This window comes from Rikenella sp. (assembly GCF_056799795.1).
Genome location: NZ_JBQIQO010000011.1, coordinates 15,943 through 62,843, shown reverse-complemented (window position 1 = coordinate 62,843; position 46,901 = coordinate 15,943). Strand labels below are relative to the sequence as shown.

Genomic DNA, 46,901 nt, shown 5'->3' with positions numbered 1-46,901 from the left:
ACCCCCCCACCGCTTTACGCCGTTCTAAACCCCTCTGACGGCGTAAACGACGTCTCGTAAATGGTTTCTTTTCTTTACATCGCATTCTCTTTCCTCAACGATCGAGATAAGGAGATGCAAAAATGCGGAAAAGGAGGAGAAAATATCTGGACTACTTCTTTGCGAAGAAATCTTTCACCTCTTCGTTCGGAACGATCTCGGTTTTGAACGTATAAGCCCCGGTCTTTTCCGACTTCACCATTTTGATGCATTTGGTTACGTTCTTGCCGTTTGCGGCGGTTTTGAGCGTAGCGACTACTTTCTTTGCCATGACGATTATTTAATTTCGCGGTGAACGGTCACGCGTTTCAGAATCGGATTGTATTTCTTGCGTTCCATCCGATCCGGCGTATTTTTCTTATTCTTGGTGGTGATGTAACGGGACATACCCGGCATCCCGCTCTCCTTGTGCTCGGTGCACTCCAGGATCACCTGTACGCGGTTTCCTTTTTTAGCCATTTTTTTCGATCTCTCGGACTAACGGTTAGTAAATCTTCGGCAGCGCAGCAGCGTTTTTCAGTGCTTTGCTCAAGCCGTTCTTGTTGATGGTACGCATAGCAGCCGCCGAAATTTTCAGCGTCACCCAACGATTTTCCTCTTCGAGGAAGAACCGTTTGCTCTTCAGATTCGGGCTGAACGTGCGCTTGGTCTTCTTGTTCGAGTGCGACACGTTGTGTCCGCCCTGCGCCCCTTTCCCGGTGATTTGACAAACTTTCATTGCTTTTCAGGTCGGTTGAATGAATAAAACAGAGTGCAAATTTCGGTATTAAAATTCGAATTATCAAATTTTTTCGGTCGCGAGGGCGATTTGGGGCCAGAGTTCCGACAGTTCGGTGTAGCGGAACGGAACGGCGTTCAGGATGGCGGAGCCGTCGACAGGGGTGTGGGGGGCGATGACGGCGCCCATGGAGGGAAAGAGCGGAACGCTCGTTTTCAGCAGCCAGCGGGGCACGCGAAGGGTGGGTTCGGAGCGGCCGACGGCCTGGGCGATGGCTCCTAAAAAACGCCGGAACGAGAGATTTTCGGCTGACAGGATGTATCGTTTTCCCCAGGATTCGGGATTTTCGGCCAGCAAAATCATGGCGCGTGCCACGTCGGTGGCGGTGACGAAAGCGGTTTCGCCGTCGAGCCAGAACCGGTTGGCCCCTTTGCGGGCTGCCCGGAAAAGACCGTTCAGCCAAAAGCCGGTTTCCGGGGCCTGGAGGCCGACGATGACGGCCGGATTGACGATCACGACGGGCAGTCCGTGTGCCGCGGCGCGCCAGACTTCGTTCTCGGAGAGGAATTTGCTCCGGGCGTAGGGCGATGCGCCGGCGAGGTTCTCCATGATCGCCCTCTCGTCGATCCGGCCGGAGGGCCCGGCGGCGTGTCCCAGCGCGGCGATGGAGCTGACGTGGACGAACAGCGGACGGGGGGGGGCCGATGGCATTTCGAGGGCGGCGGTGGCGAGGTTGTGGGTGATTTCGACGTTTCGGCTCACTAATTGTTCGCCGTTGTGGGCCGAGCCTACGGCGACTTGGGCCGCGCAGTGGAAGATCGTGTCGGGGCGGCAATCGGCCAGGGTTTGCCGACAGTCATCGATATATTCCAGCGCGGCGACCGATTTCCGGTATGGCTCTCTGTCGAGTTTTTCGTGCCGGAGGAGCCATTCGAGGCGGTTCCACGAGGTTTCGGAATGCGCGACGGCTGTAATTTCGCAGCGTTCCGCTGGGTCGACCGACTGGTTGCGGCGCAGCAGTTCGGCGATCAGGTGACTGCCCACCAGTCCGGTGGCTCCGGTGATGAGGAGGTTTTTCATGGCGGTCAGATTTTGTAGTAGCATTTATAGGGGTCGACGGCTACGAGGCCTTTGGCGCGGAGCTGGCCCACGAGGCTCGATGCCTCCCACAGGGGTACCTGCCACAGGTCGGCCAGGGTCTCGGCATCTAACCGCTGTCGTTCGGGAAAGGCTTCGTAGGCCATCCGCTGCCGCTCGGTGAGCGCGGAAAGGGAGGGGGCTTCGGTCGTCGCCCGGGGCGGTTCGGCCGACCAGTTCAGGGTGTCCCACACGTCTTCGGCGCTCTGGTACAGGATAGCTTTGTTCGACCGGATGAGCATGTTCGTCCCTTCGCTGGCCGGTGCGTCGATGGGGCCGGGAAGGGCGAAAAGTTCTTTGTGGTAGCTGGATGCGATGTCGGCGGTGACTAACGAACCGCCGCGGGCGGCCGATTCGACGACGATGGTGGCGGCGCTCAGCCCGGCGATGAGCCGGTTGCGGCTGAGGAAGTTGCCGCGGTCGATGACGGTGCCGGGCGGCATGTCGGAGACGATGGCGCCGCCGGATTCGAGGATCTGGCGGGCGAGGTAGTAGTGGCTCCGGGGTACGATGTCGTCTACCCAGCCGGCCATAATGGCGACGGTGCGGAGCCGGTATTTCAGGGCGGCGACGTGGGCGGCTTTGTCGATGCCGAAGGCCAGACCGCTGACAATGACGGTGTCGGAGCTCCGCAGGGAGAGGTCGCGAACGACGCGTTCCGTGGCGGCGGTGCCGCCGGGTGTGGCGTTCCGGGTGCCGACGACGGAGAGCCAGTGACCGTTGTTGAAGTCGATATCGCCGCGCACGTACAGCACGCAGGGGGCGTCGGGACATTCGGCGAAGGCGCGGGGAAAGGTGTCCATTTCGTTGGTCAGTACGCGGACGCCGGTGCGTTCGCAGAGGTCGAGCACGCTCCGGGCACGGGCTTCGCTGGCGTGAGAGGCGACGCGCTGGGCCAGACGCAGGGGCAGACCGGCGCTCATCAGCTGCTCGATGTCGGCTTCCATAACGGCGTCAGCGCTCCCGAAGGTGTCGAGCAACTTCCGCATGTGGCGGCTCCCGATGCCTTCGACCAACGACAAGGCTATACTCTGTTTCATCTCGTAAAGATAACGATATTTCTGCCTGTCGTTCTTTGTGCTGGAGGGTACTGTTCTTTTTGTGAACAAAAAGAACCAAAAAAACTTCAGACGGATGCTTCGCATCCTCAAGCTGCCGGCGGCCCAAATCTCGGTTTATTCGTTGGGCTGTAGTTTTCCGGCGCAGCGCGCTAATAATGGGCATAATACCCTAAGCGCGCTCGCCGAGAAAACCCAGCCCGACAGACTCGCGAAGACTGCGGACTGCGGAGCCTAAGGAGTAGCGTAGCTAGCATAAAAGTTTACCTTAAGGTTTCCTCCTTGCGCCTCGGCCATTCAAGTAAACTTGATGGCAACTCGGCTGCTACGTCGGTTTTGGTGCCGCTTTTTACAAAAAGCGGCAGTTCCGTCCGGCACCAAAAAGCGTCAGGGGAAAAATCGTTATCTTTACGACATGGCACTATTGACAAGCGACACCCCGTTGAGTTCGGCACTGGAGCAGCATCCCAGTCTGATCCCCCTCGTGAACCGGTTCGGCATTCGGCTCGGATTGGGTGATCGGACCCTTGCCGCCGTGTGCGACGAACATCGGCTCGATCCGGAATTCATGCTTCTGCTCATGAACACCTACCTGTTCGACGAGTATTTTCCCGAACAGCGTCTCAAATCGTTTCACGTCAGCCGAATCGTCGATTACCTGAGCAAAACCAACGCCTATTATCTGCACTACCAGCTGCCCAACATCGAGCGGCACCTCGCCCGGCTGATCGCCGGCGGCGGCGAAAACAGCCAGCTCGCTTTGCTCGGGCGGTTCTTCGAGCGGTTCAAGGAGAGTTTGATCGCTGCCATCGACTACGATGCCGAGGTCTGGTTTCCGTATTGTGCCGCTTTGAGCGCAGGGACGGTGCCGCAGGGGAGTGTGCCGAGGCCTTGCCCGGCGCCTCAGACCGCTGCGGACGAAGAGGAGGATCCGACCGTCGGGCTACTGCGCGACCTGCGCAGCATCATGGTGCGCCACCTGAGCGGCGAATACGATGACAATCTGGCCTATGCCGTCATCTTTGCCATCGGGAGCATCGAACGCGACATCCGCCAGCACAACCGCATCCGCGACCGCATACTCACCCCTTTGATCGATGCCTTATGCCGCGCATAGCCGTTGTCTTGTCCGACCTGCTGCAACGCGCCGGGCTGGCGGCCCTGCTGGAACGCTATTTCGCACCGGTGGAGGTCGAATGTTTCGCCGCCGTGGACGACGCTTTGCGCGAGGAGAGAGCCTTCGACCTCTATTTTACAGACAGTGCGGCGTTCGCAACCGAAGTCGATTTTTTCCTGACCCATCGGGCGCGCTGCGTGATTCTCGCGCCGCAGGAGAGCGGCGGTGGCGGCTGCGAGACCCCGTATGTCGTATCGACCCGTGGCACGCTGGAGGAGGTGGTGGAGCAGATCGGGCGACTCTGGCGAGACGACCGGTCGGAGGACGAGAAATCTTCGACCGACCTCTCCGGGCGCGAGGTCGAGGTGCTGCGTCTGGTGGTCAGCGGAGCGATCAACAAAGAGATTGCCGACCGGTTGCACATCAGTCTCAATACCGTCCTGACCCACCGCAAAAATATTACTGCCAAACTCGGCATCAAAACGGTTTCGGGACTGACCCTCTATGCCTTGATGCACGGCTATATCTCGGCGGACGACATGCCGCTTTGAGGTGCGGGACGTATAAAACGAGAGGCTCGACTGAATGGTCGAGCCTCTCGTTTTGCTATGGGACGAGGGCGGTTTACAGATGTAACACCTGCCTCCGGTTCGCCCCGCGGCGGTAGGAGATATGTACCCAACGGTAGTGGGCTTCGTCGATCAGTTGGTCGAATTCGATCGTTCCGGCCCGTTGCAGCTCTTCGATGCGGCGGAAAAACCGTTCGTTGGCTGCCGGAGCGCCCACGCTCAGGTCGGCTGCCTCGCCCCGCATGTGTTGCGACGTCGCGACACCGCCCACCGCTGCGTTCAGCTCCGGTGACCGGTAACCGCTATTGACCGTCACGGGAGCTCCCCACGCGGCGCGGATCGGGTCGAGCAGCTCCTCGATCAGGGTTTGCAGTCGACCGGCCGCCTCGTTCGGCGGTCGGTTGTCGATTCTCCGGGCTGCCGCCGTCGCCGAACGGCACAACTCCTCTACCGTAAAATACTTCATATCCTTTTATATAGTTAATCGTTGCGCCGTTTCCGGCCCGTGAAGCGGACGACTGGGGCGAGTCGTCCGTCGGCGGAGCGTTCGTACAGGATGTACGACTGTTCGCTGCCCGAGCCCTCGTCTGCGTGCTGAAACCATTTGTCGGAGTACCGGAAACGGAGCCGATTCTCGCCATCGAGCGTTATCTCCTGCGGGCGGAGGTTCTGGATCAGGTCGATCGCTTCGTCGAACGAAGCCGGAAGAACGACCGGTCTCGACAGGGTGTCGGCTGCGCGGAGCGTTTGTTGCAGGGTCTCCATCGCGACGGCCGGAGAGGAGGGGAGGGTTCGGCGCGTCAGGGGGGTGTGGCCGGCGCTCGGGAGGAGGGGGAGGGCCAGGAGGAACAGGCGCAAAATAGCGGATCTCATCGGAATTCGACAAATAAAGGGTTAAAGGTTGACACGACTTTTATTCCCGACGTTCCGTTGCGCTTCGGCGACCTTTTCCAACTCGCCGAGGGCTTGGGCTGAGGCTTCGCGCATCAGGACGAGCCGGCAGCCGCAGCACGGACAGACGAAATCCCGACCAGGATCGAGCAGCGATTCAGGTCGGCGGGGATCAGGGTGGAGTAATCGGGGCAGGGAATGCCGGTCGGACGGCCTGGGTGGGTGAATCAGGGGCTCGCGGTGCGGAGCCTCTGTTGCGAAGATAGAATCGGTCTCTGCTGCGGGCTGCGGGCGGTTTGCGAATGGCTCGTTCGGGTTTGCGAGGGGACGAAAAAAGGCTTCGGAAAAAATTCCGAAGCCTTTTTTTGTTGAGGATACTAACGATACTAATCCGCCGCCGCAAAACCCTTGATCCGTTCCGCCAGGGATTCGGCATCGATGCCGCACGCCCGCTGAAGCTCGCCCACCGCTCCGTGTTCCACGAACCGATCCGGCAGCCCCAGCCGCACCACTTCCCGCACGGCCCCGCCCAGCAGGTTCCGGTCGGACAGAAACTCCAACACCGCCGAGCCTACGCCCCCCGCAATCACCCCGTCCTCGACCGTCACCACCCGTCGATAACCTCGCGTCGCGATCCGCAGCAGCAACTCCTCGTCCAGCGGCTTGGCGAACCGTAAATCATAGTGCGCCACCGCAATCCCCTCTCCGGCCAAAGCCTCCACCGCCTTAGCCGCCTCCAGCCCGATCGCGCCGATGGAAAGTATCGCAACATTCGCGTTTTCAGGCTCGTTCAAAATACGTCCTTTCCCCACTTCTATACGCGAAAAGGGTGCCCCGAGCACTTCCCCCGCCGCAAAGGCCCCGCCCCGCGGATAGCGGATCACCCACATCCCATTGTTCGCCAGCGTCGCCGTGTACATCAGGTTCCGCAACTCCATGGCATCGATCGGCGCCGCGATCGTCAGCTCCGGAATCCCCCGCAGCAGAGAAAGGTCGAACGCCCCGTGGTGCGTCGCCCCGTCTTCCCCCACCAGCCCGGCACGATCCAGGCAGAGCACCACCGGCAGCCGCTGCAAAGCGGCGTCGTGGATGATGTTGTCCACCGCTCGCTGCATGAACGACGAGTAGATGTTGCAGAACGGCACGCGTCCCGCCGCCGCCAGCCCCGCCGAAAAGGTCACGGCGTGTCCCTCCGCGATCCCCACGTCGTAGGCCCGATCCGGCATCCGCTCCATCAGCAGGTTCATCGAACAGCCGGTCGGCATCGCCGGCGTAATGCCCACGATCCGCTCGTCCGCCTCCGCCAGCTCGACCAGCGTGTGGCCGAATACCTCCTGAAACTTCAGCGTTTGCATGCCGGATTCGGCCTTTGCGGCTGCAAACCGTTCGCCTGTCTCCGGATCGAACTTTCCGGGTGCGTGCCACTCGGTCTGATCCCGCTCGGCCGGCGCATACCCCTTCCCCTTGACTGTCAGCGTATGCAGGATCTTCGGCCCCGGCAGACTCCGCAGGTCGCGCAGCGCCCGCACGAGTGCCACGACGTCGTTCCCGTCCACCGGCCCGAAATACCGGAAATTGAACGATTCGAAGAGGTTGCTCTGGTGCAGGAAGAACGATTTGGCGCCATTGACGATCTTCTGGATCATCCGCCGCAGCCGCGGTGTCCGATCCAGCGCGCGCCAGGTCGTATCCTTGAACCAGTTGTAATGGCGCGAGGTGCTGATCTCCAGCAAAGCCTCTTTCAGTGCCCCGACGTTCGGGTCGATCGAGATGCGGTTGTCGTTGAGCACGACCAGCAAGTCGTTCGCCGGATCGGCACCGGCGTTGTTGAGCCCTTCGAAAGCCAAGCCGCCGGTCATCGCTCCGTCGCCGATCACGGCCACGCACTTCGCTCCCCCGCCCGTCTCGGTCTGCATGCCCCGCAGCAGTCCCAGCGCGGCCGAAATCGAAATGGAGGAGTGTCCCGCTCCGAAAGCGTCGAACGGGCTCTCGCTCATCTTCGGAAAACCGCTGATGCCGCCCAGCTTGCGGTTGGTGTGGAACCGATCCCGCCGACCGGTGATGATTTTGTGGGCGTAGGCCTGGTGCCCCACGTCCCAGACGAGTTTGTCGTTCGGGGTGTCGTAGACGTAGTGGATGGCCACGGCCAGCTCCACTGCTCCGAGGCTGGAGCCGAGGTGGCCCGGATTGGTCGATACTTCGCGGATGATGAACTCCCGCAGCTCGGCGCAGTAGGCCGGCAGCTCGTCGATGGCGAGTCGTCGCAGGTCGGCCGGCGAGTCGATCCGGTCGAGGTAGGTGGTGGCTTGCGTCTTCTTTTCGGCTGTGGGCATAATCACAAAGATAGAAAATTTGTACCTTCGCCTTATGAAAAAAGGAAAAATAGTCGGGGCGGCGATGCTCGGGGCGGTGGTGGTTTTGTGGGGCGGGGTGTCGTGCGTCTCGATGAAGAAATACCGCGAAACGCAGACGAGGGCGTTGAGGTGCGAGACGGGGAGCGCGACGCTCCGGGCGGAGAACGAGCAGTTGCGGGAGCAGCGGGCGGCACTGGAGGCGCAATATCAGGCGCTGGACTCGACGCACTATGCGGAGGGGCTGACGAATGCGGAGCTCCGGACGCTGCTCAAGGAGCGGACGAGGATCCTGACGGAGGTGAGGACGCTGCTGGGTGAGGCGCTGCGCGATTTCGACAGCGAGGGGCTGACGGTCTCGGAACGCGGGGGGATGATCTATGTGTCGGTGGACGAGAAGCTGCTGTTCGAGCTGGGAAAGGCGGAGGTGTCGCCGGCGGGCGAACGGGCGGTGATGAAGGTGGGCGAGGTGCTGGCGCGCAATCCGGCGATCCGGATCATGGTGGAGGGGCACACGGATAATCTGCCGTATCGCTCCAAAGAGGGGGATCAAATCATCGATAATTGGGACTTGAGTGTCCACCGGGCGACGGCGGTGGTGCGTATCCTGCTGCGGAACCGGGGGATTGCGCCGAAGCGGATCACGGCGGCGGGACGCAGCCAGTATGTGCCGCTGGTGGGGGGAACGGATCCGGAGGCGAGGGCCCAAAACCGACGGACGGAGATCATCCTCACGCCGGACATGGATCGGCTGTCGGAGTTGCTCGAACGGGCGGGACGCATGACGGACGCGACGCGATAGTCGCTCCTTTCGTTGTCTGAATAATCTTCGTTTAGTCGTGTCTACCCGCATGGAACTGCCGCTTTTTGTAAAAAGCGGCACCAAAGCCGACGTAGCAGCCGAGTTGCCATCAAGTTTACTTGAATGGCCGAGGCGCAAGGAGGAAACCTTAAGGTAAACTTTCATAATAGCTACGCTACTCCTTAGGCTCCGCAGTCCTCAGTCTCTGTAATTCCTTTTGGATCGGGGTTGTAGCGCGCTTAATGCGAACTTAACCTTTGGCGCGCTACAACTCCCGACCCAAAGAAAGGTCGCGAGGTGGGCCGCCGGCAGCTTGAGGATGCGAAGCATCCTTGAAAGTTTTTCTGGTTCTCTTTGTTCACAAAGAGAACAGTACCCTCCCGGGCAAGTACAGACAATTGAAAAGATAATCATCACGAAAGATGACCATAGAGCAGTTAGTGCAGCGGATCGACGAGAGTGCCTCGCAAGTCGAGTTTCGGGAGCGGTACGAGAGCGAGCGCACCTTGCGGATTCGGGGGTTGGCCGGGTCGTTGCTCGCCTTTGTCGTCCGCGGCATCGCCCGGCAGAAAGGCGGCATCCATCTGCTCGTTGCCGACGACCGCGACGACGCCTCCTATCTCTGCAACGACCTGATCAACATCGCCGGGGAAGAATTTTCCGGCGCGATACTGTTATATCCCACCGCCTACAAGCGCTCCGTCCAGACCCGTCGCGAAGACCCCGCCGGCATCGTCCAGCGGACAGCCGTGCTGACCGCCCTCGCCGGGTACGACAGCTCCCGGAAGCCGCTCATTATCTGCACCTATCCCGAGGCCTTGGCCGAAAAAGTCGCCGATCGGCAGCGGCTCTCCGAGCATATCCTCCGTCTGCGGCGAGGGCAGCGGATCGGCATGGACGAGCTCGAACAACAGCTCGGCGAATACCGCTTCGAACATGTCGATTTCGTCGGCGAACCGGGCCAGTACGCCCGGCGCGGCGGGATCATCGACCTCTTCTCGTTCGGCGACAACAAACCCTACCGGATCGACTTTTTCGGCGACGACATCGAATCGATCCGGCTCTTCAACGTCGGCACCCAGCTGTCGACCGAAACCCGCGACGAGATCGAGATCGTACCCAACCTCAAAAATCCGGAATTGGCTGAAAAACGCGTCTCGCTGCCGGAGTACATCGGCCCTGGAGAGGTGACCTTGTGGATGACCAACCCCGTCCACTTTCTCGGTCGGCTCGACCAGATTCGGACGAAGCTCCTCGGCGAGCTCGACGAGCCCTCCGCCATCGACAGCCAGGTGACCAGCCGGAAACAGTTCGTTGCCGAGACCCAGGCTTGGCGGTGGATTTCGCTGAATGTCCATGCGCCCGAGCGGGTGGCCGGGGGAGCCGATATCGACTTCGGAGCTTCGCCCCAGCCCCAGTTCAACAAAAACTTCGAACTGCTCGCCGACGATATTCGGCGAGGGAACGACGAGGGGAGAACCACCTATATCCTCACCGAGAACCGCGCCCAGATGGAGCGGCTCGAAAACGTCTTCGACTCCGTGGGGCTCGAACATGTGGGATACGGCCATGTGCCGCTCACCTTGCACGGAGGGTTCGTCTTGCCCGCTCTGCACCTCGCCCTCTACACCGACCACCAGATTTTCGACCGCTACCACCGCTACACTGTTCCCAACGAGATCGACCGGCGCGAGAGCATGACCGTCGCGGAGCTCAATGCTTTGCAGGTGGGCGACTACGTGGTGCATATCGACCACGGGGTGGGGAAATTCGGCGGGCTGGTGCGGAGCACGACCAATGGTGTGGTGCAGGAGTTTATCAAGCTGGTCTACCGCGACAACGACATCCTCTTCGTCAATGTCCACTCCCTGCACCGGATTAGCAAATACAAGGACAAGGACGCGCCGGAACCTAAGATTCACAAACTCGGTTCGGGGGCCTGGCAGAAACTCAAACAGACCGCCAAAAGCAAGGTCAAGGACATCGCCCGGGAGCTGATCGCCCTCTATGCGCGGCGGAAGGCGAGCCGGGGATATGCCTACTCGCCCGACGGCTTTCTGCAACAGGAGTTGGAGGCTTCGTTCCTCTACGAGGACACGCCCGACCAGCAGAGCGCTACGCAGGCCGTGAAGGAGGATATGGAGCAGGCGGTGCCGATGGATCGGCTGGTCTGCGGCGACGTGGGGTTCGGGAAGACCGAGATCGCGATTCGCGCGGCCTTCAAAGCGGCTACCGACGGGAAGCAGGTGGCGGTGCTGGTGCCGACTACGGTTTTGTCCCTCCAGCATTATCGTACTTTTTCGCGACGGCTGAAGGATTTTCCGGTGCGGGTCGAGAATTTCTCCCGGGTCAAGACGACGAAACAGACTCGCGAGATTCTCGACGACCTGGCGGAGGGCAAGATCGATATTATTATAGGTACCCATCGGTTGTTGGGCAAGAATGTGCGCTTCAAAGACCTCGGGCTGCTGATCATCGACGAGGAGCAGAAGTTCGGGGTGGCGAATAAGGAGAAGTTGCGGCACATCAAGGCCAATGTCGATACGCTGACCCTGACGGCGACGCCGATTCCGCGGACGTTGCAGTTCTCGCTGATGGGCGCGCGCGACCTGTCGATCATCAATACGCCGCCGCCGAACCGGCAACCGGTGGCCACCGAAGTGGACGTCTTCGACGAGGAGATCGTCCGGGAGGCGATCGAGGCGGAGCTGCATCGCGGCGGACAGGTCTTTTTCCTCCACAACCGGGTGCAGAGTCTCGGGCGGATGAAGGAACTCATCGAACGGCTCTGTCCGGGGACGCGGGTGGCGGTGGGACACGGCCAGATGCCGGCGGCCGAGCTGGAGAAGATCATGATGGACTTCATCTACGGCGAATACGATGTCCTGCTGGCGACGACGATTATCGAGTCGGGGATCGACATTCCGAATGCCAATACGATGATTATCAACGATGCCCATCTGTTCGGGCTCTCCGACTTGCACCAGTTGCGGGGACGGGTGGGGCGGACGAATCGCAAGGCGTATTGCTACCTGTTGATCCCGTCGGAGGAGCGGGTGACGGGCGAGGCGCACCGACGGTTGCGGGCGTTGGAGGAGTTTTCGGACTTGGGGAGCGGTTTTCATATCGCCATGCAGGACTTGGATATTCGCGGTGCGGGTAATATTCTGGGGGCGGAACAGAGCGGTTTTATCGCGGACATCGGGTTCGAGACGTATCAGAAAATTATGGCGGAGGCGGTGGCCGAGTTGCGTGAGGAGCAGGGATTGGAGCCGGATGTTTCGGCGATCGACTGTGTGATCGAGACCGATTCGTCGGCCCATCTGCCGGACAGCTACATCGGGACGACGGCGGAGAAGATTCGGCTCTATCGGGAGCTGGACGGTATCCGGACAGAGGAGGCGTTGCAGCAGTTCATTGCGCGGCTGACCGACCGGTTCGGCGAGCCTCCGTCGCCGGTGCAGGAGCTTTTCGAGGTGGTTTGGTTGCGGCGGGTGGCGGAGGCGAACGGTATCGAACGGATTGTGCTCAAGGGTGGGCGGGCGACGCTCTATTTCGTGGCGGACGAGCGGTCGGCGTTTTACAAGAGCGATCGTTTCATGACGTTGTTGCAGGCTGTGGCGGCCTCTCCGGCGCGGTTCAAGCTCAATCAGTCGGGCAATAAGTTATCTTTGTCTGTCCGGGAGGCGAAGTCGGTGACGGCTTTGCGGCGTGCGCTGGAGGGGCTGGCCGGCTGTTGAGGGGCGGTTGTCGTTAGTTGTTGGGGTAGAGGCTGCCAGTAGAAATGCGTAAGCATTTCCCGTCCACGGGACGTGGGGCCCGCGCGGCCCGAGCGCAGTTCCCTCTCGTAGGACAGACGCGCGCCTCTGCCTAAAGAGGGAAATCGTGTCAAAATGCGCTTGCGCGTTTTGACACGATTTCCCAAGGCGCGCGAAAAAACTTGTCCCCGCGCGAAAAATCCGTCGCCCGCCCGCTTTAAAGGGCATATTCTGCCGGTTGGCACTTGGCCAACCCGGCAAGAATTGCCGCGGGCGACGGCAAGCGACAGCGGAGCCGCAGTGAGGCTGACACGGGACGGAGAACTGGGCTGGGCTTTGGGCTGTGACTGTTCTTTGGGCACGAAAACCGTAGCCGGTTTTCGTGCTGCGTTGGGCCGAGCTGTTGGTCGTGCTTTTGCGGTTCGTAGAACCGCCGGGCTTGCGCGCTGGGCCTTCGGCCCACCCGGGGAGCGCGCAGCCCGAACCAGAAAGAATAGGGCATTGCCAAACGGACTGAAACCTGCGGGGCCCGCAGCAACGTCAGTTGCGGGCCTCCGCTGGGGGAGGCTTCGGCCCGCGCGATTCTTCGAATCGCAAGCATCCCCCGTTTATTCCGAGAGGCAACGCAACTGAAGACCGTAGCCGCGATTGTGTGAGTCGCTCGGATTGAGATATGCCGCGTAGAAGTTCAGGAACACGGCGAAAGTCCTGTTGACGGTCGAAGACCAGCTGAACCCCAGGTGACCGACATAGGCCGGTGTCCCCTTGTCGTAGCCGCGGTTGCCCGGGGCGGGGCTGCCCCGAACTTGACGATCATTATGAATTTAGTCATCGACATAGGAAATACCTTTGCAAAAGTCGCCATCGTGGATCGCGGCGAAATCGTCGCCCGGGAGACACAACCGCAACTCGAGCGCGATCTCCTCCTGCGCCTGCTGGAGCGGCATCCGGAGACCGACCGCGCCATTCTTTCCACCACCCGGCTGGCCGACTCCGCCACAGAAGCGTTTATCGAACGGCAAGTCGGCCGACTGATTCGCTTCGGTGCGCAGACCCCCGTGCCTCTGCGAAATGGCTATGCCACCCCCGAGACCCTCGGAGCCGACCGGATGGCCGCAGCCGTGGGAGCCTGGGGTCGGGCTCCGGGACGAGAACTGCTCATCTTCGACTTCGGGTCTGCCATCACCATCGACCGCGTGAGCGCCGCCGGCGAATACCTCGGCGGCAACATCTCGCCCGGCATGACCATGCGGTTCGAAGCCCTCCATCGGCTGACCGACCGGTTGCCCCTGTGCGGCGCTCCGGCCGGCGAGACGACCCTCACCGGACGAACCACCCGACAGGCCATCGAAAGCGGCGTCGCGGTCGGTATCGTGCACGAAATCGAGGGGTACATCGACCGCATCGGAGCGCAAAATCCGGATTTGGCCCTCTTTTTTGCCGGTCGGGACGCGAATTTCTTTGCCGACAAAGTAAAAAAGCCGATATTTGTGACTCACGACCTCGTGATCGAGGGACTCAACCGAATACTCGAATACAATGCCCAACTCAATAGTTAGGAGAGCGAGATACGTTGCGATCGTCCTGTTGCTGAGCATGTTCGGCGGAGGCATGATCTCTGCGGCATATGCTCAGATGAGCAGCCTGAACACCTTTTCGCCGTACACGATGTACGGCATCGGCGACCTGGCGGTCGGCGGGAGCGCTTTCAACCGACCGATGGGAGGCGTGGGGGTTGCTTTTCGCACGCCGTATCGCTTCAACTACCTCAACCCGGCGGCGCTGAGCGCCATTCCGCGGCAGTCGGCCCTCTTCAACTTCGCCGGCGAGGGGAAAAATATTTATGCCAAAAGTCCGAATACTTCCACCTCGTACAACACCTTCAATATCCATGACCTCGGGCTGGCGGTGCCGCTGGGGAAGGGCGTGGGGCTCGGATTCTCGCTGACGCCGGTCAGTTCGGTGGGGTACACCAGCCGGTTGGTGGAACGGAGCGCAGATATTACCCAGAATGTGGGGAGTACCATTTATAACTATGCCGGCGACGGGGGGATCACGCAGGTCTCCATGAATCTCGGGGTACATGTGGCCAAAGGGCTTTCGCTCGGGGCCACCATGCACTACTGGTTCGGGGATATCGAACGGCAGTACAACGTCGTGGTGAACGACTACACCTCGTCGACCATCTATCGCAACATCGTCTCGTCGGAGAACAAGAATATCAGCAAACTCTTGTTTACGCTGGGGGCGCAGTATACCTGTCGGGTCGGAAAGCAGAACGCTTTGACCGTCGGAGCGACGTATCAGCCGAAAGTGAAGGCTACCGTGCGGGACAGCCGTTTGACCTTGTCGCACAACTCGGTGATGGTGGATACCATCTACTCGGCCCGGAGCCGGACGAAGATGGATATTCCGGCCAAGTGGGCGGCGGGGATCGCATTCCAGGGGCCGAAACTGACCGTCGCATTCGACTACAACCGGCAGGACTGGGCCGGCGCGTTTGCCATTCCCGAGGGACAGGAAATTTCACTCGGCGTGTATCAGGACTTCCGACTCGGGTTCTCCTATACGCCCGATCAGTTCGATATTCGGAACGCCTTGAAACGGTGGACCTATAAAGCGGGGGTGCGGTACGGGGACAGCTACCTGACGATGCGGGGGAATCGCCTGCGCGATGCCGCGGTTTCGGTCGGGGTCGATTTCGCCCTCAAACGCGGTACCTTCTCCAAGGTCGGGATCGGCCTCGAATACGGCGAACGCGGCTCGTGGGCGAAGGATATGGTGCGCGAACGCTACTTCAACTTTACCGTCGCGCTGAGCCTCTTCGGGAACGATTACTGGTTCGTGCGGCCGAAATACAATTAATATTTGCAAAATTCCGCCGGAACTCCGAACTTTATAGTCCGTTTTTTCCGTTAACTTCATGAGCCGGGGGAGGCTTTGCAGCCCCGACGGAACGTTGTTTACCTCAGTTTGTTTATTTCCGGTTCGCCTCTTTTGCCGGGGCGGACGAAACCAAAACTAACCGCAACCATGAAAACACGAGTTTATTCCCTGATCGCTGCTTTCTGCCTGCTGGGCGGGGCGGTCGGCGCACAGGACTTCCGCGAGGATCCCAGGTACGGGAGCGATCCGGCATCGCGGGAGCAGAACGTGCGCATCCTCAACTTCTTCAACGACGCTTATAAGGCCAAGGAGTACGGACAGGCCACGGTCTATCTGCGCCAGTTGATCGAAAACGCTCCGAAGGCGACCCAGAACCTCTATATCCGCGGCGTCGAGATCTATAAGAGCAAGGCGCTCGGGGCGCAGAGCTTGCAGGAGCGGAAAATGTATGTGGACAGCATCCTCTGGTTTTTCGACAAACGGATCGAAGCCTTCGGCAACCATCCGCAGCGCGGCGAAGCATATCTGCGGGGGGAAAAGGCGAAAGCCTTCCTCGCTATGATGCCGGCCGACCGCGAACGGCTCTTCCAGCTCTTCCAGGAGGCTTTGCATGAAAAACACCCGCTCAATCCGGGCTTGGCCGTGACCTACTTCAACTCGGTGGTCGAAAGCTACCGCCTCGACGATGTGACGCCGGAACAGGTGATCGATATTTATGAGCGGCTCAGCCAGCGGCTGGCGGGGTGCGAATCGCCGGAACGCGCCGAGGCGATGAAGGCGATCGACGACCTCTTCGCGTCGAGCGGGGCGGCCAATTGCGAGACCGTCGAAAAAATCTATCGGCCCAAATACGAAGCCGATCCGGGGAATGCCAAACTGATCGAAACCATTCTCGCGCTGCTTCGGCGCGGGAACTGCTCCAGCGACTTCTACCTGACGATGCTGGAGAAATACTATGCCGCCAATCCGCGGCCGGACGTGGCGGTGCAGCTCGCTTCGCTGTTCCAGGAAAAACAGGAGTTCGGAAAGGCGATGGAGTACCTCCGTATCGCCATCGACAACGAGACCGATCCGGCACAGAAGACCAACTTCATGTTGCAGGGAGCCGGGATGGCGCTCTCGTCCAGCTCGTATCGCGAAGCGGCCCAGTTTGCCCGTCAGGCTATCGACAACGATCCGAATAACGGGCTGGCCTACTTCATCCTCGCATCGGCTTATGCAGGCGGGAGCGGCAGTGCGTGCAGCGGATTCGACCGGCAGACCGCTTTCTGGCTCGTGGTCGACAACCTGGCACAGGCACGGCGCTTGTTGCCGGCGGATGATCCGCAGCAGTCCACGATTTCGCAGATGATCGGAAACTACAGCGCAAACTTCCCGAAGACGGAGGAAACCTTTATGCGCGGGCTCAATCCGGGGGACTCGTACACCGTCAATTGCGGCTGGATCAGCGGCCGGACGGTGGTGCGGGAACGGTAATCCGCCTCCACGGGATGCCTTTCTCTTTGCACGACTTGTGTTCGATGCTTATGAACGAAAATAGAGACCGACCGACCTTCTGTCGGAGCGGGCGAGTGCTTGCCGCTGCTTTTTCAGCGGCAAGCATCCTTTTTTTCGCCCGGTGCGGAAACAACGAACCGACCCCGACGGTGGACGACCCTGAGACGACGCCAACCCAGGTGAGCTATAACCACCGGAGAATTAATTCTGTTGACGGCAATTTACAGTACCGGATGGAGACCCCCCTGCTCGAACGGTACGAGTTGGCCAAGGAGCCGTTCATGGAGTTCCGCGAGGGGATCAAAGTCGAGACCTTCGACTCCGCTTTGCGGGTCGAGAGCGATATCGTGGCCGACTACGCCCGCTTCAACGAGACCCAAAAACTGTGGGAAGCGCGCGGGAACGTCATCGCGCACAATTACGAGACGGGAAAGGAGCCGCGGACGCTCCTGACCGAGCGGCTCTTCTGGGACCAGACCGCCAAGAAGATATACAGCGATACGATCGCCCGGGTGATCGACGGCGGGAGCGTGCACGTCGGGCGGAACTTCGAAGCCGACGAAAATTTCGAGCGGTGGAGCTTCCGAAATACCGTCGGGCAGATCGAAGTCGATGCTGTGGCCATGCGCGACACTTCTACGGTTGGTTCTGTACCGGTGGCGGCGGACACTTCGGCTACTAAATAGGCATTTTTCATGGGAACAACCATTCTCGTCATACTCATCGCCCTGCTGCTCTCGGCCTTTTTTTCCGGGATGGAGATCGCATTCCTCTCCTCGAACAAGCTGAGGCTCGAAATCGAACGCAAACAGCACCCGACCTACGGGAGGATCGCCAGCCTCTTTCTCAAGGCGCCGGGACAGTATATCTCCACCATTCTGGTCGGGAACAATATCGCGCTGGTCGTCTATTCGATCTTCATGAGCCTCCTCTATACGGCTATCGCCGGGCGATCCAACTACGCGGCCGAGACTTTGATCTCGACCCTTATTATCATCTTCACCGCGGAATTCTTGCCCAAAGCGGTGGTGCGCGCCAATCCGAACTTCTACCTTCGGACATTCGCCGTGCCGCTCTACGTGTTTTACATCCTCTTCTATCCGATCTCGAAATTCGCCACCCTGCTCTCCACCGGCCTGTTGCGGCTGATGGGGCGGCGCGTGGAAGAGACCCCGCAGATCACGGAGTTCGGCAAGGTCGATTTGGCCACCCTCGTCGAGGAGGCGGCCGTGGGCGAGGAGGGCGACGCTGCGGAACGGGAGGACAGTGAACAGCGCGTGAGGCTCTTCCAGAACGCCCTCGACTTCTCGGAACAGCGCGTGCGGGAGTGCATGGTGCCGCGCACCGAGATGGAGGCCATCGAGGTCGGCGAAGGGGTCGACGACCTGCGCCGGATGTTCGTCGGCACCGGATTCTCGCGCCTGCCGGTCTACGACGGGACGATCGACAACATCATCGGATATGCCAATCTGAAGAGCCTGTTCGACGGGCCGAAGACGATCCGGGAGGTGTTGCAGGAGACCTTGTACGTGCCCGAGACCATGTCGCAGCGGAAGCTGCTCGAAGCCTTTACCCGGTCGAACAAGTCGCTGGCCGTCGTGATCGACGAGTTCGGCGGCACGGCCGGGATGGTCACCCTGGAGGACTTGCTGGAGCAGATCTTCGGCGAAATCGAGGACGAACACGACGCCGATCATCTGGTCGAAAAGGAGGTCGCCCCCGGCGAATACGTATTGGCGGGACGGCTGGAGATCGACCACCTGAACGAGACTTACGACCTGAGGATTCCCGAGTCGGATCGCTACGAAACCTTGGCGGGGTATATCCTCGACCGCAGCGAAGACCTGCCCAAACCAGGGGATACGTTGCGCGCTGACGGACTGAAGATCAAGATACTCCGGACGGGGCACGCCCGCATCGAACTCGTACAGCTCGTCCGGACGGAAAAGGCCAGGTAGGGCGAGGGCGCTTTTGCCGCATACGACGCACACTGTTACGTATGTCGAAAAAAAACAGTACATTTGCCCCATTATATCGGCGTGCGCGGCGCGGCGTCGTTCCACAAGCAAATAAAAAAGAGAATATAACAGCATGGTAACTCTCAACACCCTCAGAAACAAAGGCGGCGTGCTGCTCGCGATCGTGATCGGCGTCGCGTTGCTGGCTTTCGTGCTCGGCGACATGTTCACCTCGGGGAGCACCCTGATGAACAGCTCGAAGATGAACGTCGGGACGATCGACGGCGAAAAAATCTCGATGCAGGAGTATGGACACGCTATCGACGAACTCACCGAAGTACAGCGGATTACCACCGGACGCGAAGGCTCCAACGAAGAGCAGAACGAGATGATTCGCGTGCAGGCGTGGGATCTGATGATCCGGAACAAGGCCTTGAAACCGGCGCTGGCGGAGGTGGGGCTGACCGTTTCGGACGAAGAACTGGTCGATCTGATGAGCGGTGCCAACCCGTCGCCGATTCTGGTCCAGATGTTCGGCGATCCGCAGACCGGGCGGTTCGAACCGGCCATGCTGCGGCAGCTGCTGGCCAATGTCGAACAGGATCCGACCGGCCGGTTGCAGATTTTCTGGAACTATTTGCAGGGCGAGGTGGCCGACCAGAGCCTGATCTTCAAATTCAAAACCTTGGTGGACAAGGCGGCTTACGTAACGGGCTTCGAAGCCGAGCGCATGGCGGCCTTGGAGGGGGAAACGTACGGGGTGGATTACCTCGTGAGCCGGTACGAATCGGTGCCGGACAGCACGGTGACGGTGAACGATGCTGCGCTGCGGAAATACTACGACACGCATCGCGGGATGTTCCGGCAGCAGGACTTGCGCGAGATCGAATACGTCACCTTCGAAGCGCTTCCTTCGCAGGAAGACTATGCGGCGGCGGAAAAGAACGTTCGCGAGATGGCGGACGGGCTGCGGACGACCGGCAATGTGCGTCAGTTCGTCTCGATGAACTCGCACAACCCGTTCGATGCCAGATACTATAAGGCCGGGGAGTTGACCGGCGAATTGGGCGCGTTCGCTTTTGGGGCGGGGACCGATGAGGTGTACGGGCCGGTATTGAGCGGCGACCAGTGGACGATGGCCCGGGTGGCCGATGTGCAGACCATGCCGGACAGCGTGCGGTTGAGCAGCATCGTGATTCCGGCGGAACCGAAGGCTTTTGCCGACAGTTTGTTGAACGCTTTGCAGCGCGGGGCGGACTTTGCCGCTGCGGCGCGGGCCCACTCGGTCGAAGCGCAGCAGGTCGACGGCGACGGCGACCTCGGGATGATGGATCCGCAGGTGTTGGCGCCGCAGTTCGCGGATGTCGTGAAGGAGATGAATGTCGGCGATATCCGGACGGTGACGACGCCGGAGGCGATTTGCATCCTGAAAATGACGGATCGCAAAGGGATGGCGCGCCGGGTGCAGCTCGGGGTGTTGAATTACAATGTGGAGGCGAGCGAACAGACTCGGAATCAGGTTTATGGCGAGGCCAATAAATTCGCTACGGCAGCGGCTGCGGGCGGATTCGAAAAGGCGGTGAACGACGCGGCGTTGGCTAAGCGGGTGGCGACTATCGGTTCGAACGACCGGACGGTCGGCGGGATTCAGCAGTCGCGCGAGCTGGCCCGGTGGGCTTTCAATGGCGAACAGGGCGAGCTGTCGGACGTCAAAGAGTTCGGTAACTATTTCGTGGTGGCGACCATTACCGGGGTGCGGGAAAAGGGAATCGCACCGTTCGAACAGGTGAAAGAGGACTTGAAAACTTTGGTCGTGCGGGAGAAAAAGGGTGAAATGCTGGCGGCGAAAATGAAGGGGGCGGCTTCGGTGGCGGCCTTGGCTTCGACCTTGGGGGTGGATACGCTGCACAACGACGATATCAATTTCGGCGGATTCATGGCTCCGGAGGTCGGTTTCGATCCGGCATTTACCGGCGGGGTGTCGGGGATCGGCAAGACGGGGGTGGTTTCGAAACCTATCGTCGGTCGGATCGGGGTGTATGCGGCTCAGATCACCGGTCAGCGGAAAGCGGCTCCGATGGATGTGGCGGTGGAAAAGGCTCGTCTGGCGGCGGAAGCGCAGCAGAGTGCGTTTATGGCCGCTTACGAAGCGTTCCTCGACTTGTGCGACATTCAGGATACGCGCTACCGGTTCTATTAATCGGTGTGAATTTGTCCCGGCTCGCTTCTATGAAGTAAGAAGGCTTAGTCTTTTTACAGATTGTATCGCATATATGTCGGCCTTACGCAGCATCGACCGCGTAAGGCCTTTTTTACAGATATACGCCTGATCGAATGAAATTCAGTGCCATTCCTTTGTATGCCCGAATCCTGCTCGGGATGATAGTCGGGATCGCGATCGGTCTGTTGGCCGTTCCGTGCGGTTTCTCCGGTCTGGTGACCGACTGGGTGAAACCTTTTGGCGAAATTTTCATGCGCCTGCTGAAATTTATCGCCATTCCGCTCGTGATGGTCTCGCTGATTAAGGGGGTGGGGAGCCTCGGCGACATTGCCTCGCTTTCGAAAATCGGTTTGCGGACGATCGGTATCTATATCTGTACCACCGTGTTGGCCATTGCGGTCGGGCTGGTGCTCGTCGAGGCGATTGCCCCGGGGAAGGTCGTAGGCGCCGAGAGCGCGGCGGCTATGGAGGCGGATTATCGGGCGGCTGTCACGGAACGCAGCGTCCAGGCCGAGGGGATGGCCGAGGTGCCGCCGTTGCAGTTTCTGGTCGATATCTTTCCGGACAACTGGATCGGAGCGATGGGCGATAACGGTCGGATGTTGCAGATTATCGTGATCGCGGTGCTGGTTGGGGTGGCGGTTCTGTCGGCGGGACGGGAGCGGACGGAACCGTTCATGAAGCTGATCGACGCGTTGGATGCGATTCTTCTGCGACTGATCGACCTGATTATGCGGTATGCGCCGATCGGTGTGGCGGCTTTGATGGCTGGGATGGTCGCCGACACGGCGGGGAATTTGGAGCTGCTCGGGGCGTTGGGGCTCTATGTGGTGACGGTGGTGTTGGGACTTTTGTTGATGATTTTTCTGTTTTATCCGTTGCTGGTTCACTTTTTCTCGAAGATTCCCGTGCGGAAATTCCTCCGGACGATGTCGCCGGTGCAGCTGTTGGCTTTCACCACCAGTTCGAGCGCGGCGACGCTGCCGCTCAATATGGAGGTCGTCGAACGAAAGTTGGGGGTTTCGCAGCGTGTCACCTCTTTTGTCTTGCCGATGGGGATGACGATCAATATGGACGGTACGAGCCTGTATCAGGCGGTGGCGGCGGTGTTTATCGCTCAGGTGTTGGGGATCGACCTGACGGGGGTGCAGTTGCTGACGATTGTGGCGACGACGACGCTCTCGTCGATCGGGACGCCGGGGGTGCCGGGCGGGAGTATCGTGGTGCTGTTGATGGTGTTGTCGTCGGTGGGGATTCCGCCGGAGGGGCTGGCTCTGATTCTGGGGCTCGACCGGCCGTTGGATATGCTGCGGACGGTGGTGAATGTCACGGGCGATGCGACGGTGGCTTCGATCGTGGATGCGAGGACGTCGATGTCGGAGTAGGGGGAATTTGCAGGGGATTAGGCTGGGGCTGATTCAGACCGAAGCGTGCGAGCCGCAAGGGTTCAACTCAATTTACCTCCTGCCTGTCGTTTTCGGGTTGTCGCCCATTCGTTTTTCGTTTAGGCGGGTCGGAGCCCTAGCGGCGACAGGGCCGGCGACCCGTTGGATCGCAAAAGCAATGCCCAAAGCACGGTCAAAAGTTCAGTCCAATTCTGTCGGGTTCGGGCTGCGCGTTCCGGGGGTGGGCCGAAGGCCCAGCGTGCAAGCCCGGCGGTTCTACGAACCGCAAAAGCATGGCCCATTCGTCCTCGGCGCGCCCCCCACGCGCCGCTAATGCGTCGCCCTCGCCGAGGACGGCGATTCCATTCGGAATCGCGCTATTCGCTCTCAGCCTAAAGCTCGCCCCAAAGCACTGCCCCGTGTCCGCCTCACTGCGGCTCCGCTTTCGCTCCGCCGCGTTTTCGCGCGCCTGGGGAAATCTTGTCAAAACGCACAAAGTGCATTTTGACGATTTCCCTCCTAAGGCGTGGCGCGTGTCTGTCCGACAGGAGGGTACTGCCCTTACGCCGGGCGGGCGCGCCCACAGGGCGTTTTACTGACAGCCTCTACCCCTATGCAACGCGGGCAGCCTCAGCCCAATTCCTCGCACCGCTCTCTGTCCGCGCGCTGGCGGAAATCTTATTCAAACGCATCACACGCGTTTGAATGATTTCCTTCTCCAGCTGTCGCGCGCGGTCGAGCTTCGACCCGCCTGAAACTGCCCTGCGCGGGCGGCGTCCGGGTGACCCCGGCGGGACGGGAAATGCTTGTGCATTTCCACTATCGGCCTCAGCCCAACTTCTTGTCCCGTTTTTTGTTCGTGTAGGTGCGCGGTAACTTTAATAAAAAGCTCCGCCTTGGCACGAATACGTCGGCCAAGCGGGTCGCCGAGGAATTGACAAACTCTCTGTTCCGTTTATTCCGAGAGGCAACGCAACTGAAAACCGGAAGCGCGACGGCTGGCGTTGCCGGGATGGAAGCTCTGAGTGTAATGGTGCAAACTGACGCCGTAAGTTTCGCTGACCGTAGACGAATGGCTGAACCCACCGTCTCCGACGACGCCCAAAATGCCCGCATTGAAATCGCGGAAGCCCGGGGTGGGGTACATTTAAAACTTAGAAACTCAGCGACAGGCCTGCTCCGAAATAGAAATCGGTATTCGACGGCGAAGCCAGCGTGAATTTGACCGTCGCCGGCGTCGTTGAACCCGCTACATTCACCTCGAACGCGATATCGCCGCCGTACGACCAGATGTTTTGTCCCTGCGTCCTGCCTCCGTCGGCGAAATAGAGACCCCGGCTCGCATCGCCGAACAGGTTGAGCCAGATGCGTTTGAAATAGATCAACCCGTTGATCCCCCCGTCCGGATAGCAGACCGGAAAGGTGTAATCCACCGAAGCCGCCCCGTAATACTTAGCCGCCCAGCCGTTGTAAGCGCCGCGCGGAAAGAGCGGTTTTTGTGCGAAGCCTAACTCCGCCTCCGTTTGATAAGCCGCTCCAGCTCGTATCGTAAAGCTGTGATTCCGCAGCAAACCCGGCAAATAACCCCGCAGATAGAGGCTGTACAACCGTCCGAATCGGTCGTTGAATGCCCCTGTCACATCCGCCCGCACCGCATAGCCCAACCGCGGCACGATACACCGTGTCGAAGCCCGTCGGTTGTCGCTCCACCACAGCGAAGTCTGATATTTCTGATACCCCCGGGTCAGCGTAAAACCCGTGTCGGTGCTGCGATAGAGCAGCGTGTTGTAGTGCGTGACCGAGAACGACGGCTGGAAGAGCCGCAGGTGACTCCCCCCCGAGAAACGCAGCGGTACGGCGATCGTCCCGCGCAGGTGGAGGTAGTTTTTCAGCCCGCCCGGCACGTAGATGCCGACTGCCCGATCCTCCGCCGAGGCATAAACGCCCTGTTTCCCACCCCCGTATTCCACCTCGGCCGTGATCTGCATCGGCAACCCTGCATACGTCCACGACGCGTGCAGCCGGTCGTTCCCCTGCATCCGCCCGTAGGTCGCCGTCCCGTAGCTGTCGCCCATCACGCTCTGGAAAAAGAGACTCGCTCCGAAGCCGATCGCCAGACCCCGCTCGTCTGCATTGAGCAGGTCGTCCATATCCGCCGTCACCGGAGCCCAGCTGTGGACGTTGAACCACCGCAGCGCCTTGTTGTATTTCCGCACCTTATGCGTCGTCACAGAGTCGTCCATCGGCAAGGCGCTCATCGTCGGCACCTCCCATGCCGGTGCCGGAATGTTCAGCAGATTCTTCGGCAGCCGCCGTCGAACGACCGTATCCTGCGCGGCAGCGATGCCGGTTTTGGCGATCTGGTAACCCGCTGCGGTGTAGGTGGTAAATAGTACCTCGCCGCGCGAAGCGTCCCCCGCCGGCCCGTAAGCTCCGAATCGCGAAGTCGTCATCCGCCGTTCCGGATAGCCCGCCTCGGTCAGGTCAATCGTATGGATTTCGTCTTTTCCCGACTCGATGGAGCTGAAATAGAGCCGCCCCCGACCGTCTGCCGTCAGCCCGCTGATCGTCGTCATCGACGGCTCCGTCACCTCCTCCACTGCCGTAAACCGCCCTGTTGTCGAGATCCAGGTGCGCTGCAAGTGCATGCCCCGCTCGCCCAATACGATGAACGACAGCGTCCGCGTGGAGTCGTCCCACGCCAAGCCGTGCAGGGTGGTCAGCCCGTCGAACCGCAGCCGGTCGACCTCCCGAAAATCTTTCGCGTCGTGCAACACCAGATCGCTCCCTCCCAGCCTGTCCGGCGAGACCGTCGCCACGAATTTCCGCTCTCCGTCCGGAAAAGTCAGCGGCGTGGCGAAGTAATTGGCCTGCCAGCGTCCGTAAGTGTGCCGCCGGCCCGTTGTCAGGTCGAGGCTGCGTACCACCGAATAGGTCTTGTACTCCCACACCGGATGGGGCTTGAATTCCGTCCACCACAACGTGTTCCCCGCCACCGTCGGCCGGCTCGACGGCGGAGCGATCCACCGCAAAGTCCGTTCCTGATGCCGCCGCTTCGTGGCGGTCGTGTCGAACATCACGAACCGCGTCGGCGTGTCGTAATCCGTCTTGGTGGCCACCACTCCCCACGGCGTGGAGAGCGGGTCGGCATAGATCGTGAAGCCGCTCTTCCGTCGCGCCGGAGCGGTCAGTGTCCGGTAGCTGTTCGACACCGCCGAGTAAGGTTTCCAGTGGGTGTACAGGTCTCCCAGCGCCCGGCGGCTGATGTCGCTCAGATGGGCGCCGTAGTGCCGTTTCAGGTAGAGGCGCATCGGCACGATCAGAATGGGCCACTTGCCCGCATATTCCACCGCCCGGCTCCACACCTCCGGCCCGTAGTATCGTTCGCCCGCCGCCACCAACTGGTAACCGTATTCGTATACCCCCGGCACATACCGCCGGTAGGAGCCGGCGTTCCACACGTCGCTCCGGAGCCGGACGTTCGCGCTGTCGGCCGCGAACAAAGCCCGCATGCCGACCGTAAACGACGGCTGATAAGCCCTCCCGAACTCCGAGTATTGCGTCTCGGCCAGCGTCGCATCTCCTTCGAGGTACCAGGTGGGGGTCACCAGCATCCCCACGCACGTCCCCGCCTCGCCGAAGAGCCACGAAGCGATGCGGGTCAGTCCGCTCCGCAGCGAGGAGAGCTGTACCACGTGCCGGCTCTCGTGCACGGCCAGCTGCTTGAGCCACGGATCGGCATAAATGTCCCCGCCCGCCGGAGCCGTGGTCATGAGCTCCATCCGTTTCGGGGCCCAGACGACTTCGCCGTTCGAGTAGAGGTTTTCGGTGTGTAAAACGATGGGGATTCGCTGCGGCGCGCGTGTGAAACCGTGGGTGATGGTCGGCGCGATGGAGTCCATGAAACCGGCCAGCGCCGTCGCCGTCGGCGCATAATAGTCGGGGTAGACGAGTTTATAGGTCGGACTTTTGATCTGTCGCCACCGGAGACCGGCCGGGCCGCGTCCGTTGTAGTAGAATTGCGCCTGTGCACCGAGCGGCAGCAGGGTGAGCAGCAGCAGAAAGCGGCCGAAGAGCGGACGGAACATAAGAATAAGAAAAAGAGGAAAGGGTCAGATTTTACGGGCCTTGTATCCCGCCTCGGTCAGTATGCCGACGATTTTGTCGCGAAAGTCGCCTTGTATGATGATCTCTCCCTCCTTGGCCGACCCGCCGACGCCGCACTTCTGTTTCAGGAACCGGCACAGCTCTTTCAGGTCCTCCTCCGTGCCGACGAAATCGGCCACGACGGTCACCTGTTTTCCGCCCCGGTTCCGGCGGTCGAGGGCTACGCGCAGCCGCTGCCTGCCCGGCGCGAGCGTCTCCTGCTCCGGAGCGGCGTCGGTGGTGTATTCGAAGTCGGGATTGGTGGAGTAGACCGTGCCCAGGCGCGCTTTCCAGTCGTTCTGGCTCATGGCGTATCGGATTAGAATACCGGCGTGAATTGCCGCAGGAACCGGAGGTCGTTTTCGAAGTAGAGCCGCAGGTCTTTGACGCCGTATTTGAGCATGGCGATCCGTTCGACCCCCATCCCGAACGCGAAGCCCGAGTACTCCCGGCTGTCGATCCCGCACGCCTCCAGGACGTTCGGGTCGACCATCCCGGCTCCCATGATTTCGAGCCACCCGGTGTGTTTGCACACCGCGCAGCCCTTGCCCCCGCACAGATTACACGACACGTCCACCTCGGTCGACGGCTCGGTGAAGGGGAAGTAGGAGGGCCTCATTCTGATCTCCGACTTTTCGCCGAACATCTCCTTGGCGAAGTGGAGAATCGTCTGTTTCAAGTCTGCGAACGAGACGTTGCGGTCGATATAGAGCCCTTCGACCTGGTGGAAGATGCAGTGTGCCCGATACGAGATCGCCTCGTTGCGGAAGACCCGTCCCGGACAGATCACTCGGATCGGCGGCCGCTGGTTCTGCATCACCCGCACCTGGATCGACGAGGTGTGCGTCCTCAGCAGGATGTCCGGATCTTTTTCAACGAAGAAGGTGTCCTGCATATCCCTCGCCGGATGCTCCGGCGGGAAGTTCAGGGCCGTGAAGACATGCCAGTCGTCCTCGATCTCCGGCCCGTCGGCCGGTACGAAGCCGATGCGGCCGAAAATGTCGAGGATCCGGTTCCGTACCAGCGAAATCGGATGGCGCGTCCCGACCCGTTCCGCCGTCGCCGGTCGCGTCATGTCCATCTCCGCTCCATCTCCCGCCCCTGCCGCCAGCGCGGCCTCTTCCAAAGCCGTTCGGAGCTCTTCGATCCGTTGCGCGGCCGTCGTCTTCAGCCGGTTCAATGCCTGCCCGAGCGTCCGCTTCTCTTCGGCCGGCGCGCTTTTGAACGCGTCGAACAAGGCCGTAATGCTCCCCTTCTTGCCCAACAAACGGATGCGGAAGGCCTCTACCTCAGCCGGCGTTTTCGGCGCGAAAGCCTCCACTTCGGCCTGCAATGCTTCTATCTGCGCTATCATAATCGTTTTCTTTGATTGTCCGTAGGTTAAATCGCGACGTTGTCGATCAGCCGCACCGCCCCCGCCTGCACCGCGACGAAGCAGCGCAGGTCGCCCGACGACGATCCCCACTCCGTCGCCGGCTGCAAGGTATCCGCCGTCGCGATTTCGACATATTCCGTCTTCAGCAACGGGTTCGCGTCGATTTGTTCGGCGATCCTCCGTTTGGCCTCCGCCACCGAAACAGCCCCCCGCAAGCTCCGGGCCGCCTCCGAAAGCACCTCATAGATGTGCGGCGCCGCCGCCCGGTGTTCCGGCAGGAGCAACGCATTGCGCGAGCTCCGCGCCAATCCGTCCCTGTCCCGCACGATCGGACAGCCCGTAATCTCGATCGGCAGCCCCAGCTGCGCCACCATGTGGCGAATGATCGCCAACTGCTGGAAATCCTTTTCGCCGAAAAACGCCCGGTGCGGCCGGACGATCTCGAAGAGCCGCGAAACCACCTGTCCCACCCCGTTGAAGTGTCCCGGCCGGTGTTCGCCCTCCATCACCCGATCCAGCCCGCCGAAATCGAACACCCGCGTATCCGGTTCCGGATAGATTTCGGCTACCGAAGGCGCGAAAACGAAATCGACGCCCGCCTCTTCGAGCAGTTCGAGGTCGGCCGCCTCGGTGCGCGGATAGCTCTCGAGGTCTTTCGGGTCGTTGAATTGAGTGGGGTTGACGAAGATGCTGACTACGGTGGTGTCGCACGCTTCGCGACAGGCCTTGACCAACGAGAGGTGGCCTTCGTGCAAGGCGCCCATCGTCGGTACGAAACCGACGGTTCCGGTGTATTCTGCGAGCTCCGACGCCCGCCTGCAAAGTTTCATTTTTCTGAGATATGGCTTGAAAACGACCGCGCGCGGTACCTGGTCGCGTGCAGCGGAAACAGACAAAAATACGGATTATAAACGAGACCGAAAAATTACGCCTCCGCACCCGGTGAAGATTCGGGTACGGAGGCGCAAAAAAGAGAGGAAACTCAGTGGGAGAGCACGTCGTACTCTCCGGGTTCCGGACGGTCGTTAGGCGTTTTTCGGATTGGCGCCGAACCGGTTTTCGCCCGGCTGGCTGTCCTGAGCCTGCCAGATGATGTACAGGATGGTACCTACCACCGGAATGAGGCAGATGAAGAACCAGCCGAAAGCCCGGCCGGTGTCGTGCAGACGACGCGAAGCCACTGCCAGATTCGGAACCAGCACGGCGAGTGCAAACAACGGGCCTACGACCGGAATGTACCTCAGGATGGCAGCCAGAATGCAGTTGAAGAGCGTCGGCCACCAGAATTCGCTCCGCCGTGCCCGGCCTGCGAAGTTGGCGTAGTTGGTCCAGAACAGCTTGTAGCACTCGATGGCGCCGTTCGGGTGGATGTTGCTCGTAGCAACGGTGTTGTTTTCGTTGATGTTTTCCATAGTGAATGGTATTTGATGTGTGAAAAATCTGTCGCAAAAATAGTGATTCTGTCAGAAAGTCGGCAGAAAAAACAAGGATTTAATTTTTGATTCGGACTCACGATCTCTTTCGTGTCGGGCCGAAAAGGGCTCTTTTTTCGGGAATTTCGCGCCGCGCTGTCCCGGCCCCGTGAATAAATCACTATCTTTGAGCCGCATAATTTACGTAAGAATAGATGTTAAAGAAACTGAAAAAGAAATTGGGGCTTCGCGGCGGTAAGGGCGGAGCTCAGGCGGTGCGGCAGGCGACGGGCGAGGAGCGCCCGAATGTGCCGGAGGTGGCGGTACGGGAGATCAAACGGATGTTGTTCGAGGCTTTTTCCGACCATCCGTCGCGGATTTACGACTCGAAAATGGCGGCCAAGCAGATCGGCATACAGGGCAACGACGGGCGGAAGATGGTGCACGACCTGATGCGCGAGATGGCGGCCGAAGGGGTGTTCGAAAAGGTAGGGGCGGGGCAGTACCGACTGGTGCGGAAGCAGCTGCCCACGAAGACCGGGCGCGTGGATATGACCGCCAGCGGGATGGCCTATATCATCGTGGACGATGCCGCCGAGGGCGAGAAAGATATCATCGTCGAGCCGCGCAACACCCACCATGCGCTGCACGGCGACCGGGTGCGGGTGGCCATTATCGGCCGTCGGCGCGACGGACGGATCGAGGGCGAGGTGGTCGAGACGCTGGAACAGGGCAAACGCACGTTCGTCGGGCGGATCGAGATTTCGGAGAAGTACGCTTTCGTGATTATCGACTCGCGGACGATGCCGGCCGACATTTTCGTGCCGCTCCGATCGATCAATGGGGCGGAGAACGGGCAGAAGGTCATCGTGCAGATCGTCGAATGGCCCGAGACTTCGAAAAACCCGACCGGCGAGGTGGTCGACGTGCTGGGAAATTCCGGAGACAACAACACCGAGATGCACGCCATTTTGGCGGAATACGACCTGCCGTACCACTTCCCGGAAGAGCTGGAACAGGCCGCCGACAAGATCAAGGCGGGGATTACGAAGGCTGAAATCAAGCGGCGCAAAGATATGCGGGGCGTGGCGACCTTCACGATCGACCCGGCCGACGCCAAGGACTTCGACGACGCGCTCTCGATCCGGCGGCTCGAAAACGGAAATTGGGAGGTCGGGGTGCATATTGCGGACGTGACGCACTATGTGCGGCCGGGCGATGCCATCGACACCGAGGCGGTGGAGCGGGCGACGAGCGTATACCTGGTGGATCGCACCGTGCCGATGCTCCCCGAGGCTTTGTCCAACGACCTCTGTTCGCTCCGTCCGAACGAGGAGAAACTCACCTTCTCGGCCATCTTCGAACTGGACGACGAGGCTAAGGTGCTGAACGAGTGGTTCGGGCGCGCCGTGATCCTCTCCGACCGGCGGTTCGCCTACGAAGAGGCGCAGGCGGTGATCGAGGGGCGGCCGGAGACGCAGAACGAGCCGTTGCGCGAACAGATCCTGACGCTCGACCGGCTGGCCAAGAAACTGCGGGCGGAACGGTTCCGGAACGGCTCGATCGGGTTCGAACGCGATGAGGCGAAGTTCGTGCTGGACGAACACGGGAAACCGCTCAGCGTATACTTTAAAGAGATCAAGGACTCGAACCAGCTGATCGAGGAGTTCATGCTGCTGGCCAACCGCAAGGTGGCGGAGTTCATCGGGCGCAAGCGGCCGGGACAGCGGACGGAACGGACGTTCGTCTACCGCATCCACGACAAACCGAACGAAGAGAAGCTGGCCAACTTCAAATCTTTCATCACCCGCTTCGGCTACAATTTCAAGGCTGAGAAAGGGAAGGCGGTGGCCAAAGAGATGACCAAACTGCTGGCCGACATCAAGGGGAAGAAGGAGGCGAATTTAGTATCGACTCTCGCTATCCGGTCGATGGCCAAGGCGGTCTACTCGACCACTAATATCGGACACTATGGTTTGGCGTTCGATTACTACACCCACTTTACCTCGCCCATCCGGCGCTATCCGGATATGATGGTACACCGCCTGTTGCAGCACTATCTGGACGGTGGCAAGTCGGAGGACAAGGAGACGTACGAAAAGCTGTGCGACCACTCGTCGGCCATGGAGATTCGGGCGGCCGAGGCCGAACGGGCGTCCATCAAATACAAGATGGTCGAGTTCATGGAGGACAAGGTGGGGCGCGAGTTCGACGGCTCGATCTCGGGCGTTACCGATTGGGGGATCTATGTGGAACTCGCGGAAAACAAGATAGAGGGGATGGTCGCCTTGCGGGATATGTCGGACGACTACTACGCGTTCGATGCCGAGAACTATGCCGTGGTGGGACATACCACGGGGCGGCGGTTTACGTTGGGCGACGAGGTGCGGATTCGGGTCAAGCGGGCGGACTTGAGCCGCAAGCAGCTCGACTTCGAGATGGTCGGGACGATCGACTTCCACACCCGGAAACTGGATCGGCTGCCGGAACCGGCCGTCTCGGGCGACGGTCTGGGCGCTTCGGCGCGCGAGGCCAGACGAGCGGCGCAGGGGGGCGGTTCGTCGCGCAGCGGCTCGTCGCGGAAACGGCGGGGAGGCGGCAAATCGCGTTCGCGGGGCGGACGCTCGAAGGAGTAACCATCGGGGAGAGGAGAGGGGGCGATGTCGGACGCTATCGAACGCTTCGGACGTTACATGGCCGCCGAACGGCGTTGTTCGCCGGCGACGGTCGATATCTACACCCGCGACCTGCGCGGTTTCGAGGCCTACCTGAAAGCGGCGGCCGATTCTTCCTCTGCGGCCGGATTCGATCCGGCCGCGGTGACTTTGGCCGATGTGCGGGGGTGGGTGATGCGCGAGGTCGAGGCGGGAACGGCCGTTGGAAGCGTCAATCGGAAAATATCGACCTTGCGCTCTTTCTTCCGCTATCTGATGCGGGAGGGGATCGTGGCTTCCAACCCGGTGCGCGAGATCAAGGCGTTGCGCGGGGGACGGCGGCTGCCGGTCTTTGTGGAACAGAGCCGGATGACGCAATTGGTGCGGGTGCTGGAGGAACCCTCGGAAGAGTTTCCGATCGAGCGCGACGCGACGGTGATCCTGTTGCTTTACGGTTGCGGTTTGCGGCGTTCCGAGCTGGCTTCGCTGACGTTGGGGAGTATCGACCTGCGGGCCGGGACGGTGCGGGTGATGGGAAAGGGGGCCAAGGAGCGGATCGTTCCGATTTTGCCGGAGGTGGCGACACGTTTGGAACACTATTTGTTGCTCCGGGCGAAAGAAAAAATTTGCGAGTCGGCGGAAAATTGTCTATTTTTAACCAACAAAGGACGGGGCCTTTCGGCGCAGGGGGTGTATGGCATCGTGAGGAGCTACCTCGCGGCGGCGGGGGTGCAGGGGAAGCGGTCGCCGCACGTGTTGAGGCACACTTTCGCCACGCATCTGATGCAACACGGCGCTTCGGTGCGGGTGGTGCAGCAGCTCTTGGGACATGCTTCGCTGGCGGCGACGCAGATTTATACCCACAACACCATCGAGTCTTTGAAGAAGACCTATAATCAGGCCCATCCGAGGGCGATGTCAAATATTCAGAAAACGAAGGAGGATAAAGTATGAACATTCAGATTCAATCCGTGAAATTCGATGCCGATCAGAAACTGATCGATTTCGTGCAACATAAGGTAGGTAAGCTGGATCGCAAGATCGATAACAGTACGGGCGCCGAAGTGACGCTCAAACTGGACAAGGACGACGCGGCGGGGAATAAAGTGGCGATGGTGAAGTTGGCGATCCCGGGTCATGAATTGGTGGCCGAGCGGCGCAGCAAGTCGTTCGAGGAGTCGATCGACCTTTGCGTGGACGCGATCAAACGCCAGATCGAACGTTACAAGGACAAGTAGGTCGGTTGGGCTCGGTCGAGGCTGTCGTGCGTTTTGGGGTAGAGGCTGGTAGTTGAAATGCGTAAGCATTTCCCGTCCACGGGACGTGGTGGGGCCCGCGCGGCCCGAGGGCAGTACCCTCAAACTAAATCGCGCAGGCGCGCGAACAAAAAACGGGGCAAGGAATTGGGCCGAGGCTGCCTTAGCGATACGTAGTATCGCTCCGTCCCGCCGGGGTCACCCGGCCGCCGCCCGCGCAGGGCAGTTTCAGGCGGGTCGAAGCTCGGTCGCGCGCCAACGCCTTAACAGGAAAATCATTCAAAAGCGATGTTCGCTTTTGAATCAGATTTTCCAAGGCGCGCGGACAAAGAATGGACATAAAAAAGCGGCGGAGCGAAAGCGGAGCCGCAGTGAGGCGGACACGGAGCAGTGGGTTGGATTGTGCTTTTGCGACTCGCAGAGGCGCGCGGGCCGAAGCTTCCGACCGCGGAGGCCCGCAACTCACGTTGCTTTTGGGCCCCGCAGGCTTCGACCGCTTGAACTGAGAGCGAATAGCGTGATTCCGAGAGGAATCGCCGTCCTCGGCGAGAGCGACGCATTAGCGGCGCGTGGGGGGCGCGCCCGAGGACGAATCCGGCAGCCTTGGGCGGTGAATGGATTGTTGCTTTTGCGGCTCGTAGAGCCGCGCAGTTCGCCGCCACCCCGTGCGGCGGGCTGCACTCGTCGGGGCTCATTGCGCCTCCGCTGGCGGCGAACAGCTTAAATAAGAGACGAATGGGCTGTGCTCTTGCGGCCTTCCCCCAAAAGGGGGGCGCAACTCGCTGAGCTCGTTTGGCCCCCGCTGGTTCTGGCCGCCAAAATCGAGCTAGTTAGGATAACTCCAGCCCCTTGCCCCCGCGAGTGGCATCCCGTTTATTCCGAGAGGCAACGTAACTGAAAACCGCGTGCCCGGTTTGCCATGTGACTGGGATCGAGACTCGCTTCGTAGAAATGCAAGTATACCCCGTTGATACCGTTGACCGTAGACGACCTGCTGTATCCGCTGCTGCCTACGTTGCGCAACGCACCCTCGCCGCTACCGCGGTAGCCCGGGGCGGAGCAGTCTGTTTGCTGTCGGATTGAACAACCCGTCCGGCTATTCTGACCCGAATCGACCTCAGGCTCGAATAAAAGATTACGAAAAACGCACAGCACGTTCTTTATCTATGGGATATAAGGAACAGAAACAGCGGCTGCTCGACAGCCGGTATATCCGCATGGCCCGGATATGGGCCGAGAACTCCTATTGTGTTCGGCGACAGGTCGGAGCGTTGATCGTGCGCGACAAGATGATCATCTCCGACGGCTATAACGGCACCCCGCAAGGGTTCGAAAACGTGTGCGAAGACGACGCCACGGGGCTGACCAAACCTTACGTCCTGCATGCCGAGGCCAATGCCATTACCAAAGTCGCCAAGTCGAACAACAGTTCGGAGGGATCGACCTTATATGTGACCGCTTCGCCGTGCATCGAGTGTGCTAAACTGATTATCCAGGCGGGGATTCGGCGGGTGGTGTTTTGCGACGACTATCACTCCGCCGATGGGGTGGAGTTGTTGCGGCGTGCCGGTATCGACGTCGTGCAGGTGACGGAACTGGGTGACGCAGAGAAAGCGTAATTCGCATGGAGCCTCCGGAACAAACGCGTTCCGGAGGCTCGTTGTTTTGCGTGATGTTGGAAAAGAAAAAGATGGAAAATAAGCATATCGCCCCCTTGATTGAGCTGGCCTCCCGATTCGAAGGCGAGGAGTGGAGGCGGGCGGTCGATGAGGCCGGACGGGAAAACGAGTGGTTCACTCCGTGCCAGATCGAGGCGGCTGTGAGGGCTTTGAGGAACGATTTGTTGCGTCCCGAACAGCTTCGGGCTTGGCTCGATCGGTATTCTTTGGCCGAACCGACGGGGAGGTCGGTGGGGATCGTGATGGCCGGGAATCTACCGCTGGTCGGGTTTGCCGATCTGGCCGCTGCCGTAGCGGTGGGGTGTCGGGTGTGGGTCAAACCTTCGTCCAAAGATCGGGCGTTGATGGAATATGTCGTCCGCGCGTTGCGACAGAACGGCTGTGAGGTCGAACTCCTCGACGCTCTGCCGGCCGGGGCGACCGGATGGGACGGGGTGATCGCCACCGGGAGCGATGCGACGCGCGATCGGTTTGCCCGACAATTCGCCGGGCTGCCGGTGCTGCTGCGCGGTGCACGGCAGAGTGTGGCGGTGCTGAACGGCGCGGAGAGCGACCGGGAGGTGGAGGGGTTGAGCGAAGATATGTTTCTTTATTGGGGGCTGGGGTGTCGGAGCGTGGTGCGTCTGTTCGTGCCGCAGGGGTATGACAGGACGCGATTGGTGGCCCGTTTGGCTGCTTGCGACCGGGAAGTGCATCCGAAATACGAAGCTTGCTATCGCTATGCGCGTGCGATGGCGGCGATGGGGGGCGAACGGGTGGTCGACGGCGGCTTTTTTCTGCTGCGCTATCTGGAGATGGAGGCCGGGCCGACGGTGCCGAAGGTGGGGGAGGTCTTTTGGTCGGAGTATCGTTCGGAGGCGGAGGTGGTGGAGTGGCTGGAACGGCACGAAAGCGCGTTGCAGTGTGCGGCGGGAGCGGTTCCGGAGGCGTTTCCGCGCAGGGTGCGTTTGGGTGAAACGCAGCATCCGGGGTGGACGGACTATGCGGATGGGGTCGATACGGTTCGGTTTCTTCTCTCTCTTTGACGTGGGGTTCGCTGGGGGGCGAACTGGGTCGATGTTTTTATATGAACCATTCCGGAAAAATTTGGTTAATTTTGTCGCGTGTGAAGGCAATGGATTATTCGGTCTTTGCCCTGTATAGAACTGTTCTTTTTCTGAAGAAAAAGAACCAAAAAGACTTTCGACGGATGCTTACGCATCCTCCCGCTGCCGGCGGCCCAAATCTCGGTTGGTTCGTTGGGCTGTGGTTTTCCGGCGTAGCGCGCTAATAATGGGCATAATACCCTAAGCGCGCTCGCCGAGAAAACCCAGCCCGACAGACTCACGAAGACTGAGGACTGCGGAGCGTAAGGCGTAGCGTAGCTATCATGAAAGTTCTTTGGGTACCTTTCTTTCAAGAAAGGTACGGTTCCATGCGGGTAGATACGGAATAATCAAAGGTTAAAACGAGACAGATTATGGGAAAAGCATACGAAAAATTTTTGGCCCGTCAGGCCGCCCTTGAGAAACAATACGACACCAAATATTACGAAAAGCAGCACAACCGCGGGAAACTGACCGCCCGTGAGCGGATCGAGCTGCTGTTCGACGAAGGCACCTTCGAAGAAGTGGACGCATATGCCACCCCTGCCGCCGGCGGAGGTTTCGGTAAGTCTACGACCGCTTTGGGAGACGGCGTGATTGCCGGGTACGGCACAGTCGGCGGCAAGTCGGTGTATGCTTTCTCGCAGGATTTCAATGTGTTGGGCGGATCGCTCGGATCGGTGCACGCCGCCAAGATCGTTAAAGTGCAGAGCATGGCCCTCAAGACCGGATCGCCGCTGATCGCCTTGATCGACTCCGGCGGGGCCCGGATCCAGGAAGGGATCACCAGCTTGAACGGCTATGCCAATATTTTCCGGCAGAACGTGCTGGCCTCGGGCGTGATACCGCAGATTTCGGCCATTATGGGGCCGGCTGCGGGGGGCGCTGTTTATTCGCCTGCTTTGACCGACTTCATTTTTATGACCGAGTCGACCAGTTATATGTTCGTCACCGGGCCGGACGTCGTGCGGCAGGTGTTGAACGAAGAGGTGACCGCAGAGGAGTTGGGGGGCGCTTCCGTGCATTCGACCAAGACCGGGGTTGCCGATTTCGTCTTCAGCGACGACGAGAATACCATTAAAGGGATCAAGATGTTGCTCTCGTTCCTGCCGGCCAATAATATCGAAAATCCGCCGTTTATCGGCACCGACGACCCGGCCGATCGGGCCGAAGAGGCTTTGCTGGACATCGTGCCGGACGACCCGGATAAACCGTACGACGTGTTGGAGGTGATTCGGATGATTACCGACCACGGTCGTTTCTTCGAAGTGGGGGCGGGACATGCGCGGAATATCGTGACGGGGTTGGCGCGGATCGGCGGCTATGTCGTCGGGGTGGTGGCCAACCAGCCGCAGGTGATGGCCGGGACGCTCGATATCGACGCTTCGGTGAAAGGGGCGCGGTTCATCAACTTCTGCGACAGCTTCAATATCCCGATTATTACGTTCGAAGACGTGCCGGGTTTTCTGCCGGGGACGGATCAGGAACACGCCGGGATTATCCGACACGGAGCGAAGTTGCTCTACTCCTACACGCGGGCGACGGTACCGCGGATTACGGTCATCCTGCGGAAGGCTTACGGCGGGGCCTATATCGTGATGAACAGCAAGGGGGTCGGCGGCGACTTCTGCTATGCGTGGCCGACGGCCGAAATTGCCGTGATGGGGCCGGAGGGAGCTACGGCGATCCTCTACCGCAAGGAGCTGGCGGAGGCCGAAGATCCGGTGGCGCTCAAGAAGGAGCTGTCGGCGAAGTATCGCGACGAGATCGCCAATCCGTATGTGGCGGACGAGAAGGGATTTATCGACGAGGTGATCGATCCGCGGGCGACGCGTTCGAAGATTATCAATGCGCTGAAAACGCTGGAGAAAAAATCGGTCAGCCTGCCGAGACGCAAACACGGCAATACACCGCTTTAATAACCGTTCGTTTATCCGTATTTGCCCTGTATGGAACCGTACCTTTTCTGAAGAAAAGGTACCCAAAAGACTTTTGGAGGATGCTTACGCATCCTAAAGCTGCCGGCGGCCCAGCTCTCGGATGATTTGTTGGGCCGGGGATTCTTCCGGGGCGCGATAATGCAGGTATTACCCTACGCGCCCCGGAGAACCCCGACCCAAAAGCAATCGCAGAGATTAAGGACTGCGGAGCCTAAGGAGTAGCGTAGCTAACTAAAAGTTTTTGGTGCCGCTTTTTCCAAAAAGCGGCAGTTCTCTGCGGGTAGACACAGATAATCGAATTGATAAAGAGAAGTATATGATCAAATCGTTACTGATAGCCAATCGCGGCGAGATCGCCATTCGGATTTGCCGGACAGCCAAACGGATGGGGATCAAGACCTACGTGATTCGCACCGTCAAAGAGCCCAACGCCGTTTATTTGGATTTTGCCGACCAGGTGCTCGACTTTCCCGAGACCGACGGCACCACCCCCGAGTTTCTCGATATAGAAAACCTCGTGAAACTCGCCGTGGACAATAAAATTCAGGCTTTGCACCCCGGGTACGGGTACCTGTCGGAAAATGCAGAGTTCGCACAGAAATGTACCGATGCCGGCGTGAAGTTCGTCGGGCCGCCCGCCAAGCTTATCAAGGACATGGGCGACAAGATCATCGCCAAGGAGATTGCCGCGAAAAACGGCGTGCCGATGCTTCAGGGGAGCGAAGGGAGCGTCAAGGATGTCAAAGAAGGCGTGAAGATCGCCAAGAAGATCGGCTATCCGGTGATTATCAAAGCCGCATCGGGCGGCGGCGGGCGCGGGATGCGGATCGTTCACAAACAGAGCGAGATGGAACGCATGTTCCATGCCGCTTCTTCGGAAGCCCAGAGCGCGTTCGGCGATCCGTCGGTCTTTATCGAGAAATACCTCGAAAACCCGAAACACATCGAGTTTCAGGTCGTGGCGGATGCCCACGGGAACGTCGTGCACCTCGGCGAACGGGAGTGCTCCGTGCAGCGCAAGCACCAGAAACTCCTCGAAGAGGCCCCGTCGTCGGGGATCGATGCCGCATTGCGGAGCAAGATGGCCCGTGTGGCCGTTAAACTGGCCAAAGGAGCGGGGTATGAGAGCTTGGGAACCGTAGAGTTTTTGCTCGACAAGAACAAAAACTTCTACTTCATGGAGATGAACACCCGGATCCAGGTCGAACACCCGATTACCGAGGAGATTACCGGACTGGACTTGGTGGAACTCCAGCTGCGGATCGCATCCGGCGAGAAGCTGCCCATCAAACAGAGCGACGTGAAGCTCGACGGCTGGGCCATCGAGTGCCGGATCAATGCCGAGGACGTACAGGCCGATTTCACCCCTTCCATGGGGACGATCAAACAGCTGCGCTTGCCGCAGGGGGACAATATTCGGATCGACACGGGGATTGTGCCGGGGTCGGAGATTACCCCGTGGTTCGACTCCATGATCGCCAAACTCATCGTTCACGGAAAGGATCGCAAACAGGCTATCGAACGGGCCTTGTCCGCTTTGGAACGGTTCCATATCAAGGGCGTGAAGACCTCCATCCCGTTCTGCAAGGCCGTGCTCCACAACGAAGCCTTCCGGAGCGGAGATTTCGACACCTCGTTCATCGAAACGAAACTCGAATCGCTCGTCTACCGCGAGCCGGACGAAGAGCTGATGGCAGCCATGCTGGCTTTGTACCAGTACACCCACGAAACCGTGCCCGACGTCGGGCCGGAGACCGGAATCGACCCGTGGGTGCTCAACCGACGGATCCGGAACTTGTAATTCTCCGTCCATTTCTCTTAGGCTATTCCAACTATGACACCGAAGAAAACGACCAATACGACCAAACTGATCGCCCTCGACACGAACACCAACGCCGAGTACGAATTTTCGGTCAAAGACAACTACGAATACCGCTATCAAAAGAAACCGATCCGGATCGACCTCGTGCGGGAAGCCGACGGAGTGAACGTGCTCTCTTGCAACGGATTGCGCTATCCGTACGAAGTGACGCGGCAGAGCGCCAATACCTATAATATCATCCTGAACGGCGTCAGCTACTCGTTCTCCGTCGAGACCCCCTTCTCGCTCAGCCGGAAACGCATGCTGGCCGCCAAGGCCGGCTTGTCCAAGAAAGAGGTCATCAAGGCACCGATGCCGGGCAAGATACTCGACGTTTTCGTCACCGAAGGACAGGCGGTGGGGAGCGGCGAGGCGCTGCTCGTGCTGGAGGCGATGAAGATGCAGAACACCATCTCGACCCACATGAAAGGGACGGTCACTAAAGTGACCGTCGTGCCGGGGAAGACGGTCGGGAAAGACGACGTGTTGATCGAAATCAAGGCCGAACACTGATCGGCCTTGATCCTCTGAGGGGGTGGTCTTGCGGCGTTCAATAAATCTGCGGAAGATTCCGTTTACCGGGGAGGAGAGATGACACACGAACAGACCACCGAACAACACGTCCGGGAAAAGGTCGCTCTATTGCCGGAGGGGCCGGGCGTATACCAGTTTCTCAACGCCGAGGGAACCATCATATACGTCGGAAAGGCCAAGAACCTCAAACGACGCGTGAGTTCCTACTTCGTCTCGCGGGCCGACCACACCCGGAAAGTGCAGGTCATGGTGCGTCAGATCGCCGACCTGCGCCACATCGTCGTCGGGAGCGAGGCCGACGCCCTGCTGCTCGAAAACAACCTCATCAAAGAGCTCCAGCCCCGCTACAACATCCTGCTGAAAGACAGCAAAAGCTATCCGTGGATCGTCATCAAAAACGAACCCTTCCCGCGGATATTTTCCACCCGTAAATTCATCAAAGACGGCTCCCTCTATTTCGGGCCTTACTCCTCGGTGAGCATGCAGCGCGCCGTGCTGGAGCTCATCCGGGGGCTCTATCCGCTGCGCACCTGCAAACTCAACCTCGCGCCCCAGGCGATTGCCCGGGGTACCTATTCGGTTTGTCTGGAGTACCACATCGGGAACTGCAAGGGCCCTTGCGTGGGGTTACAGAGCGAGGAGGAGTATATGGCGAATATCGCGGCGGCCAAGAATATCCTGCGGGGCGACCTGCGGCCAGCCGAAGCCTATTTCACCGCCGAGATGAAGCGGCTCGCCGAGGGGCTGCATTTCGAACAGGCGGCGCGGGCGAAGGACAGGCTCGCCTTGTTGGCCGACTATTCGAGCCGTTCGGTGATCGTCAGCGCCACCCTGACCAACCTGGAGGTGGTTTACGTGCTGCACGACGAGGGGACGGCCTTTTGCAACCACATGCGCATCGTGCGGGGAGCGGTCGTGCACTCCTTCACCTTCGAGATGCGGGGGCGGTTGGATGAGTCGCCGGACGAGCTGCTGACCTTCGCCCTGGGCCAGATTTTTGGCGAGGAGCGGGAGGAGGGGATACCTTTGCCGCGGGAGGTTATCGTGCCGATGATGCCTGACGCCGAGCTCTTTCCGACGGTGAATTTCACGGTTCCGCAGCGGGGGGATAAACTCGAATTGCTGCGTTTGGCCGAGAAGAATTGTAAAATCGCCCGGCTCGAAAAGTTCAAACAGATCGAAAAGACCGATCCCGACCGGCACACCGATCGGATTATGGCCCGGATGCAGAAAGACCTCCGGCTGCCGGTCGAACCGCGATATATCGAGTGTTTCGACAACTCGAACATTCAGGGAACCAATCCGGTGGCCTCGTGCGTCGTCTTTCGCGACGGGCGGCCCAGCCGGAAGGAGTATCGCCATTTCAACATCAAAACGGTGGTCGGAGCCAACGACTTCGCCTCGATGGAGGAGGTGCTCACGCGGCGGTACGGGCGGTTGCAGGCCGAGGGGCAGCCGTTGCCCGACCTGATCGTGATCGACGGGGGGAAAGGGCAGCTTTCGTTCGCTTTTGCGGCTTTGGAGAAGCTGGGGCTGCGAGGGCGGGTCTCGGTCGTGGGGCTGGCCAAGCGGATGGAGGAGGTCTACTACCCGGGCGATCCGCTGCCGCACTATTTGGACAAGACCGGCGAGTCACTGCGCATCCTGATGCACATCCGCGACGAGGCGCACCGCTTCGGGATTACGTTCCACCGCCAGAAACGGTCGATTAACTTCCTGAAATCGGAGCTGGAGAACGTGCCGGGGCTGGGCAAAACCTCTATCGACCGGTTGCTCAAGAAATACCGGACGCTGGCACGGATGGGGCGCACGCCGCAGGAGGAGCTGGCGGAGTTGATCGGCGCGGGGCGGGCGAAGATTCTGACGGACTACCTGCGCGGTCGGGGAGAGGCTGCCGGCAGCCTCTCCCCGGAGGAAGAACCGGCGCCGACTGCGGCTCCGGATTTGGAGATTGGCCGGTAATGATATACTTTTGCACAGATATTTTCTGATGCCGCTCTTCGGAGTGGCCGGGAAAGGGCCCATAGCTCAGTTGGTTAGAGCAGCGGACTCATAATCCGAAGGTCGTGGGATCATGCCCCTCTGGGCCCACAGCACTCTATTTTAGCGTCGCTTTCTTGTTTAGGGAGCGACGTTTTTTTGTCCGATAGGTACGGTGTCTTTTTCAGACAGCGACAGTTTTCTCGCTTTGCAAGGCATGTAGCGGCCTAGGCTACGATAAACTCTTTTGAATTTCTATCTTGATTTTCATCGCTTTTTGACCGAAATTTGTCCTCGCAATACCCCGCAGAGTGTTGTTTGCAGCAAAACATTTTCTATCTTTGTCCGTGTCGGGACTTCGGGTTCCGGCGGACATATTTCGATGAAAGTGTTTAGCTTTTATCCTTGGCAGGAAATCTGGTAAATGTTATTTTGTTTATATTTAGTTTATTGTATATCAATAAGATGGTAATTGCAACACCTTGCAAAAGAAACAGAATAGAAACAAAATCGGTATTTTAGGAGATTCTTCGGTTTTTACTTTTCACTTGATTTCATCCCTTGCGCTTGGTCGTACTAAAAGTGTTTTTCAAGTCGTTTTTCCCAACAACCAGTCGCTCTTCTGAGAATATCTTGTTGAAGCGCATCGATGAATTGTTGCAGCCAAAAGAGAAAATGACAAACCTCAGTCTTATGGGTATATCCCTATTGGAGTTTTGTTCTTCGCAAAGGTAGCTATTTCTATCAAGTCATAGGCATATGGAAAGGCAAATTGCCTACCTAAATTTAGTTTACTTTGCTTTAGCATATATATAGGCTAATGTACTAAACTAAACTGAATTTTCGTCTCTTTTTGCCTTTCTTCCTAACAATCGCTCAGCCAAAAAAGAACACGGAACTGCATCGTATTTTCTCTTTTGGCTGCAATGCAACTTTGGGGCTGAATCATACTTCTGAAACCTATGCGAATGGTTAGGAAACTCTTGAGCAACTAAGTTCGACATCAAAGAGATTAAGAACGATTAGAATATTATTCTGTTTTTATCTTTTTATTGCATTATGTTTTATATTTTTACAGGCAAATATCAAACGGATTAAACATGGATAAACCAAAGAACCCTATAAAAGAGGTGCTTGAAGAAAAAGGCATCAAGCAGATATGGTTGGCGGAAAAACTCGGAAAGAGTTTTTGTATCGTCAATTCTTATGTCTGCAACAGACGTCAGCCGAGTTTGGATGTGCTGTTCGAGATTGCAAATATCCTACATGTTGATCCAAAAGATTTAATCATCAGTAAATAAGTCCAAACATATGAAATTATACGAAATCCTCAAAGGCTCCGAATACAGTTTGGATATGTTCAGCCAAGAAGTCATTGCCGAGTTGGAGAACCGGATTATTGAACGGATGGACAAAAAAGGTAAAACCTATCCGGTTGTATCATGTCTTGTGCGTAATAAAGAAATAAAACTGACCCCGGAAGAAATTGTCAGACAATTATATGCGGCTAAATTGATAAATGATTACGGATATTCTAAAAGCCGGTTGGCTTTTGAATATCCGATTTATTTCGGACGTGAAACCAAGCGCGCAGATATCGTGATCCGGGATAATGACGATGCTAACGTCGCCTACATCATCGTTGAGCTGAAAAAACCGAAAGCCAAAGATGGCCGAGAACAGCTGAAATCTTACACCCATGCGACGGGTGCAAGTATGGCCGTATGGACTAACGGAACAACGATAGCCTATTATCAACGCCAGAATCCGAACTATTTTAAGGATATTCCTAATATTCCCAATGTGTACCAAACATTGGAGGATATCCTGCAAACTCCTTTTACTATGGACGATTTGGTCAAAAACGACAAACTGACCAAAACAGGCAAGTCGCTTAAAGACCTGATTCTCGAAATGGAGGATGAAGTTCTGGCAAATGCCGGCGTCGATGTATTCGAGGAGGTGTTCAAACTGATATTCGCTAAATTGTACGACGAACAAATTGGGGCTACAGAGAAAGATTACAATCTCGTATTTCGCAACTCCGGACAAAGCGATATTCAATTGAAAAATAAAATCGAAGACCTCTTCCGCAAGGCATGCAGCAAATGGACTGGAGTGTTTGCTAAAGATGCAAAAATAGCTCTGACTCCCCCACATTTGTCTATTTGCGTCTCTTCGCTCGAAGGCGTCAAATTGTTCAATTCCAATCTCGACGTAGTGGACGAGGCTTTCGAGTATCTGATGAGCAAAAGCAGCAAGGGTGAAAAAGGGCAATACTTCACACCCCGTTATGTTATCGATATGTGTGTCAAAATGCTCAATCCGCAGGTGGATGAAACGATGATCGATACGGCTGCAGGCAGCTCGGGATTCCCTGTTCACACGATATTTCACGTATGGAAACAGATGCAGATAGCAGCAAATAAACCGGTAAATCATCTGTTCACGGCAACCCCGAAAAGTCATGCGGAGATCGAATATGTACACGATAATGTTTTTGCCATCGACTTCGATGAAAAAGCCGTCCGAGTCGCTCGAACCCTGAATTTGATTGCCGGTGATGGTCATACGAATGTTCTGCACTTAAATACACTCGATTGGGCCCGCTGGAATACGGTTACAAAGGAAGAAACATGGGTAGATACCTACAATGAAGGCTTCAAAAGGTTGAAACAGTTACGTGTCGGCAACGATTTTGGACAGTTCAACTTTGCCATTCTGATGGCCAATCCGCCGTTTGCCGGTGAGATTAAAGAGGGGCAGATTTTAAGTCGTTACGATTTGAGTATGAAAAATGGTAAGGCACAAAAGAGTGTCAGCCGTGATATTCTTTTCATAGAACGTAACCTTAATTTCTTGAAACCGGGTGGCCGTATGGCAATCGTATTACCGCAAGGTAGATTCAACAACAGCAGCGACAAAGCCATCCGCGAATATATTGCCGAACGATGCCGCATTCTTGCCGTCGTGGGACTGCACGGTAACACCTTCAAACCGCATACCGGCACCAAGACAAGCGTATTGTTCGTTCAGAAATGGGACGACGTACTGTGCCCGAAAGTCGATGATTATAACATCTTCTTCGCAACCCAGCAGAAAGAGGGTAAGAACAATAGCGGCGATAAGCTCTATTGGAAATCGGATAAAAGCGGCACGACAACCGATCCGAAACTCGCGCTTTACGACAAATATGGTCACCCTATCGTATATCATGATTTGCTCGTAACCGTAAATTACAACTGGAACGAAGAGAAAAAATGCAATGAAATAGAGCAGATTACCCCCGACGGCATTGCCGAGGCGTTTGTCGAATTCGCCAAGAAAGAACAGCTATCTTTTTTCGCGGATGCCCCTTTGATAAAGTAAAATACGAGGCTTTATTGGAGGGGCTGGAGATAAAAGAAAAAAAGCTCTATGAAGTATTAAGTAATAAGGATTTTCGAATAGATAGTTCTTTTTACACAAAAGAGCCAAAGAAAAATCCGGATCTTATTTATGCTAAAATCGGCGAACACCTTATTTCGTCGCAATACGGTATATCTATCGAGATGAATACGGATTCTGTTGGATATCCTATTTACCGCATGAACGAGATTCATGATATGTTATGCGATCTTGATGTCGATAAATGTGCTGATATTACACAAGCCGAATACGACAGATTCGTATTAAAAGATAGGGATGTGCTATTTAATCGAACCAATTCCTTTGAATGGGTCGGTCGAACGGGTATATATTATCAAAATGATGATATACAGCGGACGTTTGCTTCTTATCTGGTAAGGTTGAATCCTAAAGACAGCATATTACCGGAATATTTGTGCGCCTATTTGAATTGCAAATATGGAGAATGGGATGTAAAACGCAGAGCAAGGCAATCAATTAATCAAACCAATGTAAATCCGGAAGAGGTCAAAGAAATTGAAATCCCGATTCTTGATGTCGATTTGCAACAAAAGATTCAAGAATGCTTTATGCGAGCAAATTCTTTAAGAGTTTTATCGAAAACGATTTATTCAGAAGCCGAATTGATATTGCACGAAGAGTTAGATATCGATCTGTCGGCTATGGTTAGTACAACCGTAGCTCAGAAACGATTTTCCGACTTTGTGAATTGCGGACGGTTGGATGCAGAATATTATCAACCCAAATACGACGGTCTTTTTTCTCGATTGAGCAAGTTTGAGACTAAACGATTAGGAGATATAGTCCAAATCCGCAAATCGATAGAACCCGGAAGCGAAGCATACCAAAATAAAGGTATTCCTTTTATTCGTGTTAGCAATCTGTCTAAATTCGGTTTTTCGGATACGGAAATACATTTATCGCCAGATGAATACGGAGATGTAATTCGGCCTAAACAAAATACCATTCTACTCTCTAAAGACGGAAGTGTAGGTATTGCTTATAAAGTCGAACAAGATATGAATGTCATAACCTCAGGCGCGATATTGCATCTGACCATTACGGATGATGAATTTATGCCTGATTATTTAACGCTTGTCCTTAATTCTGTTATCGTTGGTATGCAGGCGGAACGAGATGCCGGAGGATCAATCATACAACACTGGAAACCGTCGGAAATCGAG

General features: G+C 58.1%; 37 protein-coding genes and 1 tRNA gene. 24 read left to right on the top strand and 14 right to left on the bottom strand.

All coding sequences use genetic code 11. The annotated features are described in order from the left end of the window. Positions 1–151: 151 nt before the first annotated feature. The 5 genes from ACTO3O_RS04505 to dprA form a co-directional block, all read right to left on the bottom strand. Positions 152–310, bottom strand: coding sequence for a DUF4295 domain-containing protein (locus ACTO3O_RS04505; protein WP_083377613.1), 159 nt, complete (start codon positions 308–310; stop codon positions 152–154). Positions 311–315: 5 nt separating this feature from the next. Beyond that, positions 316–498 (bottom strand): 50S ribosomal protein L33, encoded by a 183-nt coding sequence (rpmG, locus tag ACTO3O_RS04500; protein WP_294591950.1) that lies wholly within the window; start codon positions 496–498, stop codon positions 316–318. A 25-nt stretch (positions 499–523) separates the two neighbouring features. After that, positions 524–757: a 50S ribosomal protein L28 gene (gene rpmB / locus ACTO3O_RS04495; protein ID WP_294591952.1), complete on the bottom strand. Its 234-nt coding sequence runs from the start codon at positions 755–757 to the stop codon at positions 524–526. A gap of 63 nt (positions 758–820) precedes the next feature. Next, entirely contained in the window at positions 821–1,837 is a 1,017-nt protein-coding gene (locus ACTO3O_RS04490) for an NAD-dependent epimerase/dehydratase family protein (protein ID WP_297830320.1), read from the bottom strand. 5 nt (positions 1,838–1,842) lie between these two features. Beyond that, the gene (gene dprA, locus ACTO3O_RS04485; protein WP_297830322.1) at positions 1,843–2,934 is read right to left on the bottom strand and encodes a DNA-processing protein DprA; all 1,092 of its coding nucleotides are present in this window, start codon (positions 2,932–2,934) and stop codon (positions 1,843–1,845) included. A 433-nt stretch (positions 2,935–3,367) separates the two neighbouring features. Here dprA and ACTO3O_RS04480 point away from each other — a divergent pair, with 433 nt between their 5' ends. Next, entirely contained in the window at positions 3,368–4,069 is a 702-nt protein-coding gene (locus ACTO3O_RS04480) for a helix-turn-helix transcriptional regulator (protein WP_297830324.1), read from the top strand. Next, positions 4,057–4,620, top strand: coding sequence for a response regulator transcription factor (locus ACTO3O_RS04475; RefSeq protein ID WP_297830326.1), 564 nt, complete (start codon positions 4,057–4,059; stop codon positions 4,618–4,620). The genes ACTO3O_RS04480 and ACTO3O_RS04475 overlap by 13 nt, the downstream gene beginning before the upstream one ends. Before the next feature lie 73 nt (positions 4,621–4,693). Here ACTO3O_RS04475 and ACTO3O_RS04470 read toward each other — a convergent pair whose 3' ends face one another. From ACTO3O_RS04470 to dxs, 3 genes are all read right to left on the bottom strand, one after another. Continuing rightward, complete coding sequence (locus tag ACTO3O_RS04470) at positions 4,694–5,104, bottom strand: D-Ala-D-Ala carboxypeptidase family metallohydrolase (protein WP_297830327.1); 411 nt, start codon at positions 5,102–5,104, stop codon at positions 4,694–4,696. A 14-nt stretch (positions 5,105–5,118) separates the two neighbouring features. Then, positions 5,119–5,511 (bottom strand): hypothetical protein, encoded by a 393-nt coding sequence (locus tag ACTO3O_RS04465; protein ID WP_297830329.1) that lies wholly within the window; start codon positions 5,509–5,511, stop codon positions 5,119–5,121. Positions 5,512–5,915: 404 nt separating this feature from the next. Continuing rightward, entirely contained in the window at positions 5,916–7,862 is a 1,947-nt protein-coding gene (gene dxs, locus ACTO3O_RS04460) for a 1-deoxy-D-xylulose-5-phosphate synthase (RefSeq protein WP_297830348.1), read from the bottom strand. 34 nt (positions 7,863–7,896) lie between these two features. Between dxs and ACTO3O_RS04455 the strand changes: the two genes are divergently transcribed. The 9 genes from ACTO3O_RS04455 to ACTO3O_RS04415 all read left to right on the top strand — a co-directional run bounded on the left by ACTO3O_RS04455 (position 7,897) and on the right by ACTO3O_RS04415 (position 22,387). Then, entirely contained in the window at positions 7,897–8,682 is a 786-nt protein-coding gene (locus ACTO3O_RS04455; RefSeq protein WP_297830332.1) for an OmpA family protein, read from the top strand. Positions 8,683–9,104: 422 nt separating this feature from the next. Beyond that, positions 9,105–12,422 (top strand): transcription-repair coupling factor, encoded by a 3,318-nt coding sequence (gene mfd / locus ACTO3O_RS04450; protein WP_297830334.1) that lies wholly within the window; start codon positions 9,105–9,107, stop codon positions 12,420–12,422. 836 nt (positions 12,423–13,258) lie between these two features. Then, on the top strand, positions 13,259–13,999 hold the full coding sequence (locus ACTO3O_RS04445) for a type III pantothenate kinase (protein WP_297830336.1): 741 nt from the start codon (positions 13,259–13,261) through the stop codon (positions 13,997–13,999). Positions 14,000–14,036: 37 nt separating this feature from the next. Next, positions 14,037–15,305, top strand: a complete 1,269-nt coding sequence (gene bamG / locus ACTO3O_RS04440; protein ID WP_297830338.1) for a BamG family beta-barrel-assembly machinery protein — start codon at positions 14,037–14,039, stop codon at positions 15,303–15,305. Between the two features lie 168 nt (positions 15,306–15,473). Next, positions 15,474–16,802, top strand: a complete 1,329-nt coding sequence (locus ACTO3O_RS04435; protein ID WP_297830340.1) for a tetratricopeptide repeat protein — start codon at positions 15,474–15,476, stop codon at positions 16,800–16,802. 50 nt (positions 16,803–16,852) lie between these two features. Then, a complete protein-coding gene (gene lptC / locus ACTO3O_RS04430; RefSeq protein ID WP_297830342.1) occupies positions 16,853–17,509 on the top strand; it encodes an LPS export ABC transporter periplasmic protein LptC in 657 nt (218 codons plus the stop codon). Between the two features lie 9 nt (positions 17,510–17,518). Continuing rightward, entirely contained in the window at positions 17,519–18,781 is a 1,263-nt protein-coding gene (locus tag ACTO3O_RS04425; RefSeq protein WP_297626445.1) for a hemolysin family protein, read from the top strand. Between the two features lie 133 nt (positions 18,782–18,914). Continuing rightward, a complete protein-coding gene (locus ACTO3O_RS04420; protein WP_297830344.1) occupies positions 18,915–20,981 on the top strand; it encodes a peptidylprolyl isomerase in 2,067 nt (688 codons plus the stop codon). A gap of 134 nt (positions 20,982–21,115) precedes the next feature. Further along, positions 21,116–22,387 (top strand): dicarboxylate/amino acid:cation symporter, encoded by a 1,272-nt coding sequence (locus tag ACTO3O_RS04415; protein ID WP_297830346.1) that lies wholly within the window; start codon positions 21,116–21,118, stop codon positions 22,385–22,387. Between the two features lie 955 nt (positions 22,388–23,342). Here ACTO3O_RS04415 and ACTO3O_RS04410 read toward each other — a convergent pair. The 6 genes from ACTO3O_RS04410 to ACTO3O_RS04385 form a co-directional block, all read right to left on the bottom strand. Next, the gene (locus ACTO3O_RS04410) at positions 23,343–23,534 is read right to left on the bottom strand and encodes a hypothetical protein (protein WP_297626454.1); all 192 of its coding nucleotides are present in this window, start codon (positions 23,532–23,534) and stop codon (positions 23,343–23,345) included. Positions 23,535–23,541: 7 nt separating this feature from the next. After that, positions 23,542–26,475, bottom strand: a complete 2,934-nt coding sequence (locus tag ACTO3O_RS04405) for a hypothetical protein (protein ID WP_297831027.1) — start codon at positions 26,473–26,475, stop codon at positions 23,542–23,544. Positions 26,476–26,499: 24 nt separating this feature from the next. Then, complete coding sequence (locus ACTO3O_RS04400; RefSeq protein WP_294591989.1) at positions 26,500–26,841, bottom strand: translation initiation factor; 342 nt, start codon at positions 26,839–26,841, stop codon at positions 26,500–26,502. A gap of 11 nt (positions 26,842–26,852) precedes the next feature. Next, entirely contained in the window at positions 26,853–27,887 is a 1,035-nt protein-coding gene (gene pheS / locus ACTO3O_RS04395; protein WP_297831030.1) for a phenylalanine--tRNA ligase subunit alpha, read from the bottom strand. A 26-nt stretch (positions 27,888–27,913) separates the two neighbouring features. Further along, positions 27,914–28,738, bottom strand: a complete 825-nt coding sequence (gene panC, locus ACTO3O_RS04390; protein ID WP_297831033.1) for a pantoate--beta-alanine ligase — start codon at positions 28,736–28,738, stop codon at positions 27,914–27,916. Positions 28,739–28,933: 195 nt separating this feature from the next. Then, positions 28,934–29,320: a DUF805 domain-containing protein gene (locus tag ACTO3O_RS04385; RefSeq protein WP_297831036.1), complete on the bottom strand. Its 387-nt coding sequence runs from the start codon at positions 29,318–29,320 to the stop codon at positions 28,934–28,936. Positions 29,321–29,535: 215 nt separating this feature from the next. Here ACTO3O_RS04385 and rnr point away from each other — a divergent pair, with 215 nt between their 5' ends. The 13 genes from rnr to ACTO3O_RS04320 form a co-directional block, all read left to right on the top strand. After that, positions 29,536–31,956 (top strand): ribonuclease R, encoded by a 2,421-nt coding sequence (gene rnr / locus ACTO3O_RS04380; RefSeq protein ID WP_297831040.1) that lies wholly within the window; start codon positions 29,536–29,538, stop codon positions 31,954–31,956. A gap of 24 nt (positions 31,957–31,980) precedes the next feature. Further along, entirely contained in the window at positions 31,981–32,928 is a 948-nt protein-coding gene (locus ACTO3O_RS04375; RefSeq protein ID WP_297626473.1) for a tyrosine-type recombinase/integrase, read from the top strand. Then, entirely contained in the window at positions 32,925–33,212 is a 288-nt protein-coding gene (locus ACTO3O_RS04370) for an HPF/RaiA family ribosome-associated protein (protein ID WP_294592002.1), read from the top strand. The genes ACTO3O_RS04375 and ACTO3O_RS04370 overlap by 4 nt, the downstream gene beginning before the upstream one ends. A gap of 1,184 nt (positions 33,213–34,396) precedes the next feature. After that, a complete protein-coding gene (locus tag ACTO3O_RS04365) occupies positions 34,397–34,849 on the top strand; it encodes a dCMP deaminase family protein (protein ID WP_294592469.1) in 453 nt (150 codons plus the stop codon). Positions 34,850–34,920: 71 nt separating this feature from the next. Beyond that, entirely contained in the window at positions 34,921–35,934 is a 1,014-nt protein-coding gene (locus tag ACTO3O_RS04360; protein WP_297831048.1) for an aldehyde dehydrogenase family protein, read from the top strand. Between the two features lie 434 nt (positions 35,935–36,368). Beyond that, positions 36,369–37,913 carry an acyl-CoA carboxylase subunit beta gene (locus ACTO3O_RS04355; protein WP_294592473.1) on the top strand — a complete coding sequence of 515 codons (1,545 nt, stop codon included), beginning with the start codon at positions 36,369–36,371 and terminating at the stop codon, positions 37,911–37,913. 337 nt (positions 37,914–38,250) lie between these two features. Beyond that, positions 38,251–39,735, top strand: a complete 1,485-nt coding sequence (locus ACTO3O_RS04350) for an acetyl-CoA carboxylase biotin carboxylase subunit (RefSeq protein WP_297831936.1) — start codon at positions 38,251–38,253, stop codon at positions 39,733–39,735. 33 nt (positions 39,736–39,768) lie between these two features. Further along, positions 39,769–40,308 carry an acyl-CoA carboxylase biotin carboxyl carrier protein subunit gene (locus ACTO3O_RS04345; protein WP_294592477.1) on the top strand — a complete coding sequence of 180 codons (540 nt, stop codon included), beginning with the start codon at positions 39,769–39,771 and terminating at the stop codon, positions 40,306–40,308. Positions 40,309–40,386: 78 nt separating this feature from the next. Further along, a complete protein-coding gene (gene uvrC, locus ACTO3O_RS04340; protein WP_297831940.1) occupies positions 40,387–42,291 on the top strand; it encodes an excinuclease ABC subunit UvrC in 1,905 nt (634 codons plus the stop codon). Positions 42,292–42,346: 55 nt separating this feature from the next. Further along, positions 42,347–42,420, top strand: a tRNA-Ile gene (locus tag ACTO3O_RS04335). Positions 42,421–43,409: 989 nt separating this feature from the next. Next, a complete protein-coding gene (locus ACTO3O_RS04330; protein ID WP_297831943.1) occupies positions 43,410–43,610 on the top strand; it encodes a helix-turn-helix domain-containing protein in 201 nt (66 codons plus the stop codon). Positions 43,611–43,620: 10 nt separating this feature from the next. Beyond that, entirely contained in the window at positions 43,621–45,678 is a 2,058-nt protein-coding gene (locus ACTO3O_RS04325; protein ID WP_298080775.1) for a type I restriction-modification system subunit M, read from the top strand. A 14-nt stretch (positions 45,679–45,692) separates the two neighbouring features. Then, the coding region (locus ACTO3O_RS04320) for a restriction endonuclease subunit S (protein WP_482596497.1) at positions 45,693–46,901 on the top strand (1,209 nt) is incomplete at its 3' end.

Coding starts and splice junctions, on each gene's coding strand:
- pheS (WP_297831030.1), bottom strand. CDS start 27,887: ATGATAGCGCAGATAGAAGCATTGCAGGCCGAAGTGGAGGCTTTCGCG.
- ACTO3O_RS04360 (WP_297831048.1), top strand. CDS start 34,921: ATGGAAAATAAGCATATCGCCCCCTTGATTGAGCTGGCCTCCCGATTC.
- ACTO3O_RS04410 (WP_297626454.1), bottom strand. CDS start 23,534: ATGTACCCCACCCCGGGCTTCCGCGATTTCAATGCGGGCATTTTGGGC.
- ACTO3O_RS04425 (WP_297626445.1), top strand. CDS start 17,519: ATGGGAACAACCATTCTCGTCATACTCATCGCCCTGCTGCTCTCGGCC.
- lptC (WP_297830342.1), top strand. CDS start 16,853: ATGAACGAAAATAGAGACCGACCGACCTTCTGTCGGAGCGGGCGAGTG.
- ACTO3O_RS04435 (WP_297830340.1), top strand. CDS start 15,474: ATGAAAACACGAGTTTATTCCCTGATCGCTGCTTTCTGCCTGCTGGGC.
- ACTO3O_RS04455 (WP_297830332.1), top strand. CDS start 7,897: ATGAAAAAAGGAAAAATAGTCGGGGCGGCGATGCTCGGGGCGGTGGTG.
- ACTO3O_RS04385 (WP_297831036.1), bottom strand. CDS start 29,320: ATGGAAAACATCAACGAAAACAACACCGTTGCTACGAGCAACATCCAC.
- rpmG (WP_294591950.1), bottom strand. CDS start 498: ATGGCTAAAAAAGGAAACCGCGTACAGGTGATCCTGGAGTGCACCGAG.
- ACTO3O_RS04400 (WP_294591989.1), bottom strand. CDS start 26,841: ATGAGCCAGAACGACTGGAAAGCGCGCCTGGGCACGGTCTACTCCACC.
- ACTO3O_RS04480 (WP_297830324.1), top strand. CDS start 3,368: ATGGCACTATTGACAAGCGACACCCCGTTGAGTTCGGCACTGGAGCAG.
- ACTO3O_RS04365 (WP_294592469.1), top strand. CDS start 34,397: ATGGGATATAAGGAACAGAAACAGCGGCTGCTCGACAGCCGGTATATC.
- bamG (WP_297830338.1), top strand. CDS start 14,037: ATGTTCGGCGGAGGCATGATCTCTGCGGCATATGCTCAGATGAGCAGC.
- rpmB (WP_294591952.1), bottom strand. CDS start 757: ATGAAAGTTTGTCAAATCACCGGGAAAGGGGCGCAGGGCGGACACAAC.
- ACTO3O_RS04475 (WP_297830326.1), top strand. CDS start 4,057: ATGCCGCGCATAGCCGTTGTCTTGTCCGACCTGCTGCAACGCGCCGGG.
- ACTO3O_RS04420 (WP_297830344.1), top strand. CDS start 18,915: ATGGTAACTCTCAACACCCTCAGAAACAAAGGCGGCGTGCTGCTCGCG.
- mfd (WP_297830334.1), top strand. CDS start 9,105: ATGACCATAGAGCAGTTAGTGCAGCGGATCGACGAGAGTGCCTCGCAA.
- ACTO3O_RS04505 (WP_083377613.1), bottom strand. CDS start 310: ATGGCAAAGAAAGTAGTCGCTACGCTCAAAACCGCCGCAAACGGCAAG.
- uvrC (WP_297831940.1), top strand. CDS start 40,387: ATGACACACGAACAGACCACCGAACAACACGTCCGGGAAAAGGTCGCT.
- ACTO3O_RS04330 (WP_297831943.1), top strand. CDS start 43,410: ATGGATAAACCAAAGAACCCTATAAAAGAGGTGCTTGAAGAAAAAGGC.
- ACTO3O_RS04325 (WP_298080775.1), top strand. CDS start 43,621: ATGAAATTATACGAAATCCTCAAAGGCTCCGAATACAGTTTGGATATG.
- rnr (WP_297831040.1), top strand. CDS start 29,536: ATGTTAAAGAAACTGAAAAAGAAATTGGGGCTTCGCGGCGGTAAGGGC.
- ACTO3O_RS04445 (WP_297830336.1), top strand. CDS start 13,259: ATGAATTTAGTCATCGACATAGGAAATACCTTTGCAAAAGTCGCCATC.
- ACTO3O_RS04465 (WP_297830329.1), bottom strand. CDS start 5,511: ATGAGATCCGCTATTTTGCGCCTGTTCCTCCTGGCCCTCCCCCTCCTC.
- ACTO3O_RS04470 (WP_297830327.1), bottom strand. CDS start 5,104: ATGAAGTATTTTACGGTAGAGGAGTTGTGCCGTTCGGCGACGGCGGCA.
- ACTO3O_RS04350 (WP_297831936.1), top strand. CDS start 38,251: ATGATCAAATCGTTACTGATAGCCAATCGCGGCGAGATCGCCATTCGG.
- panC (WP_297831033.1), bottom strand. CDS start 28,738: ATGAAACTTTGCAGGCGGGCGTCGGAGCTCGCAGAATACACCGGAACC.
- ACTO3O_RS04375 (WP_297626473.1), top strand. CDS start 31,981: ATGTCGGACGCTATCGAACGCTTCGGACGTTACATGGCCGCCGAACGG.
- ACTO3O_RS04370 (WP_294592002.1), top strand. CDS start 32,925: ATGAACATTCAGATTCAATCCGTGAAATTCGATGCCGATCAGAAACTG.
- ACTO3O_RS04405 (WP_297831027.1), bottom strand. CDS start 26,475: ATGTTCCGTCCGCTCTTCGGCCGCTTTCTGCTGCTGCTCACCCTGCTG.
- ACTO3O_RS04355 (WP_294592473.1), top strand. CDS start 36,369: ATGGGAAAAGCATACGAAAAATTTTTGGCCCGTCAGGCCGCCCTTGAG.
- ACTO3O_RS04490 (WP_297830320.1), bottom strand. CDS start 1,837: ATGAAAAACCTCCTCATCACCGGAGCCACCGGACTGGTGGGCAGTCAC.
- ACTO3O_RS04345 (WP_294592477.1), top strand. CDS start 39,769: ATGACACCGAAGAAAACGACCAATACGACCAAACTGATCGCCCTCGAC.
- ACTO3O_RS04415 (WP_297830346.1), top strand. CDS start 21,116: ATGAAATTCAGTGCCATTCCTTTGTATGCCCGAATCCTGCTCGGGATG.
- dxs (WP_297830348.1), bottom strand. CDS start 7,862: ATGCCCACAGCCGAAAAGAAGACGCAAGCCACCACCTACCTCGACCGG.
- dprA (WP_297830322.1), bottom strand. CDS start 2,934: ATGAAACAGAGTATAGCCTTGTCGTTGGTCGAAGGCATCGGGAGCCGC.